Annotated in this window: 47 protein-coding genes, 1 tRNA gene and 6 rRNA genes (2 of these 54 only partly in view); 18 read left to right on the top strand and 36 right to left on the bottom strand. The window is 33.9% G+C overall.

Features of this window, described 5'->3' with window-relative positions:
- The 3 genes from ACFWUA_RS05080 to ACFWUA_RS05070 form a co-directional block, all read left to right on the top strand.
- Positions 1-968, top strand: the end of a protein-coding gene (locus tag ACFWUA_RS05080; protein WP_416199065.1) for a calcium-transporting P-type ATPase, PMR1-type. 1,732 nt of this gene lie to the left of the window's left edge; 968 of the gene's 2,700 nt are visible here — the last part of the coding sequence; the start codon falls outside the window, past its left edge; it ends in the stop codon at positions 966-968.
- A gap of 52 nt (positions 969-1,020) precedes the next feature.
- On the top strand, positions 1,021-2,307 hold the full coding sequence (locus ACFWUA_RS05075; RefSeq protein ID WP_416199064.1) for a S8 family peptidase: 1,287 nt from the start codon (positions 1,021-1,023) through the stop codon (positions 2,305-2,307).
- 184 nt (positions 2,308-2,491) lie between these two features.
- On the top strand, positions 2,492-3,667 hold the full coding sequence (locus tag ACFWUA_RS05070; protein WP_416199063.1) for an ISL3 family transposase: 1,176 nt from the start codon (positions 2,492-2,494) through the stop codon (positions 3,665-3,667).
- Positions 3,668-3,883: 216 nt separating this feature from the next.
- On the opposite strand, the gene ACFWUA_RS05065 is transcribed toward ACFWUA_RS05070, so the two are convergent.
- The 4 genes from ACFWUA_RS05065 to ACFWUA_RS05050 all read right to left on the bottom strand — a co-directional run bounded on the left by ACFWUA_RS05065 (position 3,884) and on the right by ACFWUA_RS05050 (position 10,383).
- Positions 3,884-5,332: a peptidoglycan DD-metalloendopeptidase family protein gene (locus tag ACFWUA_RS05065; protein ID WP_416199062.1), complete on the bottom strand. Its 1,449-nt coding sequence runs from the start codon at positions 5,330-5,332 to the stop codon at positions 3,884-3,886.
- Between the two features lie 242 nt (positions 5,333-5,574).
- Positions 5,575-5,693: ribosomal RNA gene (gene rrf, locus ACFWUA_RS05060) — 5S ribosomal RNA — on the bottom strand.
- A gap of 124 nt (positions 5,694-5,817) precedes the next feature.
- Positions 5,818-8,750: ribosomal RNA gene (locus tag ACFWUA_RS05055) — 23S ribosomal RNA — on the bottom strand.
- A 102-nt stretch (positions 8,751-8,852) separates the two neighbouring features.
- Positions 8,853-10,383: ribosomal RNA gene (locus tag ACFWUA_RS05050) — 16S ribosomal RNA — on the bottom strand.
- A 293-nt stretch (positions 10,384-10,676) separates the two neighbouring features.
- On the opposite strand from ACFWUA_RS05050, the gene yyaC reads away from it, so the two are divergent.
- A complete protein-coding gene (yyaC, locus tag ACFWUA_RS05045; protein ID WP_416199061.1) occupies positions 10,677-11,276 on the top strand; it encodes a spore protease YyaC in 600 nt (199 codons plus the stop codon).
- A 101-nt stretch (positions 11,277-11,377) separates the two neighbouring features.
- Here yyaC and ACFWUA_RS05040 read toward each other — a convergent pair whose 3' ends face one another.
- The 31 genes from ACFWUA_RS05040 to rpmH form a co-directional block, all read right to left on the bottom strand.
- Positions 11,378-11,629: a YkuS family protein gene (locus tag ACFWUA_RS05040; RefSeq protein WP_416199060.1), complete on the bottom strand. Its 252-nt coding sequence runs from the start codon at positions 11,627-11,629 to the stop codon at positions 11,378-11,380.
- A 68-nt stretch (positions 11,630-11,697) separates the two neighbouring features.
- Positions 11,698-12,198 carry a DUF4446 family protein gene (locus tag ACFWUA_RS05035; protein WP_416199059.1) on the bottom strand — a complete coding sequence of 167 codons (501 nt, stop codon included), beginning with the start codon at positions 12,196-12,198 and terminating at the stop codon, positions 11,698-11,700.
- A gap of 15 nt (positions 12,199-12,213) precedes the next feature.
- On the bottom strand, positions 12,214-13,356 hold the full coding sequence (locus ACFWUA_RS05030; RefSeq protein WP_416199058.1) for an aminotransferase class V-fold PLP-dependent enzyme: 1,143 nt from the start codon (positions 13,354-13,356) through the stop codon (positions 12,214-12,216).
- Between the two features lie 188 nt (positions 13,357-13,544).
- Complete coding sequence (gene ade / locus ACFWUA_RS05025) at positions 13,545-15,263, bottom strand: adenine deaminase (RefSeq protein ID WP_416199057.1); 1,719 nt, start codon at positions 15,261-15,263, stop codon at positions 13,545-13,547.
- A gap of 83 nt (positions 15,264-15,346) precedes the next feature.
- On the bottom strand, positions 15,347-16,660 hold the full coding sequence (locus ACFWUA_RS05020) for an NCS2 family permease (RefSeq protein WP_416199056.1): 1,314 nt from the start codon (positions 16,658-16,660) through the stop codon (positions 15,347-15,349).
- Positions 16,661-16,751: 91 nt separating this feature from the next.
- Positions 16,752-17,390, bottom strand: coding sequence for a cyclodeaminase/cyclohydrolase family protein (locus ACFWUA_RS05015; protein WP_416199055.1), 639 nt, complete (start codon positions 17,388-17,390; stop codon positions 16,752-16,754).
- 57 nt (positions 17,391-17,447) lie between these two features.
- Positions 17,448-18,212 (bottom strand): formate/nitrite transporter family protein, encoded by a 765-nt coding sequence (locus tag ACFWUA_RS05010; RefSeq protein WP_416199054.1) that lies wholly within the window; start codon positions 18,210-18,212, stop codon positions 17,448-17,450.
- Between the two features lie 43 nt (positions 18,213-18,255).
- Positions 18,256-19,593, bottom strand: a complete 1,338-nt coding sequence (locus ACFWUA_RS05005) for an alanine/glycine:cation symporter family protein (protein WP_416199053.1) — start codon at positions 19,591-19,593, stop codon at positions 18,256-18,258.
- A 114-nt stretch (positions 19,594-19,707) separates the two neighbouring features.
- Positions 19,708-21,048: an alanine/glycine:cation symporter family protein gene (locus ACFWUA_RS05000; RefSeq protein ID WP_416199052.1), complete on the bottom strand. Its 1,341-nt coding sequence runs from the start codon at positions 21,046-21,048 to the stop codon at positions 19,708-19,710.
- 134 nt (positions 21,049-21,182) lie between these two features.
- On the bottom strand, positions 21,183-22,922 hold the full coding sequence (locus ACFWUA_RS04995; protein ID WP_416199175.1) for an NADH-dependent [FeFe] hydrogenase, group A6: 1,740 nt from the start codon (positions 22,920-22,922) through the stop codon (positions 21,183-21,185).
- A gap of 23 nt (positions 22,923-22,945) precedes the next feature.
- A complete protein-coding gene (gene nuoF / locus ACFWUA_RS04990; RefSeq protein WP_416199051.1) occupies positions 22,946-24,739 on the bottom strand; it encodes an NADH-quinone oxidoreductase subunit NuoF in 1,794 nt (597 codons plus the stop codon).
- A gap of 37 nt (positions 24,740-24,776) precedes the next feature.
- Positions 24,777-25,148 (bottom strand): (2Fe-2S) ferredoxin domain-containing protein, encoded by a 372-nt coding sequence (locus tag ACFWUA_RS04985; protein ID WP_416199050.1) that lies wholly within the window; start codon positions 25,146-25,148, stop codon positions 24,777-24,779.
- 16 nt (positions 25,149-25,164) lie between these two features.
- Positions 25,165-25,650 (bottom strand): NADH-quinone oxidoreductase subunit NuoE, encoded by a 486-nt coding sequence (gene nuoE, locus ACFWUA_RS04980; RefSeq protein ID WP_416199049.1) that lies wholly within the window; start codon positions 25,648-25,650, stop codon positions 25,165-25,167.
- A gap of 268 nt (positions 25,651-25,918) precedes the next feature.
- Positions 25,919-26,869 (bottom strand): calcium/sodium antiporter, encoded by a 951-nt coding sequence (locus ACFWUA_RS04975; protein ID WP_132996314.1) that lies wholly within the window; start codon positions 26,867-26,869, stop codon positions 25,919-25,921.
- Positions 26,870-26,992: 123 nt separating this feature from the next.
- On the bottom strand, positions 26,993-27,850 hold the full coding sequence (locus ACFWUA_RS04970; protein WP_416199048.1) for a DUF4367 domain-containing protein: 858 nt from the start codon (positions 27,848-27,850) through the stop codon (positions 26,993-26,995).
- Between the two features lie 42 nt (positions 27,851-27,892).
- Positions 27,893-28,462: an RNA polymerase sigma factor gene (locus ACFWUA_RS04965; protein WP_416199047.1), complete on the bottom strand. Its 570-nt coding sequence runs from the start codon at positions 28,460-28,462 to the stop codon at positions 27,893-27,895.
- 203 nt (positions 28,463-28,665) lie between these two features.
- Complete coding sequence (locus ACFWUA_RS04960) at positions 28,666-29,142, bottom strand: hypothetical protein (protein ID WP_416199046.1); 477 nt, start codon at positions 29,140-29,142, stop codon at positions 28,666-28,668.
- Positions 29,143-29,167: 25 nt separating this feature from the next.
- The gene (locus ACFWUA_RS04955) at positions 29,168-29,611 is read right to left on the bottom strand and encodes a hypothetical protein (protein WP_352405019.1); all 444 of its coding nucleotides are present in this window, start codon (positions 29,609-29,611) and stop codon (positions 29,168-29,170) included.
- A 167-nt stretch (positions 29,612-29,778) separates the two neighbouring features.
- Positions 29,779-30,405, bottom strand: a complete 627-nt coding sequence (gene ytaF, locus ACFWUA_RS04950) for a sporulation membrane protein YtaF (RefSeq protein WP_416199045.1) — start codon at positions 30,403-30,405, stop codon at positions 29,779-29,781.
- 93 nt (positions 30,406-30,498) lie between these two features.
- Positions 30,499-31,395: a PhzF family phenazine biosynthesis protein gene (locus ACFWUA_RS04945; protein WP_416199044.1), complete on the bottom strand. Its 897-nt coding sequence runs from the start codon at positions 31,393-31,395 to the stop codon at positions 30,499-30,501.
- Positions 31,396-31,457: 62 nt separating this feature from the next.
- The gene (locus tag ACFWUA_RS04940; protein WP_416199043.1) at positions 31,458-32,336 is read right to left on the bottom strand and encodes a ParB/RepB/Spo0J family partition protein; all 879 of its coding nucleotides are present in this window, start codon (positions 32,334-32,336) and stop codon (positions 31,458-31,460) included.
- Positions 32,337-33,110 carry a ParA family protein gene (locus tag ACFWUA_RS04935; protein ID WP_416199042.1) on the bottom strand — a complete coding sequence of 258 codons (774 nt, stop codon included), beginning with the start codon at positions 33,108-33,110 and terminating at the stop codon, positions 32,337-32,339.
- 114 nt (positions 33,111-33,224) lie between these two features.
- Positions 33,225-34,019, bottom strand: a complete 795-nt coding sequence (gene noc / locus ACFWUA_RS04930) for a nucleoid occlusion protein (RefSeq protein ID WP_416199041.1) — start codon at positions 34,017-34,019, stop codon at positions 33,225-33,227.
- A gap of 108 nt (positions 34,020-34,127) precedes the next feature.
- Positions 34,128-34,844 carry a 16S rRNA (guanine(527)-N(7))-methyltransferase RsmG gene (gene rsmG / locus ACFWUA_RS04925; RefSeq protein ID WP_416199040.1) on the bottom strand — a complete coding sequence of 239 codons (717 nt, stop codon included), beginning with the start codon at positions 34,842-34,844 and terminating at the stop codon, positions 34,128-34,130.
- Positions 34,837-36,747, bottom strand: coding sequence for a tRNA uridine-5-carboxymethylaminomethyl(34) synthesis enzyme MnmG (mnmG, locus tag ACFWUA_RS04920; RefSeq protein WP_416199039.1), 1,911 nt, complete (start codon positions 36,745-36,747; stop codon positions 34,837-34,839). The genes rsmG and mnmG overlap by 8 nt, the downstream gene beginning before the upstream one ends.
- Positions 36,748-36,773: 26 nt before the next feature.
- Positions 36,774-38,150 carry a tRNA uridine-5-carboxymethylaminomethyl(34) synthesis GTPase MnmE gene (mnmE, locus tag ACFWUA_RS04915; RefSeq protein WP_416199038.1) on the bottom strand — a complete coding sequence of 459 codons (1,377 nt, stop codon included), beginning with the start codon at positions 38,148-38,150 and terminating at the stop codon, positions 36,774-36,776.
- A gap of 48 nt (positions 38,151-38,198) precedes the next feature.
- Positions 38,199-38,825 carry an RNA-binding cell elongation regulator Jag/EloR gene (jag, locus tag ACFWUA_RS04910; protein ID WP_416199037.1) on the bottom strand — a complete coding sequence of 209 codons (627 nt, stop codon included), beginning with the start codon at positions 38,823-38,825 and terminating at the stop codon, positions 38,199-38,201.
- A 7-nt stretch (positions 38,826-38,832) separates the two neighbouring features.
- A complete protein-coding gene (locus ACFWUA_RS04905) occupies positions 38,833-39,540 on the bottom strand; it encodes a YidC/Oxa1 family membrane protein insertase (protein ID WP_416199036.1) in 708 nt (235 codons plus the stop codon).
- A gap of 14 nt (positions 39,541-39,554) precedes the next feature.
- A complete protein-coding gene (gene yidD, locus ACFWUA_RS04900) occupies positions 39,555-39,779 on the bottom strand; it encodes a membrane protein insertion efficiency factor YidD (RefSeq protein WP_416199035.1) in 225 nt (74 codons plus the stop codon).
- The gene (gene rnpA / locus ACFWUA_RS04895) at positions 39,780-40,118 is read right to left on the bottom strand and encodes a ribonuclease P protein component (RefSeq protein WP_416199034.1); all 339 of its coding nucleotides are present in this window, start codon (positions 40,116-40,118) and stop codon (positions 39,780-39,782) included. It lies immediately after the preceding gene.
- Between the two features lie 62 nt (positions 40,119-40,180).
- The gene (rpmH, locus tag ACFWUA_RS04890; RefSeq protein WP_416199033.1) at positions 40,181-40,315 is read right to left on the bottom strand and encodes a 50S ribosomal protein L34; all 135 of its coding nucleotides are present in this window, start codon (positions 40,313-40,315) and stop codon (positions 40,181-40,183) included.
- 583 nt (positions 40,316-40,898) lie between these two features.
- Here rpmH and dnaA point away from each other — a divergent pair.
- The 14 genes from dnaA to rrf (ACFWUA_RS04820) all read left to right on the top strand — a co-directional run bounded on the left by dnaA (position 40,899) and on the right by rrf (ACFWUA_RS04820) (position 56,434).
- Positions 40,899-42,233: a chromosomal replication initiator protein DnaA gene (gene dnaA, locus ACFWUA_RS04885; RefSeq protein ID WP_416199032.1), complete on the top strand. Its 1,335-nt coding sequence runs from the start codon at positions 40,899-40,901 to the stop codon at positions 42,231-42,233.
- A 248-nt stretch (positions 42,234-42,481) separates the two neighbouring features.
- Complete coding sequence (dnaN, locus tag ACFWUA_RS04880) at positions 42,482-43,588, top strand: DNA polymerase III subunit beta (protein WP_416199031.1); 1,107 nt, start codon at positions 42,482-42,484, stop codon at positions 43,586-43,588.
- Positions 43,589-43,605: 17 nt separating this feature from the next.
- Positions 43,606-43,815, top strand: a complete 210-nt coding sequence (locus ACFWUA_RS04875; protein ID WP_416199030.1) for an RNA-binding S4 domain-containing protein — start codon at positions 43,606-43,608, stop codon at positions 43,813-43,815.
- A 31-nt stretch (positions 43,816-43,846) separates the two neighbouring features.
- A complete protein-coding gene (recF, locus tag ACFWUA_RS04870; protein WP_416199029.1) occupies positions 43,847-44,950 on the top strand; it encodes a DNA replication/repair protein RecF in 1,104 nt (367 codons plus the stop codon).
- A gap of 17 nt (positions 44,951-44,967) precedes the next feature.
- Complete coding sequence (gene remB / locus ACFWUA_RS04865) at positions 44,968-45,252, top strand: extracellular matrix regulator RemB (protein WP_416199028.1); 285 nt, start codon at positions 44,968-44,970, stop codon at positions 45,250-45,252.
- Positions 45,252-47,171: a DNA topoisomerase (ATP-hydrolyzing) subunit B gene (gene gyrB / locus ACFWUA_RS04860; RefSeq protein WP_416199174.1), complete on the top strand. Its 1,920-nt coding sequence runs from the start codon at positions 45,252-45,254 to the stop codon at positions 47,169-47,171. Before remB ends, gyrB begins: the two co-directional genes overlap by 1 nt.
- Positions 47,172-47,216: 45 nt before the next feature.
- A complete protein-coding gene (gene gyrA, locus ACFWUA_RS04855) occupies positions 47,217-49,640 on the top strand; it encodes a DNA gyrase subunit A (RefSeq protein WP_416199027.1) in 2,424 nt (807 codons plus the stop codon).
- A gap of 127 nt (positions 49,641-49,767) precedes the next feature.
- Positions 49,768-50,085, top strand: coding sequence for an STAS domain-containing protein (locus ACFWUA_RS04850; protein ID WP_416199026.1), 318 nt, complete (start codon positions 49,768-49,770; stop codon positions 50,083-50,085).
- 5 nt (positions 50,086-50,090) lie between these two features.
- Complete coding sequence (locus tag ACFWUA_RS04845) at positions 50,091-50,462, top strand: ATP-binding protein (protein ID WP_416199025.1); 372 nt, start codon at positions 50,091-50,093, stop codon at positions 50,460-50,462.
- Positions 50,459-51,250 carry a SigB/SigF/SigG family RNA polymerase sigma factor gene (locus tag ACFWUA_RS04840; RefSeq protein WP_416199024.1) on the top strand — a complete coding sequence of 264 codons (792 nt, stop codon included), beginning with the start codon at positions 50,459-50,461 and terminating at the stop codon, positions 51,248-51,250. The genes ACFWUA_RS04845 and ACFWUA_RS04840 overlap by 4 nt, the downstream gene beginning before the upstream one ends.
- Positions 51,251-51,457: 207 nt before the next feature.
- Positions 51,458-52,988: ribosomal RNA gene (locus tag ACFWUA_RS04835) — 16S ribosomal RNA — on the top strand.
- A gap of 137 nt (positions 52,989-53,125) precedes the next feature.
- Positions 53,126-53,201, top strand: a tRNA-Ala gene (locus tag ACFWUA_RS04830).
- Between the two features lie 91 nt (positions 53,202-53,292).
- A 23S ribosomal RNA gene (locus tag ACFWUA_RS04825) occupies positions 53,293-56,225 on the top strand.
- A gap of 90 nt (positions 56,226-56,315) precedes the next feature.
- Positions 56,316-56,434 (top strand): 5S ribosomal RNA (gene rrf / locus ACFWUA_RS04820).
- 52 nt (positions 56,435-56,486) lie between these two features.
- Here rrf (ACFWUA_RS04820) and ACFWUA_RS04815 read toward each other — a convergent pair.
- Positions 56,487-57,671, bottom strand: the 3' portion of a protein-coding gene (locus ACFWUA_RS04815) for an ABC transporter ATP-binding protein (protein WP_416199023.1). Its footprint extends 507 nt past the window's final position; only the last 1,185 of its 1,692 coding nucleotides appear in the window; its start codon lies beyond the right edge, outside the window — the gene reads right to left on this strand; its stop codon occupies positions 56,487-56,489.

Here is a 57,671-nt window from a genome sequence, read left to right as displayed (position 1 = left end):
GGATGGCTGAAAGTATTGATGAAGCTATGACTGGAGAAGAATTGAATAGAATTTCAGATGAAGAACTAAAAGAAAAAGTAAAAACAACTAAGGTATATGCTAGGGTTTCCCCTGAACATAAAGTAAGAATAGTTGAAGCCCTAAGAGCTAATGGAGAAATAACTGCTATGACTGGTGATGGAGTAAATGATGCTTTAGCACTAAAAAGGGCAGACATAGGTGTTTCCATGGGAATCACTGGTACTGATGTAGCTAAAAATACAGCAGAAGTAATACTTACTGACGACAATTTTGCAAGTATCGTATCTGCTGTAGAAGAAGGAAGAATAATATATAGCAATATCAGAAAATTTGTCTTTTTCCTTCTTTCTTGTAACATAGGAGAAATACTAATAGTCTTTTTAAGTATATTGTTTAATTTGCCAGTACCTTTACTCCCTATACAGCTATTGTGGCTAAATCTGATAACTGATAGTTTCCCAGCATTAGCATTAGGAGTTGAAAAAGGTGAACCAGATATAATGAATGTTCATCCAAGGGATCCAGAAGAACCCATTCTGGATAAAACTATGGTAGCAGGTATTTCTGTACAAAGTCTAGCTATAACATTAGCAACAATGCTTGCTTATATTTGGGGACTTAAAACTTATGGAATGGATAATCTTTTGATACCAAGAACTATTGCCTTTACTACGCTTATAACGGCAGAACTCGTTAGAGCTTTCTCTAGCCGTTCAGAAAAGCACACTCTTTTTAAAATAGGATTCTTTACAAATAAAAACTTAGTTTATGCTACACTAATATCTTTCGGCCTATTGATGGCTGTACTATACATTCCAGTTCTTCAACCAATATTTAAAACTTATGCATTGAGTCTAAAAGATTGGGGAATTGTATTGAGGTTTTGTATCATTCCTATTGTAGCAGGAGAGCTAAATAAATGGATAGCTAATAAAACAAGTATATAGCACATTTCACTTTTTCCTTGCATAAACTAAAACAAGGAAGGTGATTGTTATTATGCGAAGAATTCAAAACTCTAAAATATGTCCAATATTAAGTGCTAAACTCTCCTCTCAATCAAGAGAAGAGCTACCTGTAATAGTTCAAAGTTCAAACAATGACTATACACAACTTAAAAGCTTAATTTTTAATTTGTCAGCAAAAGACGTATATACTCTACCTCTTATTGGAGGCATGGCCTGTAATTTGACAACAGAGGCCATCTATAGACTTGCTGATAATCCTAATATAGAATATATAAGTTTCGACTCTAAAGTTTTTGCCCTATTAGATATTGCTACAGCTTCTATTGACGCCAATTTCCCCCATGAAATGGGATATTTGGGAGAAGGGGTGACTGTAGCTGTAATAGATACAGGAACTAACCCTCATAATGACTTGACAAAACCTAACAATAGAATAGTGGGATTTAAAGATTTTATAAATGATAAAACATCTCCCTATGATGACAATGGACACGGAACTCATGTTGCTGGAATCATTGCTGGCAATGGTTATTCTTCTAGAGGTAAATATGCTGGTGTTGCTCCTAAGGCAAATATTCTATCTATAAAAGCCTTGGACGAAAACGGGAGTGGGAATACATCAGATATTATAAAAGCTATATCTTGGGTATTAGAAACAAAAGATGAATACAATACTAAAGTAATAAATCTTTCTCTTGGAAGTCCAGCCAACAATCCATGCAAAACTGATCCACTTTGCAAAGCTGTAAATAAAGCTACAAACAGTGGTTTAACTGTTGTAGTAGCTGCAGGTAATAGTGGCCCATCAGAAAAATCAATTTTATCTCCAGGTATAAGCCCAAATGTCATAACTGTTGGTGCTGTCGATGATAAGAGAACTCCAGATCCTAGCGATGACACTATAGCCAATTTTTCTAGTAGAGGTCCTACAAAAGATGGCCTTATGAAACCAGATATAGTGACTCCTGGAGTAAATATAATGTCTCTTTCCAACAAAAAAGAAGACGGATATATTTCTTTAAGTGGTACTTCTATGGCAACACCTTTAGTATCTGGCAGTATAGCACTTTTACTAAATAAATATAAAGATTTAAAACCTCATGAGGTAAAAGAAAAATTGCTAAAATCATGTATAAATCTCAATTCTCCTCCAGAAAAACAAGGTTCTGGAATGTTAAATTTAAAATTATTATTTAATGAGAATAATAACAATTCAAAAAACAACAATCTCTCCAGCCCTAATGCGTTTGGAGGAGAATTGTTTGAAAATATTATTATTCTTTTAATTGTACTATTTTTACTTGATTCTAAAATATAGATATTCAAATATCAATATATAGGGGCAAACTATGAGTCATAAAAAAATGGTTCTATAATAAATGTTGGGGTGGAAAATAATTTACCCTAACATTTATTTTTTCTAAAAATAAAATGCACTCGTGAAATAAACCTGCTAAAATGTTAATTGGTTAAAAAAACATACAAAGGAGGTTTATTCACAAGTGCAATCTAATTTTATCACACAATTATTAGATTTAAAAGGGGTTAAAGTAACTAAAATATCGCATGAGGATTCTTTCGTTAAAATCTACATTACAACTGATCCAAAAGAGCATACTTGCCCTGCTTGTGGTGCTAAAACTTCTAAAATTCATGACTACAGAGAACAGACAATTAAGGATTTACCTTTTCAATTTAAGCACACATATCTTGTACTTCGAAAAAGAAGGTATGCTTGCTCTTGTGGAAAGAGGTTTTATGAGTCTTATGACTTTCTACCTCGCTATCACCGCATGACTAACCGTTTAGCATTTTTTATTTGCCAAGAGCTTACCAAGCTAACTAGTCTAACTTCTGTAGCTAAAGTGGCCAACGTCTCTGTTTCTACTGTTATTCGTATCTTTAATCATGTTAATTATGGTACTCCTACACTACCTAAGGTTCTATGTATTGATGAGTTTAAGGGGAATGCAGAGACTGGAAAGTATCAGTGTATTCTTGTTGATGGGGAAAACAATAAGGTTTTAGATATTATTCCTGACAGGTGTCAAAGTGATCTTGTAAGCTACTTTAGGCAATTTTCTCGTAAGGAAAGGAATAAGGTGAAGTTCTTTGTATGCGACATGTGGCAGCCTTACGTTGATTTAGCTAAAGTATTTTTCCCTAATGCTATAATTGTTATCGATAAATACCACTTTATTAGGCATGTAACTTGGGCTATTGAAAATGTGAGGAAACGCATACAGAAAACTATGCCTGCCAGCCTTAGAAAATACTATAAACGAAGTAGAAAACTAATTCTAACTCGTTACCATAAGCTTAAGGATGAAAATAAAGAAGCTGTTGATTTAATGCTATTATATAATGATGACTTACGTATTGCTCATAGGCTTAAAGAGTGGTTTTATGAAATCTGTCAAAGCGATAAATATTCCTACCAATGTACAGAATTAGCTAAGTGGATTGAAAATGCAGAAAGCTCTGGAATACCAGAGTTTAAGAAATGTGCAGCTACATATAGAAGATGGCATAAGGAAATTAAAAATGCATTTAAATATGGTTATACTAATGGTCCAACTGAAGGTTTCAACAATAAAATCAAGGTATTAAAACGAATATCCTTTGGACTTAAAAACTTTTATAGATTTCGTAATAGAATACTTCACTGTACAAGCTAAACTTCTAAAAGTGAATACCTGTAAGAAGCCTACATTTTAGCTAGGTTTATTTAAGTGTGCCCTAAAATACATGTAATTCTATCCATCTCAATCATAACACAAAAATAAGGGTAAAAATAGTAATGGAGCGGGATTGCAAAAAATCCCACCCCAACTATTGACAAAGAGCCAAAAAAATAAGAGGAAGAATTCTTCCTCTTATTTTTTTATGTAATATTATCTTCCTAAATATTTAGCTGGATTTTGATGTACCCCATTTTTAATCACTTCAAAATGTACATGAGGTCCAGTGGTGCGACCAGTACTACCAACATAAGCAATGGTTTGACCTTTATATACCTTGGCACCTTTTTTTACACCCAATTTACTACAGTGTCCATATCTTGTCACATATCCATTGCCATGATTTATTTCTACCATATATCCATAAGCACCTTTATATCCTGAAAAAGTAACGGTACCTCCATCTGCCGCCTTTATTGGAGTTCCCGTCTTTGCAGCAATATCGATTCCTTTATGCATTCTCCCATATCTCATTCCATATCTAGATGAAAGAGAACCTCTAGTAGGCATAACAAATGCACCTGTTGCCATAGTTTTAGGAATTGCTTTTGTTCCTTTAACTATCAATCGATCTACTGGTTTAGTTACAATTTCTTCCTTAACTATTTCTCTTCCCACTTCAACACCATTGTGTTTCTCAACTTTAGCCAACACTTTGCTTTTCCCTGGAGAACCTTCATTTTTGACTTTCTTTTCATTTTTATACATAGAATTGTTATATTCAATCTTTTCCTCGCAAGCTATTTCTTCTTCATATTCTACTTCTTCTACTGTTGCAATCGTTATAAGTGCCTTTGGTACTATAAGATTAACTTCATCGCCTGGAAAAACTTTTTCTGGATCTTTTCCCGGATTAGCTTTAATCAAGTCGTCTACTTTCATATTACATTTCTTTGCTATTGTCCAATAGTTTTCTCCATCTTCTACTATATGTGTTTTTATCTCATCCGTTCCCTTTGTAATTATAGAAAGTACTTCTTCATTGCTTTTTATATTTGCTAGAGGCACTTCTTTTTTAACTACTTTGACATCTTCTAAAAATTTTATTTCTTTTAAGTTTAGATTTTCTCCATTTATTTTTTCATAAGGCTCTTTTATTTTATCTAATAAATCCTCTGCTTCTTTCTCAGTTTTAAAAGCTCCTATATCTTTTCCATCAACTGACAAAACATAACCACTTACAAGAAAAGTCATCTTTGCTTTTATATTTTCTTTCATCTTCATTTCCGAAGTAAGTTCATTGTCCTTTGCATGAGTATTTTCAAAATCTAACTTTCCATTTATGACCACATCTATATTATATGTATTTGTTAAAGCTTCTTGTATGTCATCAAATATTTTTATAGCTTCTTCTTTTTCTCTAACTATTCCTATCTCTTCATTTCCAAACTTTACGGAAAAAGCTCTGGTTTTTACCTCATTCGCCTTATACATTGTCAATATGAACCCTATCAATACTACCAAAGCTACTGCTAAAATACTAACCCTAAAGTCAAAGTTTTTAAACCCCTTGGACCTGAAATTTTTTAACTGGTCCTTCACCTGTTGCAACTTTTCCGTGGGAAAAACATTTTTGTTCTCTGAATTGCTAGGACCTTCCATAGTAAACTCCTTCCTATATTGGCTTAAATCTAAACCAATAAGTTTTTTGTAACCTTTTTGTAACTTATTTTGTACACTTTTTCATTATATCATAAAAATCTAAATTTTCAAGGAAAACTAAGCGATCTTTTTTGCCATATTTTTTACTATACCTTAGTCTATTCAATTCTTAAATTAAATATTCCTATAGAATAGGAAAAGCTCTATCTCAACTTACGAGATGGAGCTTTTGTTTTTATGTAATCTGGCGATGTCCTACTCTCCCAGGGCGTTGCCACCCAAGTACCATCGGCAGCTAAAGAGGCTTAACTTCTGTGTTCGGTATGGGAACAGGTGTGACCCTCTTGCTATAATCACCAGGTAAAGCCTTTCGGCAATTGTAAATTACAAATGAACTACTTTTTTGTTTTTGGTTTTTAATTTATAATTTGTAATTCGTAATTTTTTCAAAATCTTGATTTTGAAAATCTAACACAGTAAGATAATTGGTCAAGCCCTCGACTTATTAGTATCCCTTAGCTAAAGATATTGCTACCCTTATACCTGGGACCTATCAACCAAGTGGTCTACTTGGAGTCTTACCTTAAAAAGTGGGAAATCTCATCTTGAGGGGGACTTCGTGCTTAGATGCCTTCAGCACTTATTCCTTCCAGACATAGCTACTCAGCTGTGCCTCTGGCGAGACAACTGATGCACCAGCGGTCTGTCCATCCCGGTCCTCTCGTACTAGGGACAGCTCCTCTCAAATTTCCTACGCCCACGACGGATAGGGACCGAACTGTCTCACGACGTTCTGAACCCAGCTCGCGTGCCTCTTTAATGGGCGAACAGCCCAACCCTTGGGACCTACTCCAGCCCCAGGATGAGACGAGCCGACATCGAGGTGCCAAACCTCCCCGTCGATGTGGACTCTTGGGGGAGATAAGCCTGTTATCCCCGGGGTAGCTTTTATCCGTTGAGCGATGGCCCTTCCACTTGGAAGCCACCGGATCACTAAGTCCAAGTTTCCTTCCTGCTCCACTTGTAGGTGTCGCAGTCAAGCTCCCTTCTGCCTTTACACTCTTCGCACGATTTCCGACCGTGCTGAGGGAACCTTTGAGCGCCTCCGTTACTCTTTAGGAGGCGACCGCCCCAGTCAAACTGCCCAACTGACAGTGTCCCAAGACTGGATTCACAGTCTCTGGTTAGAATTTCAGCATTGCAAGAGTGGTATCCCAAGGTTGACTCCACCAAAGCTGGCGCCCTGGTTTCCAAGTCTCCCACCTATCCTGTACAAGCAATACCAAAATCCAATGTCAGCCTACAGTAAAGCTCCACGGGGTCTTTCCGTCCTGTCGCGGGTAACTCGCATCTTCACGAGTACTACAATTTCACCGGATCCCTTGTTGAGACAGTGCCCAAGTCGTTACACCTTTCGTGCGGGTCGGAACTTACCCGACAAGGAATTTCGCTACCTTAGGACCGTTATAGTTACGGCCGCCGTTTACTGGGGCTTAAGTTCAGAGCTTCGCTTGCGCTAACCCTTCCCCTTAACCTTCCAGCACCGGGCAGGTGTCAGCCCCTATACATCGTCTTTCGACTTAGCAGAGACCTGTGTTTTTGGTAAACAGTCGCTTGGGCCCATTCACTGCGACCAATCAAGGCTTACGTAGCAAGTACTTCACCTCAATCGGCACCCCTTCTCCCGAAGTTACGGGGCTATTTTGCCGAGTTCCTTAACAAGGGTTCTTCCGCACATCTTAGGATTTTCTCCTCGCCTACCTGTGTCGGTTTGCGGTACGGGTACCTAACATACTCGATAGAGGCTTTTCTTGGCAGTGTGGATTCAGCTGCTTCGCTACTTAATTTTCGCTCCCCATCACTTCTCAAGACTCTCCTACGGATTTGCCTATAGGAGCTCTCTACAAGTTTGGACGCACTCAACCAACGGTGCGTTCAGCCTATCCTCCTGCGTCACCCCATTTCTCAAACGCATGTAGGTAGTACAGGAATCTCAACCTGTTGTCCATCGCCTACGCCATTTGGCCTCAGCTTAGGTCCCGACTAACCCTGAGAGGACGAGCCTTCCTCAGGAAACCTTAGGCTTTCGATGGGTAGGATTCTCACCTACCTTATCGCTACTCATGCCAGCATTCTCTCTTCTGTACAGTCCACCACTCCTTACGGTATAGCTTCAGCCCGTACAGAATGCTCCTCTACCGATGCAAATGCATCCCACAGCTTCGGTGATAGGTTTGAGCCCCGGAAATCTTCGGCGCAAAGTCACTCGACCAGTGAGCTATTACGCACTCTTTAAATGAGTGGCTGCTTCTAAGCCAACATCCTGGTTGTCTGTGTAACCTTACATCCTTTTCCACTTAACCTATACTTAGGGACCTTAGCTGGTGATCTGGGCTGTTTCCCTTTTGACCACGAAACTTATCTCCCGTAGTCTGACTCCCAAGAAACATGACTATGGTATTCGGAGTTTGATAGGTTTTGGTAACACTACGTGCCCCTAGACCATTCAGTGCTCTACCCCCACGTCACTTATCTTGAGGCTAGCCCTAAAGCTATTTCGAGGAGAACCAGCTATATCCGGGTTCGATTGGAATTTCACCCCTACCCACAGGTCATCCGATAGTTTTTAAACACTAAGCGGTTCGAGCCTCCACGAAATTTTACTTTCGTTTCACTCTGCCCATGGGTAGGTCACCCGGTTTCGGGTCTACGATATACAACTAAACGCCCTATTAAGACTCGGTTTCCCTACGGCTCCACTACTTAATAGCTTAACCTCGCTATATATCGTAACTCGCTGGCCCGTTCTACAAAAAGTACGCGGTCGCACATATAAAGTGCTTCCACTGCTTGTAAACATAGGGTTTCAGATTCTATTTCACTCCCCTCCCGGGGTTCTTTTCACCTTTCCCTCACGGTACTTCTTCACTATCGGTCACCAGTTAGTATTTAGCCTTGGGAGGTGGTCCTCCCTGCTTCCCACAGGATTTCACGTGTCCCGTGGTACTCTGGATCACGGCTATAAGCTATTTTGTTTCGCCTACAAGACTATCACTTTCTATGGTAGGCCTTTCCAGACCTTTTCGACTACAAAATATACTTATTTTATGCCGGTCCACAACCCTCATAGAGAAAACTCTACGAGTTTGGGCTCTTTCCCGTTCGCTCGCCGCTACTTAGGAAATCGAATTTTCTTTCTCTTCCTCAGGGTACTTAGATGTTTCAGTTCCCCTGGTGTTCCCTCATCTACCTATGTATTCAGTAGATGATACCTAAAGTTTGTTTAGGTAGGTTTCCCCATTCGGAAATCTCCGGATCAAAGCTTGCTTGCAGCTCCCCGAAGCGTATCGGCGCTTACCCCGTCCTTCATCGGCTACTGGTGCCAAGGCATTCACCCTATGCTCTTATTAGCTTGACCAGTGAAAATTGTATTATATATATAAGACAATTTTTTCTTACTGTGTAGTTTTCAAAGTTCAAATAAATTTAAATTAAAACAGCGTGAAACTAATCTCCTTAGAAAGGAGGTGATCCAGCCGCACCTTCCGATACGGCTACCTTGTTACGACTTCACCCCAGTCATTGACCCTACCTTCGGCGGCTGCCTCCTTACGGTTAGCTCACCGACTTCGGGTATTGTCAACTCCCATGGTGTGACGGGCGGTGTGTACAAGACCCGGGAACGCATTCACCGCGGCATTCTGATCCGCGATTACTAGCAACTCCGGCTTCATGTAGGCGAGTTGCAGCCTACAATCCGAACTGGGATCGGTTTTGTGGGATTAGCTCCTTATCACTAAGTGGCTGCCCGTTGTACCGACCATTGTAGCACGTGTGTAGCCCAGGACATAAAGGGCATGATGATTTGACGTCATCCCCACCTTCCTCCGATTTGTCATCGGCAGTCTCTTTAGAGTGCACAGCCTAACTGTTTGCAACTAAAGACAAGGGTTGCGCTCGTTGCGGGACTTAACCCAACATCTCACGACACGAGCTGACGACAACCATGCACCACCTGTCTCCCCAGTCCCCGAAGGGAAGGAACTATCTCTAGTTCGGTCCGGGGGATGTCAAGCCCTGGTAAGGTTCTTCGCGTTGCATCGAATTAAACCACATGCTCCGCTGCTTGTGCGGGTCCCCGTCAATTCCTTTGAGTTTCAGTGTTGCCACCGTACTCCCCAGGCGGAGTGCTTAATGTGTTAACTGCGGCACCGAGGTTTGACCCCCGACACCTAGCACTCATCGTTTACGGCGTGGACTACCAGGGTATCTAATCCTGTTTGCTCCCCACGCTTTCGTGCCTCAGCGTCAGTTACAGTCCAGAGAGTCGCCTTCGCCACTGGTATTCCTCCTAATATCTACGCATTTCACCGCTACACTAGGAATTCCACTCTCCTCTCCCGTACTCAAGCCTCACAGTTTCAAATGCTTACCACGGTTAAGCCGTGAGATTTCACATCTGACTTACAAGGCCGCCTACGCACCCTTTACGCCCAATAAATCCGGACAACGCTCGCCCCCTACGTATTACCGCGGCTGCTGGCACGTAGTTAGCCGGGGCTTCCTCCTAAGGTACCGTCATTATCGTCCCTTAGGACAGAGCTTTACGATTCGAAAACCTTCATCGCTCACGCGGCGTCGCTGCATCAGAGTTTCCTCCATTGTGCAATATTCCCCACTGCTGCCTCCCGTAGGAGTCTGGACCGTGTCTCAGTTCCAGTGTGGCCGTTCACCCTCTCAGGCCGGCTACCCATCGTCGCCTTGGTGAGCTATTACCTCGCCAACTAGCTAATGGGACGCGAGGCCATCTTGTACCGCTAAATCGCTTTGACTTGAAAGTCATGCGACTTTCAAGTGTCATAGGGTATTAATCCCGGTTTCCCGAGGCTATCCCCTAGTACAAGGCAGGTTCCTCACGCGTTACTCACCCGTCCGCCGCTAAGAAATACATAATTCCACCCGAAGATTTCTTTATGTATTCTTCGCTCGACTTGCATGTGTTAGGCACGCCGCCAGCGTTCGTCCTGAGCCAGGATCAAACTCTCATAAAAAAGTTTTACCTGTCTTAAAAAATTTAATTAAACTCAAGGATTGTTTCACGCTGTTCAATTTTCATGGTTCTTTTGAGTTGCTTTATTAGTATATATCATTTCTTCAACTTTGTCAAGAGTTTTTTCTTTGTCTTTTGCTGAGAACATTATTGATATTATCATCTTTAATATCTTTTGTCAATACATTTTTAATTTCTTTTTTAAAGTATTTATATTTAAACTTTAGGTAATACTTCTAATATAGAATCCCCTTTAATAAAAATATTATTAATAAATCTATCAGGAGGATGGTTATGAATTTAATCTCTAATATTGACATTTCTTCAATAGATTCATATTCTCCATTAGCAATCTATGATTTTAGCAATCTCATTTATAGATACTTTGCAAGAGCTGAAATAGAAAATCATGAAAATATAATAATACTTTGCATAGGCTCAGATCGCTCTACAGGAGATTCTCTTGGACCTTTAGTCGGATACAAACTAGAACCTATTTTAGCTACATATGATAATATATGTGTTTTAGGAACTTTAAATAAACCTGTTCATGCAAAAAACTTAGAAGAACAAATTGATTTTATAAATACAGAATATATAAATCCCTTTGTGTTGGCCATAGATGCATCCCTTGGAAGATTTGATAAAGTAGGATATGTAAATATAAAAAATGGTCCACTGAAACCTGGTCTTGGCGTAAACAAAAAACTTCCTGATATAGGGAATATAAGCATCACAGGAGTTGTAAACATAAGCGGCATGATGGAATATGTAGTTCTTCAAAATACTCGTCTTGGTTTAGTCATGAATATGGCAGACGTCATCTCTAGGAGTACTCATATAGCATTACATAAATATATTAGGGAAAAAAGAGAAAAAAAATCGAAATTTTGAACCAATTGTGTTATAATGGAATTAATCAAAGACCTGTCCCTTTTAAATAAACAAAACATAATGATTAACCTCAGGCATTTCTGCCTGAGGTTTTTGTTGTTCTAAAATAAAGAACTATATTTTCTATTTCTAATTATCTCATCTATTTCTTCAGTAGTTCTTCCATGGGCATTTATGAGAATAGCTCCTTTCCCATTTGATATATCAAATCCCATGTTCATATTTACAAGATCACTTTTATATACTATGGCTTCTACATCGACATTATCCATATCTACTATATCATATCCCATGTTCTCCAATTCATTTTTTAAATCTATCAAGCTCTCTTCTACTGCTATTTTTTTAGCCATAAAAAAACCTCCTTGAGATTCTTTAAATAATATTGTCTACTCTAGGAGATTTTTTTATGCATAGAAATTTATTCTCTTCTAATTGCCCTATCTATAGCTTGCATTTCTTCTACAGAAAGAGCATATTTAGATTTCCCTTTGACAATTGGTTTAGCATAAGATGTAGAATTTTCTCTTCCATAAATACTAGTCAAAACTAGACCATTCAACTCATCATCAAGGAGGGCAATTGAATAACTAAGTTCACTTCCTAAGTCTGCAAAAGCATTGTATCTTACAACTCCTACTCTTTGAATTGAAAATTTAAGTCTATTATCTAATTCTAAATATTGTTTTTCTAATTTATCACAATCTAATTTTATTTCATCAACTTGTTTAAGTGTTTCTAAAATAAGTTGTTCTAAATTTACTCCTTCCACATCTTTTACCAATGCATTGTATTTTTCTGTAATGTGATTCATTCTAAATTGTTCAATAATATACAGTATCAAAAGAACAAAAAAAGCAACGGCCATTCCTATGATTATTTCTATATTATAATTCATTATGATTTCTTTTATTTCTTGCATATACTTCCCTTCCTTTTAGATATCTTCTGAAATACATTTAATAGCTCTTATACCTTGTTCTATTTCTTCATGAGTATTGAATATTCCAAAACTAAAGCGTACTACACCTTGCTCAAATGTTCCTATGGTTTTATGAGCCAATGGAGCACAATGGAGTCCTGACCTTACACAAATGTCATATTTTTCATCCAATATATAACTTATTTCAGATGAATCCTCATCCCTTATATTTATAGAAACCACAGCTTCCTGTTCTTTTATATCTAAAGGACCATAAACTTTAACGCCATCTATTTTTAAAAGTTCTTCTATAAAATGCCGTGTCAATTCTTCTTCGTGTTTTCTGATATTTGCAATCCCTCTGTCTAAAATATACTTAACACCTTCTCCCAAACCTATGATTCCAGGAGCATTTGGAGTCCCACTTTCATATTTATCTGGCAATATCTCTGGCTGATACAATGAATCAGAACTACTTCCAGTACCGCCTTCTTTTAACTCTCTAAGCTCAATTCCCTCTCTTATATAAAGTCCGCCTGTACCTTGTGGCCCCAACAGTCCTTTATGCCCTGGAAAAGCTAACAAATCAATGTTCATTTCCTCAACATCAATATCATATACTCCAGCCGATTGAGCACCGTCTACCATATATATAATTCCATGTTTTTTAGCTATTTCCCCAATTTCTCTTATAGGCATAATAGTTCCTGTAAGATTAGAAACATGAGTTGTAATTATCATTTTAGTATTTTCCTTAATCGAATTTTCTATTTCTAAAGGATTTATCCTACCTTTTGAGTCACCATTTATAATAGTAATTTCGATCCCATCTTTTTCCATGGCTTTTAGTGGTCGAAGTACAGAATTGTGTTCCATCGAAGTTGTAATCACGTGATCTCCTGAATTTAGTAATCCTTTTATCCCTAAATTTAAGCTATCAGTACAATTGTAGGTAAATATTATATTCATTGGGTTTTTTATATTAAACAAATTCGATATAACTTCTCTAGTCTCATATATTCCTCTACCAGCTTTTAAAGCCAATTTATGACCTGATCTTCCTGGGTTTGCACCATAATTTCTCATAACGTTAAAAACACTTTCATATACTCTTTCTGGTTTAGGAAAAGAAGTAGCAGCATTATCAAAATAAATCATATCTTCACCCCCAAGATGACTAATTATTTTTATTATACCATATTATATGCTATTGGAACTTTAATTTTTAAAAACAAAAACAGAAAAAACAGTTAGAAATAAATTTCAACTGTTTTCTTAGAAATTTTTTTAAATTGTATCTTTCATAATTATTTTGATAGCATTGCATTCTTCTGCATCTTATAAATTTATATAGAAATATCTATGAATTTAAATTCATTTACATAAAACAGCCCTAAATCTGTAACTTTTATCTCTGGTATAACTGGAAGTGCAATAAAAGCTAATGTCATAAATGGATCTATTTCTCTATTAACTTTAAGTTTATCATAAGCAATATTTAGCATCTCTTTTAATGAATTGTTTACCACCTCAAGGGTTTCTTCTGACATGAGTCCAGCAATGGAGAGTGGAAGACTTTTAAGTACCTTGCCATTAGAAACCATAGTTATTCCACCACCTATTCTCTCAATTTCCTTTATAGCCATGAGCATATCAAAATCATTATCGCCTATAACTATTATATTGTGTGAATCATGAGCTATAGTAGATGCAATAGCACCTTCTTTCAGTCCAAAATTTTCAACTAAACCTAAGCCAATATTTCCAGTAGCCTTGTGTCTTTCTATGACAGCAACTTTTAAAATATCTTCATCACTATATTGAAATTTCCCATCTTTAACTTGAACTATTCTTTCTCTTTTTTCAGTAAATAAACTATGAGAATTAAGCTTTATGACATTTACCTTATTTGATTTTAGCTCTATATCAAGTTCTTTTAAGGAAATAGCTTTCATATTGACTGAATTTGCAACTTTGTCTGTACTTGATGGTATAACTTTAAATAGTGGTTTTTTATCTTCTCCTACTATATTGCCATTTTTAAACACTTTTAGTATATTAAAATCCTTCAAATTATCAACTACTACCAAATCCGCTATATATCCTGGCGCTATAGCTCCTCTATCTCTTAAGCCATAACATTCTGCTCCATTTAATGTAGCCATCTTTATAGCATCTATTGGATCTATCCCATTTTTAATTGCAAGTTTAATATTGTAATCTATATGTCCATCTTTTAAAATATCTTCTGGATGCTTGTCATCAGTACAAAACAAACATCTTCTCAAATTGTCCTTATTTACTGCTTTTATCAGTTCGCTTAAATTTCTAGCTGCTGACCCTTCTCTTATGAGTACATACATACCAAGTCTAAGTCTATCCTTTATTTCCTTTAAAGTAGAACATTCGTGTTCTGTAGATACTCCTGCTACTACATAAGCATTTAACTCTTTGCCGCTAATCATTGGCCCATGCCCATCTATTTTTTTATTCCCTGCTATGAGTATTTTATTTATTACTTCTTCATCACCATTTATGACTCCTGGATAATTCATCATCTCTCCTAATCCTAGAACTTTTTTTTCATCTATCATTTTACTTAATTCTTTATAGGAAAGATGAGCTCCAGAATTTTCAAAAGGAGTAGATGGAACACAGCTAGGCAACATTATATATACATCTAGAGGTAAATTGTTGCTATCATTTAAAATATATTTTATTCCATCTATTCCCTTTACATTAGCAATCTCATGGGGATCTGCTATGATTGTAGTTGTTCCCCTTGGCACAATAGCCTTAGCAAATTCACCTGGACTGACCATGGAAGATTCAATGTGAACATGCCCATCTATAAATCCTGGGCATAGATATGTATATTTCAAATCTATTTCTTCTATTCCATCATATTCGCCAATACCAACAATTTTGCCATTGTCTACAGCAACATCTGCTTTAATTATTTCATTTGTAAATACATTCACTATGGAACAATTTTTTAAAACTAGTTCTGCCTTTTCAGTTCCATTGGATATATTTATTATCCTTTTTAACTCTTCCTTCTCCATTCTATAGCCTCCTAATTTGCTTTCTAAGAAAAGTTTTTACAAATAACGCCTTCCATATGGAAGGCGGTAAAATATAATCTGTTTTAAATAAAAGTCTTTAATACAAATAATATAGCTAATATATACATAACTGGAGATACATCTTTCCATTTACCAGTAAATACTTTAAGTACTACATAAGAAACCATTCCAAAAACTATTCCTTCAGCAATGCTATATGCTAAAGGCATCATTATGATAGTTAAAAATGCTGGAATTGCTTCTGTAAAATCATCAAGATTTATATTTTTTATTGGGCTCATCATAAACAATCCTACCAATATCAACGCTGGAGCTGTAGCTGCTGATGGAACCATTATAAATATTGGTGAAAACAATAATGACAATGCAAAAAGACAAGCTGTTGTAAAAGCTGTAAGCCCTGTTCTTCCACCTTCTGCTACTCCTGAAGCACTTTCCACATAAGTTGTCACAGTACTAGTACCTAAACAAGCACCTGCAACAGTTCCTATAGCATCAGCCATAAGTGCCTGACTAACTCTTGGAAGTTTTCCGTCTTTATCTAACATATTAGCCTTTGAAGACACTCCAACCAAAGTCCCAATAGTATCAAATACGTCAACAAATAGGAAAGTAAACATTACGACAAACATATCCCTTGTAAATATCTCATCCCAAACAAATTTAAATGCCACAGGTTTAAGTGATGGAGGAAGAGAAAATACCCCACTTGGATGAGTAACTCCCATGGGAATGCCTATAATTGTTGTAACAATAATACCTATTAGAAGTGCTCCCTTAACTTGTTTTGCAAGTAATATTCCCATTATTACAAGGCCTATAAGTGCTAATAAAGCTTCATTGCTGTGTATATTCCCCAATGTAAGGATTGCTCCACCTTGCTCTACTATTCCCGCTGAAGAAAGTCCTATAAATGCGATAAACAATCCAATTCCTACAGAAACTGCATTTTTAAGATTGGTTGGTATAGCATCAAATATAGCTTCTCTTACTTTAAAGAGTGACAAGATTATGAAAATTATACCTTCAATAAAAACTGCTGTTAGTGCAAATTGCCAAGAGTGTCCCATTCCCAATACTACTGAATAAGTAAAAAAAGCATTTAATCCCATACCTGGTGCTAGTGCAAATGGATAATTTGCATAAAAAGCCATAACTAAAGTTGCTATAATTGCTGAAACTGCTGTGGCAGTAAATACTCCTCCCTTATCCATACCTGCATCAGCTAATGTAATTGGGTTTACTACTAAAATATAAGCCATAGTCATAAATGTAGTAATACCAGCTAGTACCTCAGTTTTAATATCAGTGTTGTTTTCTTTGAGTTTAAATGTTTTTTCAAAAAACCCACCACCGACTGGTGAATTAGTTGTCATTGTACTCCCCCTTCGTATTTCTGATTTTTTTATATGCTAATTAAATCAAGTAAGCCATTTTTCCTATATATACTCCTTATAAATACCCTTTTTAGCCTAATTTCTCATAGACAATTTTCAATAATTCTTCTTTTAACTCTTTCCCTTCTCCCAATATCCTATCTATTTCATTTTGTATATTATCTACATATTTTTCATCTTTCAATCCACCAAGATTTATTTTTACATTGAGCAACGCTCCCTCTAATCCTGCATAAGCAAGTAACGCTCCTACGCCTACATCAGTTATTGCATTTTGATTTCCATACAATGCAAAGGTTTTCTGAAGTTTTAATACTTCCAAACACTCTTTTGCACACCCTAAAGGTACTTCTAAGGCTTCCTTAGTAGCATTTTCAATGGCTTCTTTTCTTGCATTTTTTTCTTCTTCTGTTTCCTTTGGCATCTTAAATGCAACCATGACTTTATTGAAAGATAAGGTATCTTCATCAACATAATTGTTAAGTCTCTCAATAGAAGCTTGAACTTTAACTAAATTTTCATTTAATCTATTTTTTTTATCTCCATCTAATTTTTCATAAGCTTTTCTACCAACAGTTAAATTTCCAACCATACTAGTCAAAGCGGCACCTAGGCTACCAACCAATGCAGAAACACTGCCGCCTCCTGGAGCGGGTTCATTGCTTGCAACTTGGCTTACAAAATCCTTTACATTTTTTTCAATTAACATAAAAACACCTCCTATAAATATTGCTTAAAAAATTATAGCATATTGGAAAATTATTGTCTACTTGTCTAAATAAACATAGACTATATAGTATACAAAAGGTATAAAAATTCCTCCACCTAAAATATTCCCTAATGTCACAGGAATTAAATTTCCTGTCCACATTTTGGGCCACGAAATATTTGCTCCTAAAAATTTCCCCAAAGGAATATAAAACATATTTGCTACACTATGTTCATATCCCATAAGTACAAAGAGCATTATAGGAAACCATATGGCAAGTATTTTTGATGCAATATCTTTAGCTCCTGTTGACATCCATACAGCTAATACAACTAATATATTGCAGAGAAATCCCCTTATTAATGCTTGACTAATTGACAAATTGACTTTCCCTACAGCTGTAGATGTAGCTAATTTACTTATGTTTTCATTTACAAGCCCTGTTTTAGAAATTAAAAACGCTAAAAAGAAAGAACCTATAAAATTACCTATATAAACTATTATCCAATTTGAGAGCATCTCTTTAAACGTAATTTTCTTATCTAATAATGCCATTGTCATAAGATTGTTTCCTGTAAACAATTCACCACCAGCAATTATTACAAGCATAAGGCCTACTGGAAAAACTACAGCACCCAAAAATTTCATCAACCCCAAATCTAAATTGCCAAAAGTTTGCATAACAGTTAAACTACCATAAGCACCAAAACCTATAAACACTCCTGCAAATATACTCAATAAAATTTTTTCAAAAATTGATAACTTCGCTTTTTTGACTCCTGATTCAATAGTTTTTAGTGCTATTTCTTTTGGCGTAAGCATAGAAATCCCCCTTTTACATAGAAAGTATTGTTATATTATTATATCATATCTTGGATTCAAAATCTTTAAGGGATTCTGAAACTTTTGAACTTAAAATAAATAATGCAATAAGGTTTGGAATAATCATTAATCCATTAAACATATCAGCAATACTCCAAACAAGTTCCACTTCCAAAATGGAACCAAATACCACAAACAAAAGCACTATTATTCTATAATATTTTATTCCGCCTTTTCCAAATAAAAATCTTATATTTGCTTCTCCAAAAAAATACCAACCAATAATAGTAGAAAAAGCAAAGAAAAATAAACTTATAGCTATAAATGGATTCCCATATTTCCCAAACCCTGCTGTGAAAGCCATTTGAGTAAGTTCTGGCCCTGTAGCTCCAGAAGTATAAACTCCCGTAGTTATTATTACAAGAGCCGTCATTGTACAAATGACTACAGTATCTATAAAAACACCTACCATAGCAACAAGACCTTGTTCTCCAGGATGATTCACCTTTGCTACTGCATGAGCATGAGGTGTGGAACCCATTCCAGCTTCATTTGAAAATAGTCCTCTCGAAACTCCATACCTAATAGCCTCTTTTATTGTCACGCCCAAAACCCCTCCTGCAATTGCTTGGGGACTAAAAGCTCCTACAAAAATTGATCTAAATGCGGGTATTATTTGTCTATAATTTATTATTATTATTATTAAACTACCTACAATATATAATACTGCCATAAATGGTACTACCAATTCAGTAAAAGAAGCTATTCTAGTTATCCCTCCAATTAAAATCATTCCAGCTACAATTGCTGTAAATATTCCTATCCATATTTTATTTATTCCAAAAGCTCTATTAGCAGCTGCAGCTATGGAATTTGACTGAACCATATTCCCTACAAATCCTAGAGCAATTATGATTGCTATAGAGAAAAACACCGCCAATCCTTTACTCTTTGCTCCTTTACTTATATAATAAGCTGGCCCTCCTGTTATTTCACCATCAATTTTTTCCTTATAAATTTGAGCCAGCACAGCCTCAGCAAAAATTGTTGACATACCAAAAAAAGCACTTATCCACATCCAAAATATGGCTCCTGGCCCTCCTGAAGCTATGGCTGTAGCTACACCTGCCAAGTTTCCTGTCCCAACTTGGGCAGCTATAGCTGTGGCTAGAGCCTGAAAAGACGTCATACCATCTTTATCTGCTTTTTCACTTTTTTTAAAAATTCCACCAAATACTTGTTTCATTGCTCTCTTCATTTGCCTTATTTGAGGAAATCTTAACTTTATAGAAAAATATATTCCTGTTCCAACAAGTAAAAAAATAAGTATATATCCCCATAAATAGTCATTAATTGTTTTTATAATGCTTTCAAAAGTCATTTTTTCTCTCCTTCCTTATATACTTATTTTTAGTATTTTCATTAATTCAAAAAATATATTGGACAAAAAATAACAAATCTCCAGTAAACTGGAGATTTGTTATTTTTTAAATTTCTAATTTTTAATTTTTTCATAATTAGATAAAGAATCTTTTACTTTTGAACCTAAAGCAAATAAGGCAATGACATTTGGAATAACCATAAGTCCATTAAATGTATCTGCCATATCCCATACAAGTTGTACTTCTAATGTTGAACCTAATACTAAAAATATAATAACCAGAAATCTATAATATTTAATTCCACTTTCTCCAAATAAAAACTTTACATTTGCCTCTCCAAAAAAATACCAACCAATAATAGTAGAAAAAGCAAAGAAAAATAAACTTATAGCTATAAATGGATTCCCATATTTCCCAAATGCTGCTGTGAAAGCCATTTGCGTAAGTTCTGGACCTGTAGCTCCAGAAATATAAACTCCTGTTGTAAGTATAACCAACGCAGTCAAAGTACAAATAACCAAAGTGTCAATGACAACTCCAACTATTGCAACAAGACCTTGTTCTGCTGGATGATTTACCTTTGCTACTGCATGAGCATGAGGTGTGGAACCCATTCCAGCTTCATTTGAAAATAGTCCTCTCGAAACACCAAATCTTACAGCTTGCTTCATTGAAACACCAAAGACTCCTCCCGCAACTGCTTTAGGGCTAAAAGCTCCTTTAAATATCATTCCAAAAGCTGGTCCAATATTTTTATAATTCATTAAAACAATTATTATACTTCCAACTATATACAATAAAGCCATAAATGGTACTACCTTTTCAGTAAATGAAGCTATTCTGGACATTCCACCAGTAAATATCAAAAATGTTAGAAAAGCAATTATTATACCAACAACAACTTTCGAAACATCAAAAGCATTGTTCATAGCTGCAGCTATGGAATTTGATTGAACCATATTCCCCACAAATCCTAAAGCAATTATAATTGCTATAGAGAAAAATACTGCTAGTCCCCTATTTTTTAGTCCTTTGCTTATATAGTAAGCAGGACCTCCTGTTATTTCACCATCAACTTTTTCTTTGTAAATTTGAGCTAATACAGCCTCTGCAAAAATTGTTGCCATCCCAAAAAAAGCACTTACCCACATCCAAAATATAGCTCCTGGACCACCTGATATTATGGCTGTAGCTACACCAGCCAAATTTCCTGTTCCAACTTGAGCGGCTATAGCTGTAGCTAAAGCCTGAAAAGAAGTCATGCCATCATTATCTGCTTTTTCACCTTTTTTAAAAATTCCACCAAATACTTGCTTCATAGCAGGATGTAGTTTTCTTACTTGAACAAATTTGAGTTTAAAAGTATAGTATACTCCTACTCCAACTAATAAGAAAATCAATAGATAATCCCATAAAATTTTGTTAGTTATTCCTATGATCTTTTCAAAAAACATTTTAACTCCCCCATTGTTTTGTATTTTTTGGCATTTGCTGAAATATTTATATAATACCTATACTTTTATCAAATTTTATATTCAAAAGCAAATTAAATTTTTGTCAAAAATAAGCCCCAAAATGAGGCTTATTTTTAATCAACATATTTAGGTCTTTTCACATAATGAGTATGAAGAATTTCATGCGCTTTGTGACTATTTGGTTCTCCAAAATACTCTTCATAAATTTTTTGTATCATAGGATTTTCATGAGATTTCCTTATGACTTTTGCTTCATCTTCTTCATATAATGCATTTGCTCTCTTTAAAATATAGTTTTCATTAGTTCTCACTAAATCACTGACAAAAGGTTGGCCCCCCCCATTTACACATCCACCAGGGCAACCCATTATCTCAATGAAATGATATTCTGCTTCCCCTTTTTTCACCTTTTCAAGCAAAGCATTAGCACAACCAGTACTATTTGCTACTGCCAATTTCACTTTTATATCACCTAAAGGTATTTCTGCTTCTTTTATTCCTTCTAGTCCTCTAACTTCCTCAAATTCTATTTTTTCAAGTTCCTTTCCTGTAACTACTTCCGCCACAGTTCTTAGGGCTGCTTCCATGACTCCACCTGTAACTCCAAATATGACACTGGCTCCAGTAGATTCTCCTAATACTTCATCAAAATCTTCATCTGGAAGTCTCACAAAATCTATTCCTGCTTGTTTAATCATCTTTCCCAATTCTCTAGTTGTAAGCACTACATCTACATCTTGATATCCAGAAGCACTCAATTCCTCTCTTTTAGCTTCAAATTTTTTGGCAGTACATGGCATTATTGAAACTACAAATATATCTTTTGGATCTATTCCATTCTTTTCAGCATAATAAGTTTTTATTATAGCACCTAGCATTTCATGAGGAGATTTACAAGTAGATAGATTGTCCAAAAATTCAGGATGATAGTGTTCACAGTATTTAATCCAACCTGGTGAACAGGAAGTAATCATGGGAAGTTTCCCATTGTTTTCAAGTCTATTAAGAAGTTCATATCCTTCTTCCATTATAGTCAAGTCTGCAGCAAAATCTGTGTCAAATACCTTGTCAAATCCAAGACGTCTTAAAGCAGCGGCCATTTTCCCTGTCACTCTAGTCCCTATTGGAAAATCAAATTCTTCCCCTAATGCAGCTCTAACTGCTGGTGCTGTTTGAACTACTACATGCTTTGTGGGATCATCCAATGCTTCCCATACTAAATCTATATTTTCCTTTTCCTTCAATGCTCCTACAGGGCAATTAACTACACATTGACCACAATTTATACAAGCTACTTCTGCTAATCCTTTATCAAATACAGGACCTACTGTAGTATCAAACCCTCTATCTCTAAAACCTATGACACTTACTCCTTGAACTTTTTCGCAAACACTTACGCATCTACCACAAAGTATACACTTTGTAGGATCTCTTACTATAGAAGGAGATGAAGTATCAACAGGTCTTATAGTTTTTGCCCCTTCAAATCTGATATCCCTTATCCCAAGTTCTTCAGCAAGGCGTTGAAGTTCGCATTTATGATTTCTATCACAAGTAGTACATTCCCTATTGTGATTTGATAAAATCAATTCTAAATTTATCCTTCTTGCATCTCTTATTTTCTTTGTATTAGTTTTAATAACCATACCTTCGCCTACAGGCAAAACACATGAAGCTTTTAGAGTTCTTTGCCCTTCTACTTCAACCAAACAAAGCCTACAGGCTCCTACTTCATTTATTCCTTCCAAAAAACATAGTGTAGGTATATTTATACCTGCTTCTCTACAAGCTTTAAGAACTGTATAATTCTCTGGCACTTGTAGATCTTTCCCATCTATATTTACATTAACCATCTTCACTTTTCCCACCTCCACTCTTATCTTTTTTCTATAGCTCCAAATGGACATTTTTCTATACATGTTCCACATTTGATACATTTTTCTGGATCAATCACATGAGCTTCTCTAACTTCCCCTGTTATAGCATCATTTGGGCAATTTCTCTTACATAATCCACAGCCTTTACATAGATCCTCTCTAATAACAAAAGTAACCAATCTTCTACAGTGACCTGAAGGACATCTCTTTTCATATACATGAGCTTCATATTCATCTCTAAAATATTTCAATGTAGACACAACTGGATTTGGTGCAGTCTGCCCCAAACCACAAAGAGCAGAATCCTTTATATTGTTTGCCAATTCCTCAAGCTTTTCAATATCTCCAGGTTCTCCTTTTCCTGAAGTAATTTTTTCAAGTATTTCTAGCATTCTTCTTGTCCCAATTCTACAAGCTGTACACTTTCCACAAGATTCATCCACAGTGAAATCCAAGAAAAATCTAGCTATATCTACCATGCAATTATCTTCATCCATAACTATCATTCCACCAGAACCCATTATAGACCCAAGTTTAGTTAATGATTCATAATCAACAGGTGTATCTAAATACTCTTTAGGAATACATCCTCCTGAAGGTCCTCCAGTCTGAACCGCCTTGAAATCTTTTCCCTTTGGTATTCCTCCACCTATTCCATATATTATATCTCTCAAAGTAGTTCCCATGGGGATTTCTACCAATCCAGTATTTTCTATTTTCCCTCCCAATGCAAATACTTTAGTTCCTGGAGATTTTTCCGTACCAATACTTCTAAACCAATCTACTCCTCTTTGAAAAATAACAGGAATATTTGCATAAGTCTCTACATTGTTAATCAAAGTTGGTTTCCCCCAAAGTCCTTCATTAGCTGGAAATGGTGGTTTATTTCTTGGCATACCTCTTTTACCTTCTATAGATTCTATAAGAGCAGTTTCTTCTCCACATACAAATGCTCCTGCTCCAAGTCGCAATTCTATATCAAAGTTAAATCCAGAATTCAAAATATTTTCCCCAAGAAGTCCATATTCTCTTGCTTGATTTATAGCTATTTGAAGTCTCTTAACAGCTATAGGATATTCAGCTCTTATATAAATATATCCCTGATCCGAACCAACAGCATATCCTGCAATAGTCATAGCCTCCAATACTGAATGAGGATCACCTTCAAGAATGCTTCTATCCATAAATGCTCCAGGGTCACCTTCATCAGCATTACATACTACATATTTTTTATCCCCACTAGCTTTCTTTGTGAAATCCCACTTAAGTCCTGTTGGAAATCCAGCTCCCCCTCTTCCTCTAAGTCCTGAATCCTTAACCAATTGAATTACTTCATCCCTAGTCATTTCAGTTAAAGCTCTAGCTAAAGCTTGATATCCATCATAAGCAATATATTCCTCAATATTTTCTGGATCAATAATTCCACAGTTTCTTAATGCAACTCTAGTTTGTTTTTTGTAAAAATCAACTTCATTTACAGATTTTATAACATTTTCTTCAACAGCTTCTTTAAACAACAATCTCTTTACAACTCTACCCTTTAACAAATGTTCATCTACTATTTCGTCTACATCACTAAGCTTGACATGACTATAAAAAACACCTTCTGGATAAACTACCACATTGGGTCCAGATTCACATAACCCAAAACAACCTGTCATAACAACTTTTACTTCGTTTTCTAGTCCTTTTTCTTTTATTCTATCTTCCATTTTTTCTTTTATCTTATCTGAATTCGAAGAGTGACAACCAGTTCCTCCACAGACTAGAACATGAGCTCTGTATAAATTCATACTGAAATCCCCCTTTACAAAATTATTGTCTCAGATATTATTCACTTTTATATGAACCTATAGTATATTCATTGACAACGTTTCCATTTACTATATGCTGGGCTACTACTCTTCTAGCCTTTTCAGGAGTCATCTCTATATAAGTTACTTTTTCTTTTCCTGGTTCATATACTTCAACTATGGGTTCTAGCTTACATAAACCAATACAACCCGTCTGACTTACTACAACATTTTCCAATTTTCTTTTAGAAACCTCTTCCAAGAATGCAGTCAAAACGGGTCTTGCACCTGCTGAAATCCCACAAGTTGCCATACCTACAACTATTCTTATCCTTTCTTCGTCCGTTCTTAAATTCATCTTGGCTAGAGCCTCTTGTCTTATCTTATTTAATTCCTCGATACTTTTCACTTAATTCACCCCCAATTTATTTATACTTTTCAAGAATACCTTCTACAGCATCAGGAGTTAATCTTCCATAAACTTCATCATTTATAACCATGACAGGAGCCAGACCACAAGCTCCTAAACAACGAGTAGCTTGCAATGAAAACTTACCATCAGCTGTGGTTTCTCCAACTTGGATATTTAAAATTTCTTGAACCTTGTCCAATATTTCCTGAGAACCTTTTACATAACAAGCAGTACCTAGGCAAACTCCTATAGTATACTCACCTTTAGGTATCAGTGAAAATTTAGAGTAAAAAGTAGCTACTCCATATACTTCTGACAAGGGTACGCTCAATCCTTCAGAAATAATATTTTGAACTTCAAGTGGAAGATAGCCAAAAATATCTTGGGCTTTATGAAGAACTGGCATAAGTGCACCTTTCTTATTCTTGTTCTCTTCAATAAATAACTCTAATTCATGAATTTTTTCTTTGTTCTTTTCCCAGTCAAACTTTAACCCCATTTTCTAACCTCCTTCGTATTTGAATGAACTTCAAAATAGGCAGCACTTCAAAAAATTCAGTGTATATCTGCCTATTGCGAAAATTCTCAATTTTTCAATTATAAGTATTATATCGTTTCTTAATACTTTATGTCAACATAAAATCAAATTTCATTTTTATATTATATAATCCATGTAAAAGCCTTAATTTTCCCTAATATAAAACTTTCTGAAATAATTTTAAAAAAGCTTTATTTATTAAATTTTTAATAGAAATTTTTTTAGAAAATTAAAATAGTATTATAAGATATAATATATAGATTGAAAAAAGTAATATTCCAACCTTCCTACTTATCTCTTCCTTCAAAATTCCGGAAAGAATAAATATTGTCATTATCAATAAAGAATAAGGAACATCTAAAAAAATTGTTTGAGGTAAAATAAGAAGCCCATTGTCACTGACAAGAGTTGAACCACCTAACACTACAGTCAAATTCAAAATATTTGCTCCCAATATATTCCCAATAGATATATTTTCTTCTCCTTTGGCAATTGCAACTACAGCTGTAACTAATTCTGGCAATGATGTTCCTACTGCCAGTAGTGTAAGACTAACTATTTGTTGAGGTACTTTAAATATCTGAGCAATTTTAACTCCACTATCTACTAACATATGTGCTCCAATAATTATAAACCAGGCACCTAATCCAAATTTTATTATATTTATGATTGTATCTTTTTTAGTTCCAGTAGAATAGTTTTTAGTTTCTTCAAAGCCTGCATCGGTACTTTTTGCCTCTAGTACATTTATCAATATAAATAGTGCAAACATAAGTATGAGATAAAAACCCTCTTTAAATTGTACAACTCCATCGCTAGCAAATGCATAAAATATAAGCAAATATACTATCATTATTATTCCTTTTACAGTAAAAGACTTTTTCTTTATCTTTATAGGCTTTATACATGCACACAATCCAATAATGAATGCAATATTACAAATAGTTGAACCTATGGCATTTCCTACTGCCATATCCGAATGTCCTTCATTGCTTGCAACTGTAGACACAAAAAATTCTGGTAGTGTAGTAGCTATGCTCACAATAGTAGCCCCTATTATCATGGGAGATATTCCAGTTTTTTTAGCTATCCAAATTGCAGCATCTACAAAAAAATCTCCTCCTTTAACTATAGTTAAAAGCCCTATAAAAAAAACAACAAATACTAAAAAAGTATCCATCTAATCCACCAACCATTTCATAAATTATAATATATGTATATAATTAAATCTTTTGATATATTACTATAAACTAAAAACTCCCACTTAACATATATGATAAGTGAGAGTTTTATCATTCTATAACTAATTGTTATACATTGAATCAATAATTTTCTTTGTTTCTTCTATAGATATATCTCCACAAGTTGTATATATTGCATTTTTATATGCCCAAACTCCTTGAGTTTTTAAATTATTCTTCATAATATAATGATTTATATTGTTTTTTGTATAGACAACTACTTTTGTATTATCTTTTTCAATCAAAGCACTATCATTTATGTCTCCATTGTTTTCTTTATAAATATTCATGTAAATAAGTAGTTCTTTATCATCACAACTATAATTTAATGCAAGAATAGTTTTTTTAGGAAGATTGGTTTTTTCAGCATATTCAAAAATAAAATTATCAGGTATCCACAGAGGAATTTTAGGTTCAGGAACAATGTCTTTTAAAGCTTCATCTATACTATCATAAATATTACTTTCAGCAAGCCCATTTACATTTGTTTTGTTTTTTTCTTCACTCTTCTCTTCTCCTTCTATAGTTAAATAAAAAGCTTCACTACTCCATTCCGATATTATTTTAAAGATATTGTATCCATTTGCATTTGCAATAAAACCTGTTATTGTAAATATGAAAAACATACATGCTGCAATTTGACTAAAGGTTTTACCGGAAAATCTTGACTTCTTCTTTGATTTTTCCCACTGTTTGTATCTTTGATCGACATTCTTTCGCATTTCTAGTATTTTTTTATCCGAAACAGTTTCTATATCATCAATCATTGCTACAGTTTTTATACATTCATCAATTAAATCCGTATCTACATTTATAGCATCAATTTCAAGTGCTTTATAAGTAATACAATACATTCTATTTTTAATATTATCATCACTTTCTTCTGATGAAATAATTTTCAAAAATTCATCGTTCTCCATTATAATCCCTCCACATATACTAATATCTCTAAACACAAAATCTTACATATTTTTTACTATATATTGATTAATTTCTTCTGCTGCTATTTTTTTAATTTTCAATTTTAATCTATAAATTCTTGTATATATAGCAGAAACAGAAATATTATGTTTTTCAGCCATTTCTTTAACAGATTTTTTTTCAACAAAAAAATCTATATAAAATTGATACTCTCCTTCTTTTAGCTGTTCTAAAACATTTACTTTTAACTTGTCCACGTCAATTTCATCATCAATAACTTTTTCTAATTCATCTAAAACAATTTTGGAAGAACAAATAATTTCATCTGGTACTGTGATTTCATACTTATTTTTAATGTAATATTTTCTAAAGGAACTGTTTATTAAGTTTTTAGCTGTTACATACAACCAACCTTTAATATTAGGATGCTTTCTCAACTTTTCTATTTGTTTTTTTGCCTCTAAAAATGTCTCCTGTGTACATTCTTCTACCATATCATTAAGGTTTTTATCTCCTTTAGTTAGATATACATAGAATTCATAAACATCCTTAAAATACTTATTACATATTTCATTATAAAAATCATCATGGCTCTGGACATTTTTATTCATAAGCTTTCCACTCCACATAAATAAATGTAAATTTTACTTTGTAAAATATTTCTATATCAATTTTATAATACCAAAAAATACATGTTAAAGCAATTTAACTTTCCTTTATTCTTAAAACTTTTATCAGGTTTTTTACATATTGAAACAAAAAAAGAGCTTTATATTTAGCTCTTATTTTGTCATACTTTTAGAAAACCCTCACTTTATTTAATTCTGTCTATACTTTTTTGAATGTTCGAAATATCATCTTCCATTTTGTTGTACTCTTCATAATATTCCTTCTCATCATCACCATAAGGAACGTCAGTAGGATAAGTTATAGATATTATACCTTGCTCATCTTCATATATTTTATCTATTAAACATATATCTTCATATTGCTTTTGTAGTTCTTCCCATTCTTCTTTTGTATTAGAAATATGCAGCGTAAATAATTCAACTTTTCTTCCATCATCTAAATCATTCTTGTGATAAAAATATACTTCATTGTTTCCCTCTTCTATATAGTATTTCCCTTCCCATGATTTAGGCAACTGAAGACTAAAATTATATGTGTCATTCTCATATTGAATATAATCTTTAGAAGTTTCAATACTATTATCTCTTGAGGTATTAGATTTACATCCGGTAAAAGTAAACACCATTATAAAAATCATAAGCATTAATAAATATTTTTTCATTATAAGCAACTCCCTTCAATATGTTTTATTTTTTTGCAGTAACAGTGTTTGAAACTGCTATTTTAGTATCTGAGCCATTGCTATCTTGAGCATAAAATTTCACTAAAGCCCTATACTGTTCTCCAACTTTCCCTTTATATGTGAATAAATAATTACTCATTGAAGAATCATATGCATATACATCTCTATCCAACGTGTCTACTGTACTCCATCTTCCATTTTCATATTTTTGAATTTTTATATATTCAAAACCAAGTTTTTTCATTTTTTTTGTAGCTGTTAATTCAGCATTTACTTGAATTTTTCCATTAGTTTCTGCTTTTATTTTCACATTTGTTGAAACAAAATAGTCACTTGAAAGTGGCACCACTACATCAATATTGTCTGCTATAACTGTTTTAGGAATAGATAGTGAACTTATCATCCCAATCAATAATAAAGTTATAATTCTCCTCATTATAATTGCCATTTAAAATTTCTCCTTTCCTTATATATTTTTATGTATCACAATCCACGATATCCCTCCTTTTATTACTTATTCCCTTCATATATACTAATGTCTTTAAACTTGAAATCTTACACTTATTCTTGAAACTTTTAGCAAAAAACTTTCGATATTTTGAGACAAAAAAAGCTTTATGCTTTTAGTTTGCATAAAGCCAATAAAATAAGTATGAGTCCTGAAATCCAGGAAAATTCCATCTTAGATTTGGAAACAAATTTTTCTCCTAAAAATAATCCTATCAAAATAATCGCCATATTAAATACAAAAGACAGAACTAATACTTGTATATAATTTATATTTCCCAAGGCACTTCCAAACCCTATTCCTAGAGCATCTAATGACAAGGCCATTCCTAAATAAAATGCCTCTTTCAAATCTATATCTCCAGACTTATTCATATCAGCTTTTGTACAATCCACAACTACATCAATAATTATTTTCACATTTGAAAACTTTATTTCAAATTTCTTTTTCGATTCCTTGCTTTTCTTGGCAAAAAAGTTTATAAGACCTTCTACTAAAAAATATATACCTATAAACAACAAAATTAAAAAACTAATAATAGTTGGCAATTGACCAGAAAGAAATTTTTTAGCTACATCCCCCAAAAACATAGCTATAGCTAATATTCCTGTACAAATAATATTTATCATAAAAAGAGATTTTATAGGTATTTTTATTTTTTTCATTCCATAAGCAATTCCTATTGCCAATGAATCTATACAAATAGCTACAACTATAAACAATGATTCTAGCATATAAACACATCCTTTTTGAATTCCATTTAGCTATATATATAGTATTCATTGAATTAAAAAAGGACACAAAATAACCCTATCTAAAAGATAGGGTTATACATTGACTATTGCCTCCATGACAATCTTAGATTTTCCGCCTACTTTCACAATGTATTTATTATTTATATTTTCAATACTACAATAAATGGCACTCGGCCTATTCATAGTTTCTCCTTGTATAGATATTATTTCATCTTTTTCTAACAATCCATTTTTCTTTAAATAATATATAAGAGCTCCATTAGATGTCCCTGTAGCTGCTTCTTCATTTATTCCTACAGCAGGTGCAAAATTTCTGGTATAAACTACATCCGAATCATCATTTGGGAGATAAAAGGCATGAACCCCTATTACATTTAATTTTTTTGAAACCTTTTCTAGTTTCTCAAAATCAACGGAAAGATTATAAAGAATATCCTTGTTTTTTATGGGAAGTATTATATCTGGCAGTCCTGTTGATATTATTTCTGGATAAATAAATTTTTCTCCTATTCCTAAATCTTCTTCTCCTATTCTAAAGGATTCAAGAATTGGTTTTATGCTTTCAATTCTACCTAAAGATTTAGGCTCTCCTTGCTCCATAAGAACTTTATCTACTTGACAATTTTTATAATATATCTCCACTGAAAGTCTACCTGCTTTAGTTTCCTGATATAACTTTCTTATTCCGTTATCTATAGGCATTATATATTGCTTTTGTGCTAATAGATAAAATGAAGCTATTGTAGCATGACCGCAAAGGTCTACTTCACATCTTGGAGTGAAAAATCTGACCTTAAAATTCTCCTTGTCCAATTCTTCAATAAAAGCGGTTTCAGAAAGATTCATTTCTCTTGCAATGTTTTGCATATCAACATCAGTTAAATTTCTAGCATCAGGAACCACTCCTGCAGGGTTGCCCCCAAAAGTGCTCTCAGTAAAAGCATCTACTTGATATATATTAAGTTCCATTTTCTCACCTCTGTTTTTTAGCCAAATCAAAAATGTTTCACGTGAAACATTTTTGTTAAACATTATTTGTTCATTATGGTTTCCAAAATTCTCTCCAAGTCCTCATCACCATAATACTCTATTTCAATTTTCCCTTTGTTTTTCCCTTCGGCAATTTGAACTTTTGTTCCTAAATATGCCATGAGTTCTTCTTCTAAATTTAAAATTATAGGATCTCTATATGTTTCTTTGCTTTTATTTTGTAAGTGTTTTTTAGATTTTTTCATGTTTTTGGCCAATTCTTCTGTATCTCTAACATTAAGTTTTTTATTTATTATCTCATTTGCAATCTTTGCTCTCTCATTTTCATCTCCTATAGACAAAAGTGCTCTGCCATGTCCACTAGAAAGACTTCCTTCTTCTATATAATCTAAAGTTTTTTTATCTAAATTTAGCAATCTTATAGAATTAGCAATATATGATCTACTCTTCCCAACTATTTGAGATACTTCTTCTTGTGTCAAATTGTAATTATCCATCAATTCTCTAAAAGCTTTTGCTTCTTCTATTGGATTTAAATCTTCTCTTTGAATATTCTCTATCAAAGCCATTTTTATAGATTCAAATTCTTCTACATCTTTTACCAAACATGGAACTTCTTCTAAGCCAGCTATTTTAGATGCTCTCCATCTTCTTTCTCCCGCTATAATTTCATAATTCTTCCCAATCTTTCTAACTATAATAGGTTGTATAACACCATAAGTTTTTATAGAATCAGACAATTCTTTTAAAGATTTTTCATCAAATTCTTTTCTAGGTTGATTTTTGTTAGGTTTTATTTGAGATATATCAATACTCAATATATTGTCTTTTTCTTCATCAAAATTGATAAAATCTTCTATAGGTTCATCTGGTATTAGTGCAGACAGTCCCTTTCCAAGCCCTTTTTTCTTAGCTACCATTTAAAATTCCCCCTCAGACCACTCTAAAAACTCTTCTGCCAACTCTTCATAGGCTTCAGCCCCTTTTGATTTTGGATCATAATCCATGACTGAAAGTCCATGACTTGGAGCCTCCGCTAATCTAACATTTCTAGGAATTATGGTTCCATATACTTTCCCTCTAAAATACTTTTTTACTTCATCTACTACTTGAATGGATAAGTTTGTCCTTCCATCAAACATACTTAAAACTACACCTTCAACTTCTAAACTTTTATTCAAACTTCTCTTCACCAATTTTATTGTATCCATTAGTTGACTTACTCCTTCAAGAGCATAGTATTCACATTGGATAGGTATTAAAACACTATCAGAAGCCGTGAGAGCGTTTATACTAAGTATTCCTAAAGAAGGTGGACAATCAATAAAAATATAATCGTATTCGTATTTTATATTTTCTAATGCATTTTTTAACCTGGTTTCTCTATAATCAAGTACTATAAGTTCTACTTCGGCTCCTGCCAACTCTACATTTGAAGGGATTAAAAACACATTTTTAGAACTAGTTTCTACAACTGTATTGGCAGTAGACATTTCATTTACAAGTATATCATATATCGAAGAATTTAGTTGTCTTTTATCTATTCCTAATCCACTAGTAGTATTTCCTTGAGGATCTACATCTACTATCAAAATTTTTTTGTCTTTTTTGCCTAAAGCAGCACTTAAATTTATAACCGTTGTAGTTTTTCCTACACCACCTTTTTGATTAAATATTGAAATTACTTTAGTCATTTTTCTCACTCCCAAATACTATTATACTTCTATTATACATTAAATAAATAATATAGTAGAACAAAAAAAATAGTAGGTAATATTACCTACTAAAAATATGAAGTGAGAAAATGACTATCTTTTTGGAATTTTAACAACTACTTCTACATAATCTCCCATATCTTTTTCTGCATATTTTGCTTCAACGCCACTATCTAATATGGCATTGTAAGCATTTTTCAATGTATTTAAATAAATTTTGAAATTTATATGTCCTTTTATATTTTGACTTATTTCAGGTTCATCTTTTTTTATTAAATTATCTAGCATATCATCTATCATTTTTTCTGTTTTTTTAACTGTAAAATCATTATTTATAATCTTTTCTAGTGCTTTTCTTTTTAATTCATCATCTGGAAGTTTTAAAAGAGCTCTAGCATGCCTTTCTGACAATTGATTTTCTACCAAGGTCTTTTTCACATCTTCAGGCAATTTCAATATTCTCAATTTATTTGCAATAGTAGATTGACTTTTTCCAAGTTTTTCTGCCAATTCCTGCTGTGTAAATCCATGATCATTTATCAAATTGTAGTATCCTTCAGCTTCTTCTATATAGCTTAAATTTTCCCTTTGTAGATTTTCTATTAAAGCAACCATAGCTGAGTCCTTATCTTTATAATCTACTATGATTGCAGGTATCTCATCTAACTCAGCTATTTCAGAAGCTCTAAGCCTTCTTTCCCCTGCTATGAGTTCATAACTTTCATTGCACAATTTTCTAACACTTATTGGTTGTATGAGACCGTAGGTTTTTATAGATTGACTTAGTTCTTCTAGGGCTCGTCTATTAAAATCTTTTCTAGGTTGATAAGGATTAGGCTTTATAGATTTTATAGGTATATATTTAATTTCCGTTTGTATATTCTTCATCCTTTATCCCTCTCCTCTTGGACTTTGACTTACTTATTATTAATATTCTATAGAATTTTAAATCTTCCTTCTTATTTTTCAATAAATCGTTCAACATTATTGTATAGATTACAACGGATTTTTCTTAGGTTTGCCAGCTTGTCTAGGATATTTTGTCGGAGTTTTGCTTATCTTTTCTATAATTATCAAACTATGTATTATATTACTGTTGGGAATTTCTACTAATACTTTATCTTTTATTTCTCCCCCCAATATCTTCAAGGCTTTTTTCGAATTTTCTATTTCCTCTTCTACATCTTTTCCTTTCATAGCTATAAAACATCCTCCTACTTTAACAAAAGGCAAACAGTATTCACATAGAATATTTAGTGGTGCTACAGCTCTTGAAATAGCTACATCAAACACTTCTCTATACATTTTATCTTTCCCAAAATCTTCAGCTCTTCCATGAATGGTACTTATATTTTTAAGTTCTAATTTGTCTATGACTTCATTTAAAAACATAATTCTTTTATTTAAACTATCAAGCAATACCATGTCCACATTGTTTTTAACTATTTTTATTGGGATACCAGGAAATCCCCCACCAGTACCTATATCAATTACTTTTACGTTTTTTTCAAATAATTTTGTTTTTAAAGGAGTTAAACTATCTAAAAAATGTTTTATATCTATTTCTTCATCATCTTCTATAGAAGTTATATTTATCTTTTGATTCCAATCTAAAAGCAGTTCTTTATAAAGTATAAATTTATTTATATTTTCTTCATCTATATCTATATTCAGTTCTTTTGATCCTTCAATTAATGTTTTTACATCAGTCATTTTTGCCACTCCTAATTCTTCTTTTTTGTTCAAGATAAATTAAAAGTACATTTATATCTGCTGGTGAAACCCCAGATATTCTAGAAGCCTGACCTACAGAATATGGTCTTATATCATTTAACTTTTGTTTAGCTTCATTACTTAATCCTTTTACATCAACATAATCTATATCTTCAGGCAATTTCTTTTCTTCAAGTCTTTTAAATTCATCTATTTGAGCCATTTGCTTTTTTATATAGCCTTCATATTTTATTTGAATTTCTACTTGCATTCGTATCTCTCTCGGCAATTCTGCTCTTTCCTCATCTAATTCACTTACATTTTCATATCCTAATTCAGGCCTTTTTATTAAATCATACAAACTAATAGGAGTCTTTAACTCTGCACTTCCTAATTTTTTTAAAATATTATTTACTGTAGCTGTAGGAGTTATTTTAGTTTTTTTAAGTCTATTTAACTCTTTTTCTATCATTTCTTTTTTATATAATACTTTTCTGTATCTTTCCTCACTAGCTAATCCTATTTTATAACCTTTTTCAGTCAATCTCAAATCTGCATTGTCTTGTCTAAGTATAAGTCTATATTCAGCTCTTGAAGTCATCATTCTATAGGGTTCATTGGTACCTTTTGTCACTAAATCATCTATTAGAACTCCTATATAAGCTTCTGATCTATCTAATGTAAAGGGTTCTTTCCCTTTTATATTCTGTACTGCATTTATTCCAGCTATAAGGCCTTGAGCTGCTGCTTCTTCATAGCCTGAAGAGCCATTTATTTGCCCTGCAAAAAATAAATTTGATATTTCTTTGTACTCTAATGTACTTTTAAGTGTAGTTGGATCTATACAATCATATTCAATAGCATAAGCGTCTCTCATAAATTCAACATTTTCAAGACCTATTACAGTTCTATACATTTCCTTTTGTACTTCTTCAGGAAGTGCACTACTCATTCCTTGAACGTACATTTCTTTTGTATCCAATCCTTCTGGTTCTATAAATATCTGATGTTTTTCTTTATCACTAAATCTTACAACTTTGTCTTCTATAGATGGACAATACCTTGGTCCAATGCCTTCAATTACTCCAGCATACATAGGAGATCTATCTAAATTCTTTCTTATTATTTCATGTGTCTTTTCTGTTGTATAAGTTAAATAGCAAGGTACTTGTTCTACATCAAATTTTTTATCTATATTCAAAAAGGAAAAAGGTACTATTTCTTCATCGCCTGGTTGAACTTCCATGACATCAAAATTTATACTATCTCTATGAACTCTCGCTGGAGTACCAGTTTTGAATCTTCTAAGCTTTATCCCTATTTTTTTCAAAGCTTCCGACAATATATTTGAGGGAAACAAACCATTTGGTCCACTTTCAAAATTTACTTCCCCCATATATATTCTTCCTCTTAAATATGTGCCTGTACAAAGGATTACAGCCTTTCCATTGTAAATAGCTCCTGTTCTAGTTTCCACACCTTTTACTATATTGTCTTCTACAATTATCTCTACTACTTCTCCTTGTTGCAATGTCAAATTCTTTTCATCTTCAAGAACTTTTTTCATCTCTCTATGATATTTATTTTTATCAGCTTGAACCCTCAAAGAATGTACTGCTGGTCCCTTTGAGGTATTTAGCATCCTACTTTGTATAAATGATTTATCTATATTAATTGCCATTTCTCCGCCCAAAGCATCTATTTCCCTGACTAAATGACCTTTTCCTGTTCCACCAATATTGGGATTACATGGCATAAGAGCAATAGAATCCAAACTCATAGTTAGCATCAATGTTTTCATACCCATTCGTGCACTTGCTAGTGCTGCTTCACATCCTGCATGACCTGCTCCTATAACAATGACATCATAGTCTCCTCCTACGTATTTTTTAAGTTCCTTCATATTTCAAAAAATTCCTCCCATCTCAACTATTTACCTATACAAAATTCCGAAAAAATCTTATCCAATATATCTTCTGAAATTGTTTCTCCTGATATTTCTCCTAAATGGTTCCAACAATTTTTTACATCTACTTCTATACAGTCAAGAGGCACATTCATTTCAATCCCAGATATAACATCTATTATATTCTTTCTCGCTCTATTTAACATATCCTTATGTCTCATATTAGTCACAATAGCTTCACCAGATACTTCTACTTCTCCACTATAAAACATATCTACAATAGTTTTTTCTAATTCTTCAATTCCTTCACCCTTAGCTATAGATGTAAGAATTATCTTTTTATCTGGAATATATTTAGATAATTCATCCACATCATATTCATTAGGTAAATCAGTTTTATTTAAAAGTACAATTGATCTTTTTTCTTTAACTATATTTATAATATCTTCATCTTCCTTAGTCAATTTTCTTGAAGCATCAAATACTGCTATTACAAGATCGGCTTTTTCTACTACATTCCTAGCCTTATCAACTCCTAGTTTTTCAACCAAATCTTCTGTATCCCTAATTCCAGCTGTATCAATAACTTTCAAAGGTATCCCTTCTATATTCACATATTCTTCAATTATATCTCTTGTAGTACCAGGTATATCTGTCACTATAGCTCTATTTTCTCTAAGTATTGCATTAAGAAGAGATGATTTCCCAACATTAGGTTTTCCAAGTATTACAGTATTTAAACCTTCCCTAAGAATTTTGCCTCTTTCGGCTGTACTTAAAAGTTTATCTATTTCTTCCATTACTTTTTGTGAATCCTTAAGCAACTCGTCATATGTTACTTCTTCTATATCTTCTTCTGGAAAATCAATAGATACTTCAATATGAGCCAACATATTAAGCAGTGTATTTCTTATTTCATTTACTTTAGTTGAAATACTACCTTCAAGTTGACTTAAAGAAACATTATAACTTTTATCAGTTTTAGCTCTTATTAAATCTATTACAGCCTCTGCTTGAGACAAATCTAATCTACCATTCAAAAAAGCCCTCTTTGTAAATTCTCCAGGTTCAGCTAATCTAGCACCATTTTTTAATAAAATTTCCAATATCTTTTTTACAGCAATCATTCCACCGTGACAATATATTTCAACAATATCTTCCCTAGTATAAGTATGAGGTTCTTTCATATAAACTATCAACACCTCATCTACAATAGTTCCATCTTCTGGATTATATATATGGCCATAAGTAAGTCTTCTATTTACTGCTTCTTTAAAATTTTCTATGGTTTTGCCTTTAAAAACACTACTTGCTATACTTAATGATTCTTTTCCACTCATTCTAACTATGCCAATTCCTGCTTCTCCCATAGCTGTTGAAATAGCAGCAATAGTATCCAATTTATTTCACCTGCCTTAATATAATATAAACCCAGTATTATACTGGGTTTAGTTAGATTCTATTACGACTCTTCTATAAGGTTCTTCACCTTCACTGTGAGTTGTTACACCTTCAACATTTTGAAGTGCCGAATGAATAATTCTCCTCTCATAAGGATTCATAGGCTCAAGTCTCACAGGTCTTTTGCTGTATTTAGCTTTGTCAGCCATTTTATGAGCAAGTCTAATCAATGTTTCTTCTCTTTTCTTTCTATAACCTTTAGTATCTACCAATACCTTGATGTAATTCTCCCTATCTTTATTCACTATTAAACTCAATAAATATTGAACTGCATCTAAAGTATTTCCTCTTCTACCTATTAAAATACCCATATCTGTAGAACTTATATCATCTATATCAACATATAATGTAGAGTTCTTTCTCTTGACATTACTTCTTGCACTAATTCCCATACTATTCATAAGCATATCTACAAAGTTTTCTGCAATTTCTACAGGATCACTTACAACTGTAACTTTTACCTTGGCATCCTTAGCTCCAATAAGTCCAAACAAACCTTTACTTGGTTCTTCAACAATCTCAGTATATACATCTTCCCTGTCAACACCTAACTCTCTCACAGCTTCTTCAATAGCATCTTCTACCGTTTTAGATACTTTAACAACAGACCTCATGTCAGTTTTATTCCTCCTTAATCTTACCCAAAGACCTATTAGAAATTATTTGTTGTACTATTTGGAATATATTACTTACAACCCAATACAAAGCTAAACCAGCTGGAAAAGATCTAGCTGCCCACCATATCATAAATGGAAGAATAATATTCATAGTTTTTTGAGTGGCTTGAGTTTGAGGATCAACATTTTGACCAGTATTCATAGTTAAACTTGATATATAGGTTGTCACAGCTGCTATCAATGGCAATCCCCATAAATATGGATCAGGTTGTTCTAAATCAGCAATCCATAAAAATGTCTTGCTTAAAGCTGCATAAATTTCTTTACTTTTAAACACATAAGTTATAGGATCTCTTAATGCATTAAAAAATCCCAATATTATTGGCAATTGAATTATAAGGATTAGACAACCAGAAAATGGATTCACTTTGTTTTCTTTATACACCTGCATAGTTTTGGCTTGCATGGTCTGTGGGTCATTTTTATATTTATCTTGAATTTCTTTCACTTTTGGTTGAATATCTTGCATTTTTTTCATGGACTTTGTCTGACTAATTCCAATTGGAAGTAGTATAAATTTAAATATAATAGTAGTTATAATTATAGCAATAGCATAAAAAGAAATATATTTAGGTTCAGCACCAATTTTAGAAACCAAATCATATACAAGTTTCAAAAGTGCACCTAAAGGTTTTGCAAAAAAATTTGACATTCATTAACCCCCTATCACTTTACCGGATCATATCCTCCAGGATTAAATGGATTACATCTCAGTATTCTTTTAAAACCCATTAATCCACCTTTAAAAAAACCATACTTTTCAATAGCTTCAATAGCATATTCTGAGCAAGTTGGATAAAATCGACAGCTTCTATATGGAATAAGATATCTTGAAATAGTATTTTGATAAATTTTTATTAGCATTATCGCCACTTTTTTCACTTTTTTCACCTATTCCTTCAACAAATGAGCAATCTTTAAAAGATGAAGCATTGCACTTTCAATTTCATCATAGGTAGACTCTTTAGCTATCTTTTTTGGTAAATATATTAAATCATAACCTGTCTTTATTTTACAAGAATTCAATCTATAAACTTCTCTCATTCTTCTCTTCACTCTATTTCTCTCTACACTATTTCCAATCTTTTTAGTCACAGAAAAACCAATCCTATTGTATTCCAATCCATTTTTACAAATGTAGAGAACCATTAACCGATTTCCATAACTTTTTCCCTTGCTATAAACTCTTTTAAATTGAATATTACTTCTTAATTTGTACTTCTTATCCATTGCAATGCTCCTTAAATCAGTTTAAATGCCACATGTAAATAAAAGGCCACCTATCTGCGGCCTTATGCTGTCAATCTTTTTCTGCCTTTTCTTCTTCTTCTTCTTATAACTTCTCTACCTTGTTTAGTGCTCATTCTTTTTCTAAAACCATGTTCTTTACTTCTTTGTCTCTTTTTTGGTTGATAAGTCATTTTCATAATCTACACCCCTCCTCCATCTATATAAATAGAAATATGTGAAAGTCAAGTGTTTTCTCTATATAGAAAACGTAAATACTACTATTGATTATAGTTGTAGCTACAATTAATGTCAAGAATTTTAGCTCATATAAAAAATAACAAAATAAAAATCAACAGCTTGTTTTTATTGTGGATAACTTTATATTTTTCATTGATACTTATCCACTTTTTTGATATCATTAAAAGGGAGTGTGAATTAAAAAAAAATTTATCAACTTTTCCACACTTATTCACAATTTGTGGATAGTTTGTGGATAGTTTATATGTTTTTTTATTTTAAATCTTTTAAAACTTGCTATTTTCAAAATCTTTATCCACATATTTTTATTTTAACATCTTGTGGATAAATAAAAAATATATACTTTTTATTTAATATTCACATTTTATCAATAGCTTATCCACAAAAATTTTTTTTATGATTCATTATAAAAAATAATTTCAAATACATAGTGTTTGTGGATAATTTTGTTGATAATTTTTTTATTTTAGTTATAAACATTTTATATTTGGCAATAATTTCTTAATAAATAGGAGGGTTGAAATGAATTCTAATTTAGAAAGTATTTGGAATGATACTTTAAAAATAATAAAAGTAGAAATGACAGAAGTCAGTTTTAATACTTGGCTTAAATCAACTGAACCTGTTTCTATTTCAGAAGACAATATTGTTCTAGCTGCTCCAAATGAATTTACAAAGAGTATATTGGAAGGAAGATACGTAAATCTCATAAAAAACGCAATAAAACAAGTTACAGACAATGACTACAATATACAATTTATAATTCCAGGAGAAGAAATATCTACAAATATAGGACAAACTTCTGTTATAGAGAATAATGACAATTCTAACAGAGGACAATTAAATCCCAAATATACCTTTGATACTTTTGTCATCGGCAATAGCAATAGATTTGCTCATGCTGCTAGTTTAGCAGTAGCTGAAGCTCCTGCCCAAGCATACAATCCATTATTTATATATGGAGGAGTAGGACTTGGAAAAACCCATTTAATGCATGCCATTGGACATTATATATTAAATCAAGATCCCCAATCCAAGGTCGTATATGTATCTAGTGAAAAATTCACCAATGAACTTATAAACTCTATTAGAGATGATAGAAATGATGAATTTAGAAACAGATATAGAAATGTAGATGTACTTTTAATTGATGATATTCAATTTATAGCTGGAAAAGAAAGAACTCAAGAAGAATTTTTCCATACATTTAATGCTCTCCATGAAGCAAATAAACAAATAATAATATCTAGTGATAGACCTCCAAAAGAAATACCTACATTAGAAGATAGACTTAGATCTCGTTTTGAATGGGGACTTATAGCAGATATACAACCACCAGATTTAGAAACTAGAATAGCAATTTTAAAGAAAAAAGCAAAAGTAGAAAATATAGATGTTGAAAATGATGTAATGCTATATATAGCTACAAAAATTCAATCAAATATAAGAGAACTTGAAGGAGCACTTATAAGAATTGTTGCATACTCTTCCTTAACCAACAAGAAAGTAACAGTAGAATTAGCAGAAGAAGCACTAAAAGATATTATTTCAAGTTCCAAGCCCAGAGAAATAACCGTAGATTTAATAAAAGAAACAGTTTCTAAAGAATTCAATATAAAAATAGAAGACTTCAATTCCAAAAAAAGAACTAGATCTATTGCACATCCCAGACAAGTAGCCATGTATTTATGTAGGGAACTGACAGATTTATCACTTCCAAAAATAGGGGATGAATTTGGAGGAAGAGATCATACCACTGTTATCCACGCTTGTGACAAGATATCAGCTGATATAAAAGCTGATCCAAACTTCAAAAGAAAAGTAGAAAATGTAATAAGTCAAATAAAAGGCGAATAATCAACAAAAAAATGTAGATAAGTTGTTCATAGAATGTGTATATATGCTGTTTTCAAAATAGCTTTTTTATTGTGGATAAATCTCATCTAAATAAAAAACTTATTAACATGTTATTAAATCGTTTAAATTTGTAAAATATAAGTTTTAAACACACTTATCCACATATAAACAGTCCCTACTACTATTACTAATGTATTTTAATCATTCTATCTCTCTATAAAGAACCAAAAAAAAGGAGGAATTTTCAATTGAGAATACAAATAGAACAAAGTAAATTAGCTAAATATGTAAATATAGTTCAAAAAGGTATTTCTAGCAAGACAACACTACCTATATTGGATGGAATCTTATTGGAAACAGTTGATGGAAAGCTTAAACTTACAGGTACGGATTTAGAAATAGGAATAGAATCTTATGTGGACGCAAATATATATGAAGAAGGTTCTATAGTTATAAATTCTAGATTGTTTGGAGATATAGTAAGAAAACTGCCAAATGATTTAATAGATATAAAAACAGATGAAAATAAAATAAATATAAGCTGTAGAAGTTCAGAATTCAATTTAATAGGCAATCCATCTATTGAATATCCTGAATTGCCTACATTGATAGATCAATTATCTATAAATATACCTAAAGATTTATTAAAGAATATCATAAGACAAACAGTTTTTGCTACAACTCAAGATGAAACAAGACCAATTCTTACAGGAGTATTGTTTGAAATAAATGGAAACAATGCTTCTTTTGTGGCACTTGATGGATATAGATTAGCTTTAAGAAATATTAAAGTGAATTCAAATGAGGATATGAAAGTAGTTGTTCCAGGAAAAACTTTAAATGAGTTAAACAAAATACTTGAAGATGAAGAAGATGATGTAAAAATTGTTTTAACTCCTGGACATATAGTTTTTGACTTAGGTGATACTGTGGTATTTTCAAGATTGTTGGAAGGTCAATTTTTAAACTATAGAGATATTATAAGAGAAGAGCATAAAACTAAAGTTAAAGTAAATAGAAAAGAACTTCAAGATAGTTTGGAAAGAGCTTCTCTTTTAGCTAAAGAAGAAAAAGCTAATCTTGTTAAGTTAAATTTAATTGAAGATAAAATTATAATAAAATCTAATTCTGAAATAGGAAATGTAAATGAGGAATTGCCTGTGGAAATAGATGGAGAAGATGTAAAAATTGCCTTTAATTCTAAATATATAATAGATGGTATAAAGGCCATAGATGCAGAAGAAGTAGAGATGTCTTTCATGGGTAGTTTAAATCCTTGTATTATTAAACCACTAGGAGAAGAAAATTATATTTATTTGGTATTGCCAGTAAGACTTGCTAAGGATGACTATTAGAAAGAAGGGGTTAAAGTATGAAAGAAATTAAAATTGATACTGAATATATAAAGCTCGATCAATTTTTAAAATATATAGGTGTAGTACAAACAGGAGGTCAAGGAAAGATATTGATAGAAGAAAAAAATGTTGAAATAAATGGAGAAGTGGTTACAGAAAGAGGAAAGAAAATAAGAAGAGGAGATAAAATAAAAATAAAAGGTGTAGATGATTTTGTTGTGATATAATATTATGGGCCTTGTTTAAGGAGTGTTATAATTGTATGTAGAGAGTATTAATCTCATAAATTTCAGAAATTATGTGAAAGTAGATGTAGATTTTAACAGCAGAGTCAATATATTTTTAGGCAAAAATGCACAGGGAAAGACAAATTTACTTGAATCTATATATATTTGTTCTTTTGGAAAATCTTTTCGTACCAATAGAGATAGAGATATGATAAATTTTAAAAAAGATAAATGTTATATAGGAGCTAAAACGGTTGGTAAAGATATAAATAAATTTATAGAAATAAAGATGGAAATAGATAAACCAAAAAGGATAAGAATAAATAAAATAGAACTTGAAAAAAATAGAGAACTTTTCAGTGGATTGAATGTGGTTATATTTTCTCCTGAAGACTTGAAAATAATAAAAGATGGACCTTATGAGAGAAGAAATTTTTTAGATAGAGAAATATCGCAATTAAAACCTGTATATAAATACAATTTAAACAGATATAATAAAATTCTTATTCAAAGAAATAATCTTTTAAAAAACACCAAAAATATTGAAGAAAATAGTCAATTAATTGAAATATTTGATTTTCAATTAGCTAAGATAGGTACAGATATTTTAATTGAAAGAGTTAAATTCACAGAAAAATTATCTATTATAGCAAATAGAATTCATAAAAGCATAACTAATGGAGAAGAGCAATTGTCATTAAATTATATGTCTAATGTAGATATAAATTCTAAAAATAAAAATTTAATTGAAAAAGATTTTAGAGAAAAACTAAAAAAGAACTTAAAAAGTGATGTATTTAGAGGAAATACAGAAACTGGACCTCACAGAGATGATATAGAAATATATATAAATGATATAGATTCTAAAATATTTGCTTCTCAAGGACAACAAAGAACAGCTATATTGTCTATGAAATTGGCAGAGATAGATCTTATACAAGATGAAAAAGGAGATTCTCCAGTATTACTATTAGATGATGTACTTTCAGAGCTTGATAGCAATAGAAGAAAATATTTGTTAGATACCTTCAAGGAATTACAAATTATAATTACTTCTACTGATACTATTGATTTAAAGGAATTTGAGGGACTTGATAAAAAGATTTTTTATATAGAAAATGGAAAAGTAATTTAAAAAAGGAGCTAGATACAATGTTTCTTCATATAGGAAAAAATTTAACTATACCTGTTAAAGAAATTGTTGCAATAATAGATTTTAAATCTGTTTTAGAATCAGAAGATACTAAAATATATATTGAAAACATAAAAAATAAAGGTTATTTATATAAAACTGATGATAAAGAAGTAAAAACCTATATTTTAACTCGTAGAGAAGAAAAAGATATAATTTATACATCAAGTATATCTTCATCTACTTTATTTAAGAGAAATAAAAACAACTTGAATTTTAAAACACAGATTGGAGGTACAAATTGATGGCCAAAGAAAACAACGGTAGAAAATATACAGCAGATCAAATTCAAGTACTTACAGGATTAGAACCAGTAAGACTTAGGCCAGGAATGTATATAGGAAGTACCGGACCTAAAGGCCTTCATCATTTAGTCTATGAAGTAGTAGATAATAGTATAGATGAGGCATTGGCTGGTGTATGTGATACTATTTTAGTTGCTATAAATGAAGATTCTTCTGTAACTGTAGAAGATAACGGAAGTGGTATTCCTGTTGAAGTTCACCCACAAACTGGAAAATCTACTGTAGAAACAGTTTTAACTATACTCCATGCTGGAGGAAAATTTAACAATGGAGCTTATAAAGTATCTGGAGGTCTTCATGGCGTAGGTATATCTGTAGTAAATGCTCTTTCACAATGGCTGGAAGTAAAAGTTAAAAGAAATGGGAAATTATATAGACAAAGATTTTCAAAGGGAGTAGCTACTACTGAATTGGAAATCATAGGAGAAGTAGCTGAAGATGAAACTGGAACTATTATTTCTTTTAAACCAGATGATGAAATATTTGATGAAGTTGATTTTAGTTTTGATACTCTTGAATTTAGACTTAGAGAAATGGCTTTTTTAAACAAAGGGATAAAAATTCAATTAGAAGATAAAAGAGATAATAAAAAAAGAGTATTTCATTATGAAGGTGGAATAAAAGCTTTTGTAGAGTATGTAAATAGAAATAAAACTCCTATTCATGAAAATATAATTTATTTTGAAGGTGAAAGAGATTCTTGTACTGTAGAATTAGCTATGCAGTATACAGATAGCTATTCAGAAAATATATTTACTTTTGCCAACAATATAAATACCCAAGAAGGTGGAAGTCACTTAAGTGGTTTTAAGTCTGCTCTTACAAGAGCTATAAATGATTATGGAAGAAAATACGGTTTTTTAAAGGAAAAAGATGAAAATCTTCAAGGTGAAGATGTAAGAGAAGGACTTTCAGCTGTTCTTTCAGTAAAACTTATGAATCCACAATTTGAAGGTCAAACTAAAACCAAACTTGGAAATAGTGAAATAAGAGGCATAGTAGATGGTTTAGTTTCTGAAAATCTAGAGAGATTTTTAGAAGAAAATCCTAAAGATGCAAAAATAATCATAGAAAAAGCTCTTAAAGCTTCTCATGCAAGAGAGGCTGCAAGAAAGGCCAGAGAATTAACTAGAAAGAGAAGTATATTAGATAATACAACTCTTCCTGGAAAATTGGCAGATTGTCAAGAAAATGATATAAATAAAACTGAAATTTTCATAGTCGAAGGGGATTCAGCTGGTGGAAGTGCAAAACAAGGAAGGGATAAAAAGTATCAAGCTATACTTCCGTTAAAAGGTAAAATAATGAATGTTGAAAAGGCTAGACTTGACAAGGTACTTGGCTATGAAGAAATAAAGGCTATGATTACTGCTTTTGGATGTGGTATTGGAAGTGAATTTAATATTGAAAAGTTAAGATATGGAAAGATAATTATCATGACAGATGCGGACGTAGATGGTGCTCATATTAGAACATTGTTGCTTACATTTTTCTTTAGATATATGAGACCTCTTCTTGAAGAAGGTCACATTTATATTGCACAACCACCACTATATAAAGTTACTAAGGGAAAAGAAATATATTATGCTTATAGTGACAATCAATTAGACAAGATAATGAATGAAATAGGAAGAGATAAAAATTATCCTGTTCAGAGATATAAAGGTCTTGGTGAAATGAATCCAGAACAGCTTTGGGAAACTACTATGGATCCAGAAAATAGGACTATACTTAGAGTCAATTTAGAAGATGCTATAGCGGCAGATGAAATTTTCACAATGCTTATGGGGGATAAAGTGAAACCTAGAAGAGAGTTTATACAGACAAATGCAAAACGTGTTAAGAATTTAGATATATAGAAAATTTAAAATTTATTTATGTACTGGATTTTAAGGAGGTTTATGATGGACAAGGAAGAAAACAAGATTATATCAGTAGATATTGAAGAAGAAATGAAAAAGTCCTATTTAGATTATGCAATGAGCGTTATAGTCAGTAGGGCACTTCCTGATGTTAGAGATGGACTTAAGCCTGTTCACAGAAGAATACTTTATGCTATGAATGAACTTGGTCTTTCTCCGGATAAACAGTATAGAAAGTCTGCAAGAGTTGTCGGTGACGTTTTAGGTAAGTATCATCCACATTCAGATACATCGGTATATGATGCTATGGTGAGACTTGCACAGGATTTTAATATAAGATACCCTCTTGTGGATGGTCATGGAAACTTTGGTTCTGTTGATGGTGATAGTGCTGCTGCTATGCGTTATACGGAAGTTAAAATGACAAAACTTGCTGTAGAAATGCTTAGAGATATAAATAAAGAAACAGTAGATTATAGGCCAAATTTTGATGAATCTTTAAAAGAACCTGTAGTGCTTCCAAGTAGATTTCCAAATCTATTGGTCAATGGATCTTCTGGAATTGCTGTAGGCATGGCTACAAATATTCCTCCTCACAATTTATGTGAAGTAATAGATGGAATTGTTGCTATGATAGATAATCCTGATATAGATGTAGAAAGTCTTATGAAAATCATAAAAGGGCCTGATTTTCCAACAGGAGCAATGATCATGGGAAAAGAAGGAATAAGATCTGCCTATAGAACAGGAAGAGGCAAAATAATTATAAGAGCTAAAGCAGAAATAGAAACAAATGAAAAAGGTAAAAACAAAATAATAGTTACAGAAATTCCATATCAGGTAAATAAAGCTAATCTCATTGTAAAAATAGCAGAATTAGTTAGGGATAAACGAATTGAAGGAATATCTGATTTAAGAGATGAAACTGATAGAGAAGGAATGAGAATAGTAATTGAGCTAAAAAGAGATGCAAACCCTAATGTAGTATTAAACAATTTATATAAACATACTCAAATGCAAGAAACCTTTGGTGTAATAATGCTTGCTTTAGTAAATGATGAACCTAAGATACTTAATTTAAGGCAAGTATTAAGACATTATTTAGATTATCAAAAAGAGATAATCATAAAAAGAACTCAATATGATTTAAAGAAAGCTGAAGAAAGAGCACATATATTAGAAGGGCTTAGAATTGCTCTTGATCATATAGATGAAGTGATAAATATCATAAGAAGTTCAAAAGAAGAAAGTATCGCAAGAGAAAAACTTGTTTCTAATTTTGGACTTTCTGAAAAACAAGCTCAAGCTATTCTTGATATGAGACTTAGAAGACTTACAGGATTAGAGCGAGAAAAAATTGAAGGGGAATATGCAGAACTGATAAAAGAGATAAATAAATTTAAAGAAATTCTTGCCAATGATAGATTGATATATCAGATAATAAGAGAAGAATTATTGGATATAAAAGATAAATATGGAGATGAAAGAAGAACAGTTATCATGCCATCTCAAGATGAGATTAATATTGAAGATATGATTGAGGAAGAAGATGTAGTTATTACATTAACTCATTTTGGATATATAAAGAGATTACCTGAAGATACCTATAAGATTCAAAAAAGAGGTGGGCGTGGAATCACAGCTATAACCACAAGAGAAGAAGATTTTGTTGAACATTTATTTATAACTTCAACTCATGATACTATCCTTTTCTTTACCAATGAAGGAAGAGTATTTGCTTTAAAAGCATATGAAATACCAGAAGGAAAAAGGCAATCTAAAGGTATGGCTATAATTAATTTGTTAAATTTAAGTGGAAGTGAAAAGATAAATGCAGTCATACCGATAAAAGAATATGATCCAGAAAGTAATTTGGTATTTGTTACTAAAAAAGGAATTGTTAAAAAGACGAGATTTGAACAATTTAAAAATATAAGAAAAAATGGTCTTATAGCAATTACTCTAAAGGAAGATGATGAGCTTATTAGTGTGAGAAAGACTCATGGAAACAGAGAATTCATACTTGTAACTAAAGATGGAATGTCAATAAGATTCCATGAAAAAGATGTTCGTGAAATGGGAAGAACAGCTACTGGAGTTAAAGCTATAAAATTAAATGAGGGAGATCAAGTAGTAGGAATGGACCTAGTAGAAGAAGGTAAATATTTGTTGGTTGTAAGTGAAAATGGATATGGAAAGAGGACTTCTCTTGAAGAATACAAAACTCAAACTAGAGGAGGAAAAGGAATAAAAACCTATCATGTAAAAGATAAAACTGGTCCATTAGTTTCTGCAAAAGTAGTAGATATAAGCGATGAACTAATGCTTATATCAATGGCAGGTGTAATTATAAGACTTAGTGTTGAAGATATTTCAGAAATGGGGAGAAATACCCAAGGTGTGACTTTAATGAGAATTGAAGGGGAAGATAAAGTAGTGGCTGTAGCTAAATATATTGGAGAATAGAAAAAATCCTCATATTGAAAAATATGAGGATTTTTTTCCATGAGAAAACCTAGTGAATTACTTTACTTTATTTCCAAATTATTATAAAATTAGTTTAGACTAATTTAGTAATAAGGAGGGATGCCATGTGTCATTAGATATAGAAGTAAAATTTAATGAAAAGGAAAATGCTTGGGTTATAATTCCTGTAGGAGAAATAGATATATATACTTCACCAAAAATAAAAGAGATATTATTTGAATCATTAGAAGAAAAAAATTCAAATATATTGATAGATGGTGAAAAATTGGATTATATTGATAGCACAGGACTTGGAGTTTTAATAAGTATACTTAAAAAAGTAAGAGAAAGTGAAAATCATATTAAAATCATCAATTTAAAATCTAATATACGAAAATTATTTGATATAACAGGATTAGATAAAGTTTTCATAATTGAGGAGTGAAAAATATGGAAAGAGATTTAATTGCACTTAAGCTTCCAAATAAGCCAAGTTATGTAGGAGTTATAAGACTCACCACATCTTCTATAGCAAGTCAGGCAGGACTCAATATAGAGGAAATAGAGGATGTAAAAGTAGCTATAGCAGAGGCTTGCATAAATGCATTGGGAAAATCGGATAGTTTTGATATTGAATATGAGTTATATAGTGAAAAATTAGTTATATCTGTTAAAAATGTTTCTGAAAAAATAGATGATAAATGTGAAAATTCGAAAGAGAGGGCATTAGGAATATTGATAATAAAGTCTCTAATGGATGAAGTTGAATTCACAAATAGTGGAATTAAAATGACTAAGCAAATAGAGGATGGTAATAGATGATTAAACAAGGTTCTTATGAAAAAGATGGAATTCCAAATATAGAGGATATTGATACAAAAACTTTGTTTAAAATTTATAAAGAAACTAAAGATATAACTGCAAGAGAAGAATTAATAAAAAGGCATCTTTATATTGCTGAAATACTTTCCAAGAAATATGCAAATAGAGGTATAGAATATGATGATATATATCAAGTGGCCTGTATAGGATTAATATATGCTATAGATAGATATGATTTAGATAAAGGCTATGAATTTTCTAGTTTTGCTACACCCACTATAATAGGAGAGATAAAGAAGTATTTTAGAGATAAAGGTTGGACTATAAGAGTTCCTAGAAGGATACAAGAACTTTCAAAAAAAATAAACAATTCTAAAGTAGTACTCAGTCAAAAATTGCAACGTTCTCCTACAGTAGGAGATATTGCAGAATATTTAAATTGTACAGAAGAAGAAGTTTTGGAAGCTATGGAAGCAAGCAAAGTATATACACCTCAATCACTAGATTTAACTTATGATTCCAACAATGATGACAAGGATATCAATTTAGCAGAGTTGATTGGAGAAGATGATATATATTTTAGCAAAATAGAAAATAATGATTTTGTGATGAAGACTATGGAAAAATTAAATGATATGGAAAAGAAAGTTTTTATTGATAGGTATTTTAACAAGAAAACTCAAGTTGCTATAGCTAAGAGTTTAGGTATTTCTCAAATGACTGTTTCAAGAATTGAAAAGAGAGTTATTGAAAAGTTTAGAAAAGAATTAGAAAAAACATTAAATTAAATAAAAAAAAGTATTGACATATTAATTTATAGGCTATATAATCTAGTATTGTTGCTGACTTATTTTAAAACAATAAAAAAAAGAAAAAACTTGTTGACAAATGTAGAAAAAGATGATATATTAAAAAAGTCAGTTTTGAACTTAGACAATTGAACAGCGTGAAACAATCCTTGAGTTTAATTAAAATTTTTAAGACAGGTAAAACTTTTTTATGAGAGTTTGATCCTGGCTCAGGACGAACGCTGGCGGCGTGCCTAACACATGCAAGTCGAGCGAAGAATACATAAAGAAATCTTCGGATGGAATTATGTATTTCTTAGCGGCGGACGGGTGAGTAACGCGTGAGGAACCTGCCTTGTACTAGGGGATAGCCTCGGGAAACCGGGATTAATACCCTATGATACTTGAAAGTCGCATGACTTTCAAGTCAAAGCGATTTAGCGGTACAAGATGGCCTCGCGTCCCATTAGCTAGTTGGCGAGGTAATAGCTCACCAAGGCGACGATGGGTAGCCGGCCTGAGAGGGTGAACGGCCACACTGGAACTGAGACACGGTCCAGACTCCTACGGGAGGCAGCAGTGGGGAATATTGCACAATGGAGGAAACTCTGATGCAGCGACGCCGCGTGAGCGATGAAGGTTTTCGAATCGTAAAGCTCTGTCCTAAGGGACGATAATGACGGTACCTTAGGAGGAAGCCCCGGCTAACTACGTGCCAGCAGCCGCGGTAATACGTAGGGGGCGAGCGTTGTCCGGATTTATTGGGCGTAAAGGGTGCGTAGGCGGCCTTGTAAGTCAGATGTGAAATCTCACGGCTTAACCGTGGTAAGCATTTGAAACTGTGAGGCTTGAGTACAGGAGAGGAGAGTGGAATTCCTAGTGTAGCGGTGAAATGCGTAGATATTAGGAGGAATACCAGTGGCGAAGGCGACTCTCTGGACTGTAACTGACGCTGAGGCACGAAAGCGTGGGGAGCAAACAGGATTAGATACCCTGGTAGTCCACGCCGTAAACGATGAGTGCTAGGTGTCGGGGGTCAAACCTCGGTGCCGCAGTTAACACATTAAGCACTCCGCCTGGGGAGTACGGTGGCAACACTGAAACTCAAAGGAATTGACGGGGACCCGCACAAGCAGCGGAGCATGTGGTTTAATTCGATGCAACGCGAAGAACCTTACCAGGGCTTGACATCCCCCGGACCGAACTAGAGATAGTTCCTTCCCTTCGGGGACTGGGGAGACAGGTGGTGCATGGTTGTCGTCAGCTCGTGTCGTGAGATGTTGGGTTAAGTCCCGCAACGAGCGCAACCCTTGTCTTTAGTTGCAAACAGTTAGGCTGTGCACTCTAAAGAGACTGCCGATGACAAATCGGAGGAAGGTGGGGATGACGTCAAATCATCATGCCCTTTATGTCCTGGGCTACACACGTGCTACAATGGTCGGTACAACGGGCAGCCACTTAGTGATAAGGAGCTAATCCCACAAAACCGATCCCAGTTCGGATTGTAGGCTGCAACTCGCCTACATGAAGCCGGAGTTGCTAGTAATCGCGGATCAGAATGCCGCGGTGAATGCGTTCCCGGGTCTTGTACACACCGCCCGTCACACCATGGGAGTTGACAATACCCGAAGTCGGTGAGCTAACCGTAAGGAGGCAGCCGCCGAAGGTAGGGTCAATGACTGGGGTGAAGTCGTAACAAGGTAGCCGTATCGGAAGGTGCGGCTGGATCACCTCCTTTCTAAGGAGATTATGACCTAACTTAGTGAACGTAAGTGAACAAAGTTAAGTCAAACGCAATGAGCACCAAATCTATACGACTTTAGCAGCATAGATTTGAGTTGCGAAACTGCGATGTGTTTCACGCTGTTTTAATTTGGGGGTGTAGCTCAGTTGGGAGAGCACCTGCCTTGCAAGCAGGGGGTCAGGAGTTCGAATCTCCTCATCTCCACCAGATTCAACCTAAGGGGTTGAAATTTTAAATTGAACTTTGAAAACTACACAGTAAGAAAAAATTGTCTTATATATATAATACAATTTTCACTGGTCAAGCTAATAAGAGCATAGGGTGAATGCCTTGGCACCAGTAGCCGATGAAGGACGGGGTAAGCGCCGATACGCTTCGGGGAGCTGCAAGCAAGCTTTGATCCGGAGATTTCCGAATGGGGAAACCTACCTAAACAAACTTTAGGTATCATCTACTGAATACATAGGTAGATGAGGGAACACCAGGGGAACTGAAACATCTAAGTACCCTGAGGAAGAGAAAGAAAATTCGATTTCCTAAGTAGCGGCGAGCGAACGGGAAAGAGCCCAAACTCGTAGAGTTTTCTCTATGAGGGTTGTGGACCGGCATAAAATAAGTATATTTTGTAGTCGAAAAGGTCTGGAAAGGCCTACCATAGAAAGTGATAGTCTTGTAGGCGAAACAAAATAGCTTATAGCCGTGATCCAGAGTACCACGGGACACGTGAAATCCTGTGGGAAGCAGGGAGGACCACCTCCCAAGGCTAAATACTAACTGGTGACCGATAGTGAAGAAGTACCGTGAGGGAAAGGTGAAAAGAACCCCGGGAGGGGAGTGAAATAGAATCTGAAACCCTATGTTTACAAGCAGTGGAAGCACTTTATATGTGCGACCGCGTACTTTTTGTAGAACGGGCCAGCGAGTTACGATATATAGCGAGGTTAAGCTATTAAGTAGTGGAGCCGTAGGGAAACCGAGTCTTAATAGGGCGTTTAGTTGTATATCGTAGACCCGAAACCGGGTGACCTACCCATGGGCAGAGTGAAACGAAAGTAAAATTTCGTGGAGGCTCGAACCGCTTAGTGTTTAAAAACTATCGGATGACCTGTGGGTAGGGGTGAAATTCCAATCGAACCCGGATATAGCTGGTTCTCCTCGAAATAGCTTTAGGGCTAGCCTCAAGATAAGTGACGTGGGGGTAGAGCACTGAATGGTCTAGGGGCACGTAGTGTTACCAAAACCTATCAAACTCCGAATACCATAGTCATGTTTCTTGGGAGTCAGACTACGGGAGATAAGTTTCGTGGTCAAAAGGGAAACAGCCCAGATCACCAGCTAAGGTCCCTAAGTATAGGTTAAGTGGAAAAGGATGTAAGGTTACACAGACAACCAGGATGTTGGCTTAGAAGCAGCCACTCATTTAAAGAGTGCGTAATAGCTCACTGGTCGAGTGACTTTGCGCCGAAGATTTCCGGGGCTCAAACCTATCACCGAAGCTGTGGGATGCATTTGCATCGGTAGAGGAGCATTCTGTACGGGCTGAAGCTATACCGTAAGGAGTGGTGGACTGTACAGAAGAGAGAATGCTGGCATGAGTAGCGATAAGGTAGGTGAGAATCCTACCCATCGAAAGCCTAAGGTTTTCTGAGGAAGGCTCGTCCTCTCAGGGTTAGTCGGGACCTAAGCTGAGGCCAAATGGCGTAGGCGATGGACAACAGGTTGAGATTCCTGTACTACCTACATGCGTTTGAGAAATGGGGTGACGCAGGAGGATAGGCTGAACGCACCGTTGGTTGAGTGCGTCCAAACTTGTAGAGAGCTCCTATAGGCAAATCCGTAGGAGAGTCTTGAGAAGTGATGGGGAGCGAAAATTAAGTAGCGAAGCAGCTGAATCCACACTGCCAAGAAAAGCCTCTATCGAGTATGTTAGGTACCCGTACCGCAAACCGACACAGGTAGGCGAGGAGAAAATCCTAAGATGTGCGGAAGAACCCTTGTTAAGGAACTCGGCAAAATAGCCCCGTAACTTCGGGAGAAGGGGTGCCAATTGAGGTGAAGTACTTGCTACGTAAGCCTTGATTGGTCGCAGTGAATGGGCCCAAGCGACTGTTTACCAAAAACACAGGTCTCTGCTAAGTCGAAAGACGATGTATAGGGGCTGACACCTGCCCGGTGCTGGAAGGTTAAGGGGAAGGGTTAGCGCAAGCGAAGCTCTGAACTTAAGCCCCAGTAAACGGCGGCCGTAACTATAACGGTCCTAAGGTAGCGAAATTCCTTGTCGGGTAAGTTCCGACCCGCACGAAAGGTGTAACGACTTGGGCACTGTCTCAACAAGGGATCCGGTGAAATTGTAGTACTCGTGAAGATGCGAGTTACCCGCGACAGGACGGAAAGACCCCGTGGAGCTTTACTGTAGGCTGACATTGGATTTTGGTATTGCTTGTACAGGATAGGTGGGAGACTTGGAAACCAGGGCGCCAGCTTTGGTGGAGTCAACCTTGGGATACCACTCTTGCAATGCTGAAATTCTAACCAGAGACTGTGAATCCAGTCTTGGGACACTGTCAGTTGGGCAGTTTGACTGGGGCGGTCGCCTCCTAAAGAGTAACGGAGGCGCTCAAAGGTTCCCTCAGCACGGTCGGAAATCGTGCGAAGAGTGTAAAGGCAGAAGGGAGCTTGACTGCGACACCTACAAGTGGAGCAGGAAGGAAACTTGGACTTAGTGATCCGGTGGCTTCCAAGTGGAAGGGCCATCGCTCAACGGATAAAAGCTACCCCGGGGATAACAGGCTTATCTCCCCCAAGAGTCCACATCGACGGGGAGGTTTGGCACCTCGATGTCGGCTCGTCTCATCCTGGGGCTGGAGTAGGTCCCAAGGGTTGGGCTGTTCGCCCATTAAAGAGGCACGCGAGCTGGGTTCAGAACGTCGTGAGACAGTTCGGTCCCTATCCGTCGTGGGCGTAGGAAATTTGAGAGGAGCTGTCCCTAGTACGAGAGGACCGGGATGGACAGACCGCTGGTGCATCAGTTGTCTCGCCAGAGGCACAGCTGAGTAGCTATGTCTGGAAGGAATAAGTGCTGAAGGCATCTAAGCACGAAGTCCCCCTCAAGATGAGATTTCCCACTTTTTAAGGTAAGACTCCAAGTAGACCACTTGGTTGATAGGTCCCAGGTATAAGGGTAGCAATATCTTTAGCTAAGGGATACTAATAAGTCGAGGGCTTGACCAATTATCTTACTGTGTTAGATTTTCAAAATCAAGATTTTGAAAAAATTGCGAATGTAGTTCATTTGTAATTTACAATTGCCGAAAGGCTTTACCTGGTGATTATAGCAAGAGGGTCACACCTGTTCCCATACCGAACACAGAAGTTAAGCCTCTTTAGCTGCCGATGGTACTTGGGTGGCAACGCCCTGGGAGAGTAGGACATCGCCAGATTACATAAAAATAAAAGCTTTATCTCGTAGGTCGAGGTAGGGCTTTTTCTATTCTATGCAGTCTTTTCCACATTATATAAGTTGTAGAAGAATCCTTTTTTGTCTATCAATTCATAGAAATTACCTTCTTCAATGATATTACCATTTTCCATGACAATTATTTTATCGTATCTTTTTAATAGTTCTTGATTTAGTTTATGAGTTACAACTATGCTAGTTAAATCATCTATATCTAATATTGAAGATTCTATTTCATAGGAAGTTTCTGAGTCAAGACTTGCTGTAGCTTCATCCAATAGAAGTACAGGAGTGTTTTTGATTAAAGCTCTAGCTATGGATATTCTCTGCTTTTCTCCACCTGAAAGATTAGATCCATTTTCTCCTACACTAGACTTGCTTCCATCAGGCAAGGTTTCAATCAAATTTAAAAGTCCAGACTTAATTATTGCTTTATCTATTTCATCATTTGTATAGTTCCCATATAAGGCAATGTTGGCTTCTATGCTATCATCAAACATAAATACATTCTGCTGTATTATAGATATAAGTTCATAAGTGGATGAAATTTTTAAATTCCTATTTTCTATATTATCTATGAGTATTTCTCCATTGTAGTTTTCATAGTATCTTAGGAGAAGTTTTAATAAAGTAGATTTGCCACTGCCACTTCTACCTACAATAGCTACTTTTTCACCCTTATTTATATTTAAATTTATATTTTGAAGTATTTGTCTATCCTCATTGTATGAGAATGATAAATTTTTAAATTGAATTGAGTTTTTTAAAGAGTTTTTTTCCAACCCCTCATCAGATACCTTGTTTTTTTCAACTATCTTTTCTATTTTTTCATTTATAGGCTTGATGCCCTTAATTTTGTTGACTATAGCAGAATAGTTGAGTATAGGATTCACTATATAGTTCATAAGTTGTACTGATGTGAGCATTCCACCTACAGTGAATTTTCCCTTAAGTACAAGATAAGTGCCAAGGCTCAATGGAACAAAGAAGACCAAGGAACCAAAAAATTCTGATAGGGAATTGACAGTAGCCTCCATTTTAGAAGAGCTATATTTCTTATTTTCTACAGTATTATTTGAATTGTTGAAGTCTTCTCTTATCTTTTCTTCTATATTAAAGCTTTTAATCACTTCAAAACCTGAAAATATATCTTTAATTTTTGTGGTGAAATTACTTAAGCTATTAGAGTATTCCTTTTTTCTTTTTCCCGTTTCTTTTTG

Origin of the sequence: Sporanaerobacter sp. (assembly GCF_047830725.1) — a bacterium.
Taxonomy (GTDB): Bacteria; Bacillota; Clostridia; order Tissierellales; family Sporanaerobacteraceae; genus Sporanaerobacter.
This window is presented reverse-complemented; position numbering and strand designations above follow the sequence as displayed.

Coding starts and splice junctions, on each gene's coding strand:
- ACFWUA_RS05075 (WP_416199064.1), top strand. CDS start 1,021: ATGCGAAGAATTCAAAACTCTAAAATATGTCCAATATTAAGTGCTAAA.
- ACFWUA_RS05065 (WP_416199062.1), bottom strand. CDS start 5,332: ATGGAAGGTCCTAGCAATTCAGAGAACAAAAATGTTTTTCCCACGGAA.
- yyaC (WP_416199061.1), top strand. CDS start 10,677: ATGAATTTAATCTCTAATATTGACATTTCTTCAATAGATTCATATTCT.
- ACFWUA_RS05040 (WP_416199060.1), bottom strand. CDS start 11,629: ATGGCTAAAAAAATAGCAGTAGAAGAGAGCTTGATAGATTTAAAAAAT.
- ACFWUA_RS05035 (WP_416199059.1), bottom strand. CDS start 12,198: ATGCAAGAAATAAAAGAAATCATAATGAATTATAATATAGAAATAATC.
- ACFWUA_RS05030 (WP_416199058.1), bottom strand. CDS start 13,356: ATGATTTATTTTGATAATGCTGCTACTTCTTTTCCTAAACCAGAAAGA.
- ade (WP_416199057.1), bottom strand. CDS start 15,263: ATGGAGAAGGAAGAGTTAAAAAGGATAATAAATATATCCAATGGAACT.
- ACFWUA_RS05020 (WP_416199056.1), bottom strand. CDS start 16,660: ATGACAACTAATTCACCAGTCGGTGGTGGGTTTTTTGAAAAAACATTT.
- ACFWUA_RS05015 (WP_416199055.1), bottom strand. CDS start 17,390: ATGTTAATTGAAAAAAATGTAAAGGATTTTGTAAGCCAAGTTGCAAGC.
- ACFWUA_RS05010 (WP_416199054.1), bottom strand. CDS start 18,212: ATGCTTACGCCAAAAGAAATAGCACTAAAAACTATTGAATCAGGAGTC.
- ACFWUA_RS05005 (WP_416199053.1), bottom strand. CDS start 19,593: ATGACTTTTGAAAGCATTATAAAAACAATTAATGACTATTTATGGGGA.
- ACFWUA_RS05000 (WP_416199052.1), bottom strand. CDS start 21,048: ATGTTTTTTGAAAAGATCATAGGAATAACTAACAAAATTTTATGGGAT.
- ACFWUA_RS04995 (WP_416199175.1), bottom strand. CDS start 22,922: ATGGTTAATGTAAATATAGATGGGAAAGATCTACAAGTGCCAGAGAAT.
- nuoF (WP_416199051.1), bottom strand. CDS start 24,739: ATGAATTTATACAGAGCTCATGTTCTAGTCTGTGGAGGAACTGGTTGT.
- nuoE (WP_416199049.1), bottom strand. CDS start 25,650: ATGGGGTTAAAGTTTGACTGGGAAAAGAACAAAGAAAAAATTCATGAA.
- ACFWUA_RS04975 (WP_132996314.1), bottom strand. CDS start 26,869: ATGGATACTTTTTTAGTATTTGTTGTTTTTTTTATAGGGCTTTTAACT.
- ACFWUA_RS04970 (WP_416199048.1), bottom strand. CDS start 27,850: ATGGAGAACGATGAATTTTTGAAAATTATTTCATCAGAAGAAAGTGAT.
- ACFWUA_RS04965 (WP_416199047.1), bottom strand. CDS start 28,462: ATGAATAAAAATGTCCAGAGCCATGATGATTTTTATAATGAAATATGT.
- ACFWUA_RS04960 (WP_416199046.1), bottom strand. CDS start 29,142: ATGAAAAAATATTTATTAATGCTTATGATTTTTATAATGGTGTTTACT.
- ACFWUA_RS04955 (WP_352405019.1), bottom strand. CDS start 29,611: ATGGCAATTATAATGAGGAGAATTATAACTTTATTATTGATTGGGATG.
- ytaF (WP_416199045.1), bottom strand. CDS start 30,405: ATGCTAGAATCATTGTTTATAGTTGTAGCTATTTGTATAGATTCATTG.
- ACFWUA_RS04945 (WP_416199044.1), bottom strand. CDS start 31,395: ATGGAACTTAATATATATCAAGTAGATGCTTTTACTGAGAGCACTTTT.
- ACFWUA_RS04940 (WP_416199043.1), bottom strand. CDS start 32,336: ATGGTAGCTAAGAAAAAAGGGCTTGGAAAGGGACTGTCTGCACTAATA.
- ACFWUA_RS04935 (WP_416199042.1), bottom strand. CDS start 33,110: ATGACTAAAGTAATTTCAATATTTAATCAAAAAGGTGGTGTAGGAAAA.
- noc (WP_416199041.1), bottom strand. CDS start 34,019: ATGAAGAATATACAAACGGAAATTAAATATATACCTATAAAATCTATA.
- rsmG (WP_416199040.1), bottom strand. CDS start 34,844: ATGACTGATGTAAAAACATTAATTGAAGGATCAAAAGAACTGAATATA.
- mnmG (WP_416199039.1), bottom strand. CDS start 36,747: ATGAAGGAACTTAAAAAATACGTAGGAGGAGACTATGATGTCATTGTT.
- jag (WP_416199037.1), bottom strand. CDS start 38,825: ATGAGGTCTGTTGTTAAAGTATCTAAAACGGTAGAAGATGCTATTGAA.
- ACFWUA_RS04905 (WP_416199036.1), bottom strand. CDS start 39,540: ATGTCAAATTTTTTTGCAAAACCTTTAGGTGCACTTTTGAAACTTGTA.
- rnpA (WP_416199034.1), bottom strand. CDS start 40,118: ATGGATAAGAAGTACAAATTAAGAAGTAATATTCAATTTAAAAGAGTT.
- rpmH (WP_416199033.1), bottom strand. CDS start 40,315: ATGAAAATGACTTATCAACCAAAAAAGAGACAAAGAAGTAAAGAACAT.
- dnaA (WP_416199032.1), top strand. CDS start 40,899: ATGAATTCTAATTTAGAAAGTATTTGGAATGATACTTTAAAAATAATA.
- ACFWUA_RS04875 (WP_416199030.1), top strand. CDS start 43,606: ATGAAAGAAATTAAAATTGATACTGAATATATAAAGCTCGATCAATTT.
- remB (WP_416199028.1), top strand. CDS start 44,968: ATGTTTCTTCATATAGGAAAAAATTTAACTATACCTGTTAAAGAAATT.
- gyrB (WP_416199174.1), top strand. CDS start 45,252: ATGGCCAAAGAAAACAACGGTAGAAAATATACAGCAGATCAAATTCAA.
- gyrA (WP_416199027.1), top strand. CDS start 47,217: ATGGACAAGGAAGAAAACAAGATTATATCAGTAGATATTGAAGAAGAA.
- ACFWUA_RS04845 (WP_416199025.1), top strand. CDS start 50,091: ATGGAAAGAGATTTAATTGCACTTAAGCTTCCAAATAAGCCAAGTTAT.
- ACFWUA_RS04840 (WP_416199024.1), top strand. CDS start 50,459: ATGATTAAACAAGGTTCTTATGAAAAAGATGGAATTCCAAATATAGAG.